Source organism: Frankia sp. AiPa1, from assembly GCF_023243075.1.
GTDB lineage: Bacteria > Actinomycetota > Actinomycetes > Frankiales > Frankiaceae > Frankia.
The window spans coordinates 173,014-224,237 of sequence record NZ_JALKFZ020000003.1 but is presented as its reverse complement, the minus strand read 5'-3'; the positions used below and the strand labels follow the sequence as shown (position 1 = coordinate 224,237).

At 69.8% G+C, this 51,224-nt stretch carries 39 protein-coding genes and 1 pseudogene (1 of these 40 running past the window's edge); 28 read left to right on the top strand and 12 right to left on the bottom strand.

From position 1 onward, the window contains the following. Positions 1-894, top strand: an 894-nt coding sequence (locus MXD95_RS03110) for a hypothetical protein (protein WP_250638974.1), incomplete at its 5' end; no start/stop codon positions are given. A gap of 33 nt (positions 895-927) precedes the next feature. Here the strand turns inward: MXD95_RS03110 and MXD95_RS03105 are convergent. Next, positions 928-1,563: a methylated-DNA--[protein]-cysteine S-methyltransferase gene (locus MXD95_RS03105; protein ID WP_250638973.1), complete on the bottom strand. Its 636-nt coding sequence runs from the start codon at positions 1,561-1,563 to the stop codon at positions 928-930. Positions 1,564-1,826: 263 nt separating this feature from the next. Here MXD95_RS03105 and MXD95_RS03100 point away from each other — a divergent pair, with 263 nt between their 5' ends. From MXD95_RS03100 to MXD95_RS03065, 8 genes and pseudogenes are all read left to right on the top strand, one after another. Continuing rightward, entirely contained in the window at positions 1,827-2,573 is a 747-nt protein-coding gene (locus tag MXD95_RS03100) for a hypothetical protein (RefSeq protein ID WP_250638972.1), read from the top strand. Then, positions 2,573-3,202, top strand: a complete 630-nt coding sequence (locus tag MXD95_RS03095; RefSeq protein ID WP_250638971.1) for an SCO family protein — start codon at positions 2,573-2,575, stop codon at positions 3,200-3,202. The genes MXD95_RS03100 and MXD95_RS03095 overlap by 1 nt, the downstream gene beginning before the upstream one ends. A 2-nt stretch (positions 3,203-3,204) precedes the next feature. Further along, positions 3,205-4,467 carry a Dyp-type peroxidase gene (locus MXD95_RS03090; RefSeq protein ID WP_250638970.1) on the top strand — a complete coding sequence of 421 codons (1,263 nt, stop codon included), beginning with the start codon at positions 3,205-3,207 and terminating at the stop codon, positions 4,465-4,467. Positions 4,468-4,470: 3 nt separating this feature from the next. Further along, positions 4,471-5,127, top strand: coding sequence for a copper chaperone PCu(A)C (locus MXD95_RS03085; RefSeq protein WP_250638969.1), 657 nt, complete (start codon positions 4,471-4,473; stop codon positions 5,125-5,127). A gap of 34 nt (positions 5,128-5,161) precedes the next feature. Further along, positions 5,162-5,560 (top strand): annotated as a pseudogene (locus MXD95_RS29515) (SDR family NAD(P)-dependent oxidoreductase); the annotation flags it as partial. Positions 5,561-5,612: 52 nt separating this feature from the next. Then, entirely contained in the window at positions 5,613-6,092 is a 480-nt protein-coding gene (locus MXD95_RS29510; protein WP_250638968.1) for an SDR family oxidoreductase, read from the top strand. Further along, positions 6,082-7,008, top strand: a complete 927-nt coding sequence (locus MXD95_RS03070; RefSeq protein WP_250638967.1) for a maleylpyruvate isomerase N-terminal domain-containing protein — start codon at positions 6,082-6,084, stop codon at positions 7,006-7,008. The genes MXD95_RS29510 and MXD95_RS03070 overlap by 11 nt, the downstream gene beginning before the upstream one ends. 86 nt (positions 7,009-7,094) lie before the next feature. Then, a complete protein-coding gene (locus MXD95_RS03065) occupies positions 7,095-8,447 on the top strand; it encodes an MFS transporter (RefSeq protein WP_250638966.1) in 1,353 nt (450 codons plus the stop codon). 30 nt (positions 8,448-8,477) lie between these two features. Here the strand turns inward: MXD95_RS03065 and nudC are convergent, their stop codons facing one another. Next, positions 8,478-9,593: an NAD(+) diphosphatase gene (gene nudC, locus MXD95_RS03060; RefSeq protein ID WP_250638965.1), complete on the bottom strand. Its 1,116-nt coding sequence runs from the start codon at positions 9,591-9,593 to the stop codon at positions 8,478-8,480. A gap of 261 nt (positions 9,594-9,854) precedes the next feature. Between nudC and MXD95_RS03055 the strand changes: the two genes are divergently transcribed. Beyond that, the gene (locus MXD95_RS03055; RefSeq protein ID WP_250638964.1) at positions 9,855-11,279 is read left to right on the top strand and encodes a cation:proton antiporter; all 1,425 of its coding nucleotides are present in this window, start codon (positions 9,855-9,857) and stop codon (positions 11,277-11,279) included. An 81-nt stretch (positions 11,280-11,360) separates the two neighbouring features. On the opposite strand, the gene MXD95_RS03050 is transcribed toward MXD95_RS03055, so the two are convergent. Continuing rightward, positions 11,361-12,146: an enoyl-CoA hydratase/isomerase family protein gene (locus MXD95_RS03050; protein ID WP_250638963.1), complete on the bottom strand. Its 786-nt coding sequence runs from the start codon at positions 12,144-12,146 to the stop codon at positions 11,361-11,363. A 381-nt stretch (positions 12,147-12,527) separates the two neighbouring features. Between MXD95_RS03050 and MXD95_RS03045 the strand changes: the two genes are divergently transcribed. The 3 genes from MXD95_RS03045 to MXD95_RS03035 all read left to right on the top strand — a co-directional run bounded on the left by MXD95_RS03045 (position 12,528) and on the right by MXD95_RS03035 (position 14,998). Continuing rightward, positions 12,528-13,259, top strand: coding sequence for an ABC transporter transmembrane domain-containing protein (locus tag MXD95_RS03045; RefSeq protein WP_250638962.1), 732 nt, complete (start codon positions 12,528-12,530; stop codon positions 13,257-13,259). After that, positions 13,226-13,798, top strand: coding sequence for an ATP-binding cassette domain-containing protein (locus MXD95_RS03040; protein WP_250638961.1), 573 nt, complete (start codon positions 13,226-13,228; stop codon positions 13,796-13,798). The genes MXD95_RS03045 and MXD95_RS03040 overlap by 34 nt, the downstream gene beginning before the upstream one ends. Before the next feature lie 66 nt (positions 13,799-13,864). Continuing rightward, positions 13,865-14,998: a GntG family PLP-dependent aldolase gene (locus tag MXD95_RS03035; protein WP_250638960.1), complete on the top strand. Its 1,134-nt coding sequence runs from the start codon at positions 13,865-13,867 to the stop codon at positions 14,996-14,998. 42 nt (positions 14,999-15,040) lie between these two features. On the opposite strand, the gene MXD95_RS03030 is transcribed toward MXD95_RS03035, so the two are convergent. Continuing rightward, complete coding sequence (locus MXD95_RS03030) at positions 15,041-15,844, bottom strand: VOC family protein (protein WP_250638959.1); 804 nt, start codon at positions 15,842-15,844, stop codon at positions 15,041-15,043. A 355-nt stretch (positions 15,845-16,199) separates the two neighbouring features. Here MXD95_RS03030 and MXD95_RS03025 point away from each other — a divergent pair, with 355 nt between their 5' ends. Both MXD95_RS03025 and MXD95_RS03020 read left to right on the top strand, forming a co-directional pair. Further along, a complete protein-coding gene (locus MXD95_RS03025; RefSeq protein WP_250638958.1) occupies positions 16,200-18,245 on the top strand; it encodes an AMP-binding protein in 2,046 nt (681 codons plus the stop codon). A gap of 143 nt (positions 18,246-18,388) precedes the next feature. Beyond that, positions 18,389-20,734 carry a WD40 repeat domain-containing serine/threonine protein kinase gene (locus MXD95_RS03020; protein ID WP_250638957.1) on the top strand — a complete coding sequence of 782 codons (2,346 nt, stop codon included), beginning with the start codon at positions 18,389-18,391 and terminating at the stop codon, positions 20,732-20,734. A 36-nt stretch (positions 20,735-20,770) separates the two neighbouring features. Here MXD95_RS03020 and gad read toward each other — a convergent pair whose 3' ends face one another. Together gad and MXD95_RS03010 are read right to left on the bottom strand one after the other, a co-directional pair. Then, entirely contained in the window at positions 20,771-22,237 is a 1,467-nt protein-coding gene (gad, locus tag MXD95_RS03015) for a glutamate decarboxylase (RefSeq protein WP_250638956.1), read from the bottom strand. Positions 22,238-22,263: 26 nt separating this feature from the next. After that, on the bottom strand, positions 22,264-24,489 hold the full coding sequence (locus MXD95_RS03010) for an nSTAND1 domain-containing NTPase (RefSeq protein ID WP_374121944.1): 2,226 nt from the start codon (positions 24,487-24,489) through the stop codon (positions 22,264-22,266). A 1,033-nt stretch (positions 24,490-25,522) separates the two neighbouring features. On the opposite strand from MXD95_RS03010, the gene fxsT (MXD95_RS03005) reads away from it, so the two are divergent. Then, positions 25,523-28,072 (top strand): FxSxx-COOH system tetratricopeptide repeat protein, encoded by a 2,550-nt coding sequence (gene fxsT / locus MXD95_RS03005; protein WP_250638954.1) that lies wholly within the window; start codon positions 25,523-25,525, stop codon positions 28,070-28,072. On the opposite strand, the gene MXD95_RS03000 is transcribed toward fxsT (MXD95_RS03005), so the two are convergent. From MXD95_RS03000 to fxsA, 3 genes are read right to left on the bottom strand one after another with little or no spacing between them, the layout of a single operon-like run. After that, positions 28,067-29,926, bottom strand: coding sequence for an HEXXH motif domain-containing protein (locus MXD95_RS03000; RefSeq protein ID WP_250638953.1), 1,860 nt, complete (start codon positions 29,924-29,926; stop codon positions 28,067-28,069). The two genes, fxsT (MXD95_RS03005) and MXD95_RS03000, sit on opposite strands and share 6 nt — an antisense overlap. Further along, entirely contained in the window at positions 29,923-31,164 is a 1,242-nt protein-coding gene (locus MXD95_RS02995) for an FxsB family cyclophane-forming radical SAM/SPASM peptide maturase (RefSeq protein ID WP_250638952.1), read from the bottom strand. The genes MXD95_RS03000 and MXD95_RS02995 overlap by 4 nt, the downstream gene beginning before the upstream one ends. Beyond that, positions 31,154-31,372: an FxSxx-COOH cyclophane-containing RiPP peptide gene (gene fxsA, locus MXD95_RS02990; RefSeq protein WP_250638951.1), complete on the bottom strand. Its 219-nt coding sequence runs from the start codon at positions 31,370-31,372 to the stop codon at positions 31,154-31,156. Before fxsA ends, MXD95_RS02995 begins: the two co-directional genes overlap by 11 nt. Positions 31,373-31,721: 349 nt before the next feature. Between fxsA and MXD95_RS02985 the strand changes: the two genes are divergently transcribed. Both MXD95_RS02985 and fxsT (MXD95_RS02980) read left to right on the top strand, forming a co-directional pair. After that, entirely contained in the window at positions 31,722-33,230 is a 1,509-nt protein-coding gene (locus tag MXD95_RS02985) for a TIR-like protein FxsC (RefSeq protein ID WP_250638950.1), read from the top strand. 9 nt (positions 33,231-33,239) lie between these two features. Continuing rightward, positions 33,240-37,172, top strand: coding sequence for an FxSxx-COOH system tetratricopeptide repeat protein (gene fxsT / locus MXD95_RS02980; protein ID WP_250638949.1), 3,933 nt, complete (start codon positions 33,240-33,242; stop codon positions 37,170-37,172). A 28-nt stretch (positions 37,173-37,200) separates the two neighbouring features. On the opposite strand, the gene MXD95_RS02975 is transcribed toward fxsT (MXD95_RS02980), so the two are convergent. Next, positions 37,201-37,410, bottom strand: a complete 210-nt coding sequence (locus MXD95_RS02975) for an FxSxx-COOH-like cyclophane-containing RiPP peptide (protein ID WP_250638948.1) — start codon at positions 37,408-37,410, stop codon at positions 37,201-37,203. A gap of 398 nt (positions 37,411-37,808) precedes the next feature. Here MXD95_RS02975 and MXD95_RS02970 point away from each other — a divergent pair, with 398 nt between their 5' ends. From MXD95_RS02970 to MXD95_RS02925, 10 genes are all read left to right on the top strand, one after another. Next, a complete protein-coding gene (locus MXD95_RS02970) occupies positions 37,809-39,590 on the top strand; it encodes a serine/threonine protein kinase (protein ID WP_250638947.1) in 1,782 nt (593 codons plus the stop codon). Positions 39,591-39,861: 271 nt separating this feature from the next. Next, positions 39,862-40,440 carry a GNAT family N-acetyltransferase gene (locus tag MXD95_RS02965; protein WP_250638946.1) on the top strand — a complete coding sequence of 193 codons (579 nt, stop codon included), beginning with the start codon at positions 39,862-39,864 and terminating at the stop codon, positions 40,438-40,440. Positions 40,441-40,793: 353 nt separating this feature from the next. Beyond that, entirely contained in the window at positions 40,794-41,411 is a 618-nt protein-coding gene (locus MXD95_RS02960) for a GNAT family N-acetyltransferase (RefSeq protein WP_250638945.1), read from the top strand. 265 nt (positions 41,412-41,676) lie between these two features. Further along, positions 41,677-42,408, top strand: coding sequence for an SCO2525 family SAM-dependent methyltransferase (locus tag MXD95_RS02955; protein WP_250638944.1), 732 nt, complete (start codon positions 41,677-41,679; stop codon positions 42,406-42,408). A 68-nt stretch (positions 42,409-42,476) separates the two neighbouring features. Further along, complete coding sequence (locus MXD95_RS02950) at positions 42,477-44,369, top strand: SCO2524 family protein (protein ID WP_250638943.1); 1,893 nt, start codon at positions 42,477-42,479, stop codon at positions 44,367-44,369. After that, a complete protein-coding gene (locus MXD95_RS02945; protein ID WP_250638942.1) occupies positions 44,366-45,268 on the top strand; it encodes an SCO2523 family variant P-loop protein in 903 nt (300 codons plus the stop codon). The genes MXD95_RS02950 and MXD95_RS02945 overlap by 4 nt, the downstream gene beginning before the upstream one ends. 116 nt (positions 45,269-45,384) lie before the next feature. Further along, complete coding sequence (locus tag MXD95_RS02940; protein WP_250638941.1) at positions 45,385-46,329, top strand: DUF6879 family protein; 945 nt, start codon at positions 45,385-45,387, stop codon at positions 46,327-46,329. Positions 46,330-46,355: 26 nt separating this feature from the next. Beyond that, positions 46,356-47,324: an SCO2522 family protein gene (locus tag MXD95_RS02935; RefSeq protein WP_250638940.1), complete on the top strand. Its 969-nt coding sequence runs from the start codon at positions 46,356-46,358 to the stop codon at positions 47,322-47,324. Continuing rightward, positions 47,321-48,430: an SCO2521 family protein gene (locus MXD95_RS02930; protein WP_250638939.1), complete on the top strand. Its 1,110-nt coding sequence runs from the start codon at positions 47,321-47,323 to the stop codon at positions 48,428-48,430. The genes MXD95_RS02935 and MXD95_RS02930 overlap by 4 nt, the downstream gene beginning before the upstream one ends. A 116-nt stretch (positions 48,431-48,546) precedes the next feature. Next, positions 48,547-49,989 carry a mechanosensitive ion channel family protein gene (locus MXD95_RS02925; RefSeq protein ID WP_250638938.1) on the top strand — a complete coding sequence of 481 codons (1,443 nt, stop codon included), beginning with the start codon at positions 48,547-48,549 and terminating at the stop codon, positions 49,987-49,989. A gap of 410 nt (positions 49,990-50,399) precedes the next feature. Here MXD95_RS02925 and MXD95_RS02920 read toward each other — a convergent pair whose 3' ends face one another. Together MXD95_RS02920 and MXD95_RS02915 are read right to left on the bottom strand one after the other, a co-directional pair. Next, positions 50,400-50,705: a GlsB/YeaQ/YmgE family stress response membrane protein gene (locus MXD95_RS02920; RefSeq protein ID WP_250638979.1), complete on the bottom strand. Its 306-nt coding sequence runs from the start codon at positions 50,703-50,705 to the stop codon at positions 50,400-50,402. Positions 50,706-50,823: 118 nt separating this feature from the next. After that, positions 50,824-51,224 carry the 3' portion of a hypothetical protein gene (locus tag MXD95_RS02915; RefSeq protein WP_250638981.1) on the bottom strand. Its footprint extends 352 nt past the window's final position, so 401 of the gene's 753 nt are visible here — the last part of the coding sequence; its start codon lies beyond the right edge, outside the window — the gene reads right to left on this strand; its stop codon occupies positions 50,824-50,826.

The following is a 51,224-nucleotide window of genomic DNA, read 5'->3' as shown; positions in this document are numbered from 1 at the left end:
TGGTGTCGACTGGTCGTCCCGGCGCTGCGTGCGCTGTGGGCCCTGGCGTGGGACTGGCTGGTCGTGGGGATCATCCGACTCGTCGGACGGGCCGTGCGCCGGCTGCTGTGGGACTGGTTCCTGGTTCCGGTTCTGACGGCACTGTGGGAACGGGTGCTCATACCGATCGGGCGCGCCTTCGACTGGGTGTGGTGTCGACTGGTCGTCCCGGCGCTGCGTGCGCTGTGGGCCCTGGCGTGGGACTGGCTGGTCGTGGGGATCATCCGGTGGCTGTGGCGCCACGCCGTCGTACCCGGCGCCAAGGTTCTGGCCTTGCTGTTCGAGCTTCTCGTCGTTCGACCGGTGCGCTGGATGCGGCGACCGCTGCGCTGGGCCGGCGATACGGTGCTGCGCGCCTCGGCCGCCACCCTGCGCGAGGCGGCCCGGGCGCTGCACTGGACGGTACGCGGCCTCGGCGCCGGCCTGCGTCTGCTGGTCGTCCGGCCAGCGGCGTGGTGTTGGCGGGAGGTGGCCATACCGGCCGGACGGGCGTCCATCGCCATGCTGCACGCACTGGTCGTCCGCCCGACGGCATGGTGCTGGCGGACTGTGGCCATGCCGGCCGGAAGGGCGTTGATCGCCGCACTGCGCGTGCTGGTCGTGCGTCCGGTGGCACGGTGCTGGCGGACGGTCATGATTCCGGCCGGTCGGGCCGTCGGGCTGGCCTGGCAGGTGCTCGTCGTCGTTCCCGTCTCGTGGTGCTGGCGGACGGTGGCCCGGCCGATCGGCCGGGCGATCGGCACGGCGATGTTCGTGACGGTGGTGCTCCCGATCCGCTGGACGGACCGAACGGTCTGGCGACCGATCCGGGATGCCCTGTTCCCCGGCGACCACGCCGCCGGTCGGCGTCGCTAGGACGACGGGCAGCTCACACCGCAGGCAGCCGGGTCAGAAAAGTGTGGGTGGCGGGGGTTCAAGCGCACCTTCGATCGTGAGCATGCGGCGTTTCGTCTCGATGCCTCCGGGCGCCGAGAATCCGTGCATCGCCCCGCCGGCCGCCACCACGCGATGGCAGGGGACGACGATCGGCACCGGGTTGCGCCCGAGCGCCTGGCCAACGGCCTGTGCCGCACCGGGCATACCGACGCGGGCGGCGACCTCGCCGTAGGTCAGCGTCGTTCCCGGCGGGATCGCTCGGGTGACCTCGTACACCCGCCGGTGAAAATCGGGCACCCCACTCAGGTCGACCCGCACGTCGGCCAGGTCGTCCGGCACGCCGCCGAGCAGCCCGGCCATCCGCTCCACCGCATCCGCCACCTCGGCCGGCGGTGAATCGGATGTGGCGCCGGGTGCTGGGTGGCGGTCGCCATCCAGGCCATCGCAACCGTGGCGGCCGTCGTCACGACGGTCGCGTAGGTGGCGGTGGAGCAGCGCGAGGGTGGCCGCGTCGGCCCCGGCGGGCAGCGCGACAGCGACCAGGCCAGCCGTGCCCCAGGCAACCCCACACCGGCCGACCGCCGTGTCGAACAACGCGACCCCCGGGTCCATGGGTACGGCGCCCACGGATGTGACTCCAACCTGCATGCCCCCATCGTGCCGCAGGCCTCCGACAGTCGGTGATCGGCGGGCACAGCCACCCGAGCCAACCCGCTCCCTCGCTCCTCTGCGACACCCAAGTCGGACGTTCTACACTGCGTCGAGGAGGTCGAGGAGAAGGCCCAGGGCCGAGACAAGTGGCTCGGCCGACAGAGGAGTCCCGGTAGCGACGGGAGCCGGGTGGCCGTCAGGAGCCGGTGGACGTGATGTCCCGGCGGACATGAAGTGCTGGTGCGGGTGAGGTGCTGGTCGTGAGGGGACGGCGCGCGGTCGGCGCGTCGTGGCTGCCGCGCAGCATCGGGTTCGCACTGGCCTGCACGGGTCTCGCGGCCGCCGCGCACTCACTCGGCCACGGCTGGGCACCGCCCGTGCCGGTGCTCGCCGCGGCGGCCGGCGGCCTGACCTTCCTGACCGCGCCGTTCGCCACCCGGGACCGGCCGCTGCCGGTCGTGCTCGCCGCGATGGTCGCCGTGCAGGCCGGACTGCACGTCCTGTTCGCGGCGACGGCGAACACGAGCGGGCGGATGTACGCCGCGCTCGAGTCGGGCCTGTGCATCGCCGACCGCGCCGCGCTGCCGGATGCGGCGGTCCGTCACATGGTCCGGATGCAGGCACGTCTACTGCCCGCGCCGCACGCGATGCCGCTGGCGCCCTGGCACACCACGCCGACCATGCTCGGCGGTCATCTCGCAGCCGTCGCCGTGATGACGGCGTCCGCTCGCCGGCCCCCCAGACCTCCCCTGACCTCAAAGGATCTTCCACCGTGGATGCAGACCTGCCACCCGGATATCAGCCCCCGCCGACTCAGCCACCCGCCGAACCCCAGCTGCCGGCCCGGTGCCAGCCATCCGGAGACGAGCCCCGCTCGCCCAGGGCGTGGCCGCTCCGGCACCAGCGACGCGCGCACCAGCCAGCCGGGCACCGGTCGACGCGGGTCCATCGGGACAGCCGCCGCAGCGGCCGGCGCGGCGCCGTCACGGCCCCCCTGGCCGCGGTGATGGCACTCGGACTGGCCGCCGCCCTGGCGGGATGCGGCGCGGGCAGCACGGACGCGGGCAGTTCCGGCAGCTCGATCGTCCGGCTCGACAACGTCACCGCGGGCCCAGGCCTGCGCGGCACGTCACTGGCCACGCCGATGGCGAAACCCGACGTCCAGCTGACCGACACCGCCGGTCATCCCTATGACCTGCGCAAGGCGACGGCCGGGAAACTCACCCTCGTCTACTTCGGCTACTCCCACTGCCCGGACGTCTGCCCGACCACCATGGCCGACATCGCCGCTGGCCTCAGCCAGAGCAGCGCGGCCGACCGGCAGAAGGTCGCGGTCGTGTTCATCACCACCGACCCGGAGCGGGACACCCCGACGGTGCTGCACGACTGGCTGACCCAGTTCGACCCGACGTTCGTCGGCCTCACCGGCACCTGGGAGCAGATCTCCGGCTACGCCGACACCTTCGGCATCCCGGTGGAGAAGCCCCGGCAGCAGGCCGACGGCACCTGGGTGGTCGACCACGGTTCACAGGTCACCGCGTTCAACCCGGACGGCCTCGCCCGCACCGTCTACCTGGCCGGCATCACCCCCGCCGATTACGCCCACGACATCCCGATGTTGATCAAGGGCGCCTGATGATGTCGGAGCCCCCCGTTCGCGGGTTGGGGCGGCGGGCGTTTCTGGGACGGGTCGGGCTGGTCGGCGCCGGCGGGATCGCCGGCGGTGTCACCGGGGCCCTGGTCGAGCGGACCGCCGGGCCGCACGGATCGAGCGCGTCGGACCGCGAACGGACGCGGGCCGTCGCCGCCGTACGGACCGGCGGGTCTCGTCAGCCTGGCATCGTCGAGCGCCCCCCCGCCCATCTCGTGTTCACCTCCTATGACCTGACCGACGACGTCGTGCCATCCCCGGCCCAGGCGCTGGCCGGGCTGCGCTCCCTGCTGACCGCGTGGACGCGTTGCGCCGGCACGCTGATGGCCGGCGAACAACCGGCCGGCGGCGGTCAGCGCACGCTCGGCCTCGCACCGTCGGCGCTGACGGTCACGTTCGGGCTGGGCGCGTCGGCGCTGCGCCGGACGGGGCTCGCCGGCCGCATCCCACCGCAGCTCGCGCCGATTCCGGCGTTTCCCCACGATCAGCTCGACGCGGCCCGCGGCGGCGGAGACCTCGCCGTGCAGATCTGCGCCGAGGACCCGATGGTCGCCGCCTCCGCCGCACGCACCCTGGACGTGCTGGCCCGCCGGCAGGCATCCCCCCGTTGGCGGCAGCAGGGTTTCCGCCAGTCGGCCGCGGCGGCCGATGATCCGAACGCAACCCCCCGCAACCTGATGGGCCAGCTCGACGGCACCGACAACCCGGCCACGGGTACCGCACTGTTCGACGTGGCGGTATGGGCCGACGCAAGCTCACCGGCATGGATGGCGGGGGGGAGCTACCTGGTCGCCCGGCGGATCCGGATGGAACTGGACCGCTGGGACCTGCTCACGGTCGACGCGCAGGAGAAGGTCATCGGCCGGCGCAAGCTCAGCGGCGCGCCGCTGAGCGGCGGCGGCGAGCACACCGACCCCGACTTCCTCGCCCATACCGCCGACGGCAGCCCGCTCATCCCGGCGAACTCGCACGTCCGGCTGTCTCATCCGCAGTTCAACAACGGTGTGCGGATGCTGCGCCGCGGCTACTCCTACCAGGACGGGCTGGACGCCGACGGCCAGCCCGACGTCGGTCTGTTCTTCCTGGCCTACCAGGCCGATCCGCGGACCGCCTTCACCGCGGTCCAGCGCAAGCTCGATCGGCTCGACGCGCTGTCCGCCTTCGTCCGCCATACCGGCAGCGCCCTGTTCGCGGTCCCGCCGGCCGCCCCCGCCGGGGGCTACGTCGGCCAGCAGCTATTGGAGAGCTGACCCATGCCCAGCCAGACCCACCACGCGCGTCGTCGTCAGCACCCGCACCCGCGGCTGTTCGCCGTGAGTGCGGTGGCCGCGGCGACCCTGCTCGGCGCTGCTGCCTGCGGATCCAGCGAGTCGGCCGAATCGGGCGGCCCGTCGGCCGGCGCCCGGCCGACGGCCGCGGCCTCGGCGCCGGCCGGTGCCGTCCCGCCCTCCCCCGCCGGGACCGCCAGCGCCGACCTCGGCGAGCTGCGCATCCGTGGCGCCTACATCCCGCAGCAGGCATCCGACACGGATGCCGCCGCATACTTCAGCGTCACCAACACCGGCGACGCCGCCGACACGCTCACCTCGATCACCACACCGGCCGCGCCGACGGTCAGCCTGCACACCACTGTCAGCAAAGGTGGCGCGGAGTCGATGCAGATGATCTCCAGGCTTGCCGTTCCCGCACATGGCACGGCCGCGCTGACCGTCGGGCACGACCACGCCATGCTGGAGAACCCCGTCCACCGCCTCGCCAAGGGCCAACGCGTGCCACTCACCCTCACCTTCGCCCACGCCGGCACGGTCACCCTCGCCGTTCCGGTCCTCGGCTACACCGGCCCGAGCGGCCACGACACGACCGGCCACGACATGACCGGCATGGACATGACAGCGACGCCGGCAGCCTGAGCCCCAGGCAGGGCGGTCCCTCGCGGGCCGGGCGGTGACCGTCGTCCGCCCTGGTCAGCGTTCGGGTCCGCGGGCGGGCCGGCAGCGTCACCATTGGCGCCCGCGCCTGGACCTTCCTATCGTGTCCGCCGTGGGACATCTGACTGGCAAGGTGGTGCTCGTCACAGGCGCGGCGGGGGGCTTCGGCGAGCTGATCGCCACCCAGGCCGCCACGCGGGGGGCGATCGCGGTCGCACTGGACATCGACGCCTCGGGTGCCGCGAAGGTGGCGGCGGCGATCGAGGCCGAGGGGGGCCGGGCGCTGGGCCTCGGCCTGGACGTGCGGGACCGGCAGGCGTTCGCGGCCGCGGCCGCCCAGGTGGTGTCCACGTACGGCCGGCTCGACGTCCTGGTCAACAACGCCGGCGTGATGCCGCTGGCCTTCCTCGCCGACCACGCCCGCGCCGCGGACGTCTGGGACCGCACGATCGACATCAACCTCAAGGGTGTCTGTCCTGCACGGCATCTATGCCGTACACGATCAGATGGCCGAGTACGGCGGCCACATCGTGAACATCTCCTCGGTGTACGGCAACGCCGGGGTGGCCGGGGCGGCGGTCTACGGTGCCACCAAGGCCGCGGTCGCGACGCTCTCGAACGCCCTGCGGGTCGAGAGCCAGGGCAAGATCAAGGTGACCGTGGTGCGCCCCAGTGGTGTTCTCGGCACGAACCTCGGCGCCTCGATCGTGGATGGGGCGGCGGCGATTCCCCTGGCGGCGCACAACGCGCCCCGGTGGCTGGAGCACATCACCCAGATGGGCGAGGGCCGGCTCACGGCCGAGCAGCGCGATCCCGACCACGCGCAGTACTGGTCACTGACGCCAGGCGAGGTCGCCGAGGCAATCGTCAACATCATCGACCAGCCACTCGGCGTGGCAGTCGCCGACGTCACCCTGCGCTCAACCGGTGAGGACTATGTCTACTGAGTCGCTGTCCGCGGAGTCGTCGACGGCCACTGAATCATCGACGGCCGCGGAGTCCAGCTCCGCCGCCGAGGCCGGAACGCCCGGGGTGGCCACCGCGGCGGGAGCCACCGCGCTGGACCGCTCGGTCGCGGAGGCCCTCGATGTGTTCACCGCCCTGGGGGACGAGCAGTGGTCGGCGCCGTCGGCCTGTCCAGGCTGGACACTGCACACCGTGCTGGCGCACCTGACCACCGGAGTCGCGAGCATCGCCGGATTGCTGCCGCCGTCCGAGCCGGCGCCCCCGGGCCTCGAGTTCGAGGCGGCCATCGACGTGCAGGCCCGCGCGCTGGCGGCCCGACCGGCCGGCGAACTGCTCGAGCTGCTGCGCACGGCCAGGCCGGCCGCGGTCGGCCTGTTCGACACGCTGTCCGCGGAGCTGGCCACCCACCCGGTCGAGATGGGCACCGCCGGCACCTACCCGCTCGCCAGCATCGCCGATGCCTTGACCTTCGACTTCACCTGCCATCTGCGCTGGGACGTGCTGGCCCCACGCGGGCCCGTCCAGCGTGCCCTGCCCGCCGTCGACGCCGGACGGCTGTCCGCCTCCGTCCGCTGGCTCGCCGCGGGTATCGCGCAGATGACCACCAGCCGCTTCCGGGACCTGCTCACCGATCCGCTGCACATCGCGATCACCGGGCCCGAGGCCATGACGATCCGGATCCAGTCACACGCGCAGGCGGTCGAGGCGACGCCGGACGGGCCGCACGCCAGCGGTCCGTCGGCGGCCAGCGGTGCCACGCCGCGGGCGACGGTGCGCACCTCGGCGGATGCGTTCATCCTGTGGTCGACCGGCCGCGAGCCACGTCAGGGCCGGGCCGAGCTCCTCGGCGACGCGGCGTACGCGGAACAGGTGCTGGCGGAGTTCCGCGTCTACTGACGCCGCGCAGGCCGCTGCGCCTGGTTCATGCAAGAGGCGTCTCACTATGGGATGCGTCGCGCCTGGGCGTCCTAACGTGGGAAATCGTGACCGCCGTCGACCCGCAACCCCTCCGGCGACCCGGGCCGTATGAGCCGCGTGAGCCGCACGGACAGCCGGCACAGTCCGATGTCCCGTCCGACGCGCTGCTGCTGCCAGGCTCGCCGGTGCTGCGCCGTCTGCAGCTGGCGGTGGCGGCGGCAGGGCTCGCCGCGTTCGCGATGCTCTACTCGACGCAGGCATCGCTGCCGCGGATCGCCGCCGCCTTTGGCGTGGACGCGACGCTGTCCAGCCTCACCGTGTCGGTGACGACCGGAGCCCTGGCGATCTCGGTGCTGCCGATGTCCGCGCTGGCCGAACGGTTCGGTCCGGTCCGAGTGATGATCGTCGGCCTGGTGGTGGGATGTCTCTGCGTCGGGCTGGGCGCCGCCGCGCCGGACTTTCCCCTCTTCCTGATGTCCCGCGGGGCCGCGGGGATCGCGCTCTCGTCCGTCGTCGCGGTGGCGATGGGACACATCGGCGACCGGGTACACCCGCGCGCGGCGGCCCCGGCCATCGGCATGTACGTGTCCGCGACCTCGCTCGGCGGTCTGCTCGGCCGCCTCATCCCAGCCGGACTGGACGCCCATGCCGGCTGGCGGACCGCGGTGGCCGCGGTGGCGGGGGTCGGCGCACTGTGCACCATCGTGTTCGCCGTCATGGTCCCGGGTGGCATCCGGGCCGGCCCCGCCCGCACCGCTGCCGGCCGAGGCACCAACGGTGGTTCCACCCGGGCCGCCGACGAGGGCAGCGGCCCCGGCGCTGGCAGTGGCGCTGGCAGCGGCGCCACGATCCGTCGCCATCTGCGCGACCGCGGGATCCTGCGGCTGTGCGGAGTCGGTATGGCGCTCATGGGCGGTTTCGTGGCCACCTACAACTACCTGACCTACCGACTCACCGAGGAGCCGTTCCACCTCTCCAGCGCCACCATCGGCCTGGTGTTCTGCGCGTATCTCGCCGGCACGCTCACCTCGACCGTCGCCGGGCAGCTCACCGTCCGGCTCGGGCGACGACCGGTCCTGCTCGGGGCGGTCGCGGTCGCGCTGTCCGGACTGGCCCTTACGGTGCCGGACAATCTTGGCTGCGTTCTGATCGGGCTGGTGGTCTACACCGCCGGTTTCTTCGCCGCCCACTCGGTCGCCAGCAGCTGGATCGGCGCGCGGGCAGGGACCGGCCGTGCCGAGGCGTCGGCGCTGTACCTGCTCGGCTACTACCTCGGTTCCAGCGTTGGCGGCACCCTGATCGGCCTGGCCTGGACCGCTGCTGGCTGGCCGGCGACGGTCGCCTGCGTCGCCGCCACCCAGCTCGCCGCCGCGCTGCTCGCCCCACGCGTCGAGCTGACCACGTCCGCGGCGGCCTGATGACCTCCGTATCGGACCCGCGGGACGAGATCAGCCGGCGGCGGCCCAGGAGTCAAGCATGTTGCGGGCGATGGAGATGCGGCCCGGCACCAACAGAGACGGGGCGGCATCCTCGCCTCCGGCAGTTTCGTCGGCGCGCCCAGACGCGGCGGCCGCGTCCTCGGGCGTGGTGCGACTCGGGCCGCGTGAGCGCGAGCTGGCCGGCCACTCGCCGCGGGCCAGCGCCGCGCGCAGCTCGTCGCGGTGCACCCAGCGGGCCTCGCTGATCTCGGCCTCGTCGACCCGCAGTGGCTGGTCCGGATCCGCCAACGCCTCGAATCCGACCATCAGGGAACGCGGGAACGGCCAGGCCTGGCTGCCCAGGTAGCGCACGTCGGTGACGTCGATGCCGACCTCCTCGGCGATCTCCCGCACCACGCAGGCCTCCAGCGACTCGCCGGCCTCCACGAACCCGGCGAGCACCGAGAACCGGCCGGGTGGCCAGGCCTGGTGCCGTCCCAGTAGAACCCGGTCGCCGCCGTCATGCACAAGGACGATCACCGCGGGATCGGTGCGCGGGTACTCCTCATGCCGCGCGGACTCGCAGACGCGGCCCCAGCCGGCGTTGACCGGCGTCGTCGGCGAGCCGTCACGCGTGCAGAACAGGGCACGAGCGTGCCAGTTCACCAGGCCGATCGCGGCGGCCAGCAGGGCACCGTCGAGGGGGCCGAACTCGCCACCCACCGTGTGCGGATGCGGCCACCGCACCGCGGGGCTGGCCGCGGCACGCGCCCGCTCCCCGCGGACCACCCAGTAGGCCGTTCCGGCCGCCTCGCCGAGCAGCATCGCGTCCGTCGGCGGCAAGCCGGCCAGCTCCAGGCCGGGTCGGGTCCACAGCCGCGGCGCGGTCTGGTCGGCTGCCGCGTCCTCGGACGGCCAGACCACCGGTACGTGTCCCTCCTCGTCGACAACGACAACCCGCGCGTTCGCCCAGCCCTCCTTCTGCCGGGCGGCGTCGCGACGCAGGTTCTCGTCCCGCTCGAGCGCGGCGCCGGCGAAGGTGGGCGTCCGCACGAGCTCGAACCGGCCCGGCGCGGCGCGGGCCACCCCACGGCGAGACGGGTCGGGACGGGACAGGTCGGGACGCGACGACTCGAGATGTGACACATCCGCATTCTTCCGCCGCGGCCACGCCCAGGACCGCGGGGGAGGGCCGCGTCCGAGACAACGTTCACACTCACCCGCTTGTGGTCCCCTGTGGGACTCGCATCCAGAGGGAGACCGACGGCCCGAGGCCGCGGATGAACACGTGACAGTGGACCACCGAAAGTAGCCTCAGACCCCACGAAGGGCTGCCATACTGGCGCTGGGCGCACCCACGCTGCTACTTGGCCGCACCGGCGCGCACGCACCGTGGGAGGTCGCGGCGTGGGCAGTGACGCTTCTGGCGGCGTCGAGCTTGGATACCTCGCGGCCGCGACGAGGCCCGTGGCGGCGATCCCGCCGCATGATCTGCTGGTCTTTCTGCTCGGGGTCACGTCACTGCTGACCGGCGCGCTGCTGCTGGGCCGCCTGGCCGAACGGCTCGGCCTGCCGGCGATCGTCGGCGAGCTGACCACCGGCATCCTGTTCGGGCCGTCCGTGTTCGCGAAGGCGGCGCCGGACGCCGCCCACTGGCTGTTCCCCACCGACCCCAACCGGTTCCATCTGGTCGAGGCCGTCGGGCAGCTCGGCGTCATCCTGTTCGTCGGGATGACCGGCACCGAGATGGACGTCGCCGGTGTGCTGCGCCGTGGCCGCACCGCGGTGCAGGTGAGCCTGGGTGGCCTGATCATCCCGCTCGGGCTCGGCGTGGCGACCGGGCTGCTGATGCCGTCCGGCCTGTTGTCCGGGAATGTCGACGCCGGGGTTTTCGCCCTGTTTCTCGGCGTCGCGATGGCGGTGAGCGCCATTCCGGTGATCGCCCGGGTCCTCGTCGACCTTGACCTGCTGCACAACCGGATCGGGCAGATGACGCTCGCCGCGGGCACCGTGGACGACGCCGTCGGCTGGCTCCTGCTGTCGGTCGTGTCGGCGCTCGCGACGACCGGTGTGCGCACCGCAGACGTGCTCACCTCGGTGGCCTATGTGCTCGCGACGGTGGTGGTCGCGGTCGTGGTGGGGCGTCCCGTCGCCGAGGCGGCGCTGTCCTGGAGTGGCCGGCGTCGCACGAGCGCCGACTCGCCGGCCGCGTCGGTCAGCCTGGCCTGCACGGTGATGATCCTCGGCGCTGCCGCCGCGACCCAGGCGCTGAAACTCGAGGCGATCTTCGGGGCGTTCGTTGTCGGCATGGTGATCGGGTCGCGCCGCTCGTTCGACCCGCGGCTCATCGCGCCGCTGCGCATGGTGGCCACCGGGGTGCTCGCCCCGCTGTTCTTCGCGATGGCCGGGCTGCGGGTCGACCTCAGCGCCCTGGGCCGGCCGAAGGTGCTGGCCGCGGCAGCCGTCGTGCTGGCCGTGGCGGTGGTGGGCAAGTTCGTCGGCGCCTACCTCGGCGCACGGCTCGGCCGGCTCGGCCACTGGGAGGCGCTGGCGCTCGGCGCCGGGATGAACGCCCGCGGTGTCGTCGAGATCGTGGTCGCCGGCACGGGACTGCGCCTGGGCGTGATCAGCTCCGCCGGGTACACGGTGGTGGTGCTCGTCGCGGTCGGCACCTCGGTGATGGCGCCGCCGCTGCTGCGCTGGACGGTCGCTCGGGGAGCGCTTGCCCCCGGGCGCGACCCGACGCAGTCACCCCCCACCCCGCGCGACGGCGCCCCGGCCGCGGGCGACGGCTCCTCAGCCGCCGCCCCCCGGCCCGGCCGGGTCGGCTGACCGGACCCGGGCCCGGATCGGTGGCTGGGAGCCGAGTGCCGAGTGCCGGGGGCGGGGGCGGGGTTGAGCGGGTGAGGGCGGTCAGACGAACTTGGGCGCCCGCTTCTCGACGAAGGCAGCCGCGCCCTCCCGGCCGTCACCGGCGGCGCAGTCGGAGATGCCGCGGGCCTCGAGCTCCAGCTGGGTCTCCAGGCCGTTGTCGAAGGTCGCGGCGAGCAGCCGGCGGATCGTGCGGTGCGCGTCCGCCGACCCGGACGCGACCCGCCGGGCAAGCGCCGTCGCCTCCTGCTCGAGCTCCTCGGCCGGCACGACCCGGGTGACCAGTCCCCACTCGCTCGCCTCGGCGGCCGAGAGCCGGCGATTGGTGAACATCAGCTCCTGGGTCCGGCGCAGGCCGATCAGGCGCGGCAGCGCGTACGAGGTGGCGCCGTCCGGGCTGAGCCCGACGCCCGAATAGGCGAGGGTGAACGTCGCCGACTCCGCGGCGAGCACCAGATCGCCCAGGATGGCCAGGCCGATGCCGGCCCCCGCCGCCACCCCGTTCACCGCGACGACCAGCGGCACGTCCATCCGGGCGAACGTGGTCACGGCCCGGTGCAGCAGGTCGGCGAGCTTCTTCATCTCCGCGGCCGCGTGCTCGCCGTAGCTGACCATCTCCTTCACGTCGCCACCGGCGCAGAAGAAGCGGCCGGCACCGGTCAGAAGCACCACCCGCACGCTCGGGTCGCCCGCGGCGGCGTAGGCCGCCTGCGCCAGCTCCGCGGCCAACTCCTGGGTGATCCCGTTGGCCGCCTCGGGACGGTTGAGGGTGATCCGAGCGACGGCGTTGTCATGCTCGACCGTCAGGGTGCGGAACTGCGAGCTCATCGAAGGTCTCCGTTCGGGGGATCTCGTTCGGGCTGGTCCTTTGTTTCGCCACCCACAGATCTACCAGCATTCCCCCGCATGCGCACAGGTAAGCCACAGCAACGCCCAGGCTACCCACAGCGAAACCGCCCGTCGGACGGATAGCGTGTCCACACACCGGAAATTCAGCCGGATCGGGAGAAAGGAACTCCGAGATGCCTCTCAAGAAGATTCCGCCGCCGCCGCCCAAGCCCAAGCCCAAGAATCCGAGGAAGCCGCTACCGAAAAAGCCCGTCCACTGCTAGTGCTTTTCTCCTGAAACGGGCCCGGAGCTCGCTCCCCGAACATTCGCGGGTTCCGGGCCGGGCCAGCAGGAGAACCAGGCAGGCAGGAGGCCGGAACATGCACGCGCGACCTTTGCGGCCTTCCGGTACGCACCGATCAGGAGCGGTCGCCCGGGTGCTGCGCCGGCTGCGGCCGTTCGCCCGTCCACAGCGTCGCCTGTTTCTCGGCGCGACCCTGCTGTTGCTGATCACCACCGGCGCCCAGACCGCGACGGTGTGGCTGTTCGGCCGGGTCACGGATGACGGGTTGATCCGTGGTTCCACTGCCGGGCTCGTCGGCCCGGTGGCAGCCTGGCTCGTCGTCGCCCTCGTCGGCGCCGCGAGCAGTTACGCGGGTCATCTGCTCCAGGCGCGAGCTTCCGGAGGGCTGCTGGGCGGGCTGCGGGAAGCCATGTTGGGACGGCTGCACGTCCTGTCACCGACATTCTTCACGGAGAAGCCCACCGGCGATCTGATGACGCGCTTTGACACCGACCTCGAGGCCGTCGACGACCTGGTGGGCAGCGGAATGGTGGAAGCCGCGACCGCCGTGGCCGGGGTGCTGTGTTTTGGCGGTGCTGTGTTTTGGCGTGGCTGCTTTTGTCCTACGCTGGGATCTGGCGCTGCTCGCCTTCGCCGCAGGGCCATTGTACTGGTTGTTGACACGCAGGCTTTCGCACCGGGTCCAGGCGGCCACCGAGGAGCAACGGCTCGCCGAGGGCCATATCGCCGCCGTCGTCGAGGAGAACATCACCGCCTCGGCACTGATCCAGACGCATGTCATGGCCGCCCACGAGCGTCGCCGGCCTGATGTCCTTCGCCGGTTATCTCGGATACCTCTACGGCCCGGTCCAGGAACTCGGCGAGCTGGTCGTGACGATCGGTGCCGGCGTGGCCTCCGGCACGCGCATCGTCGAGCTGCTCGACCACCCGGTCGAGGTCCGGGACGCGCCGGGCGCTGGCGAGTTGCCCCGGGCGTACGGGCACATCCGTTTCGAGCGCCGACGGCTGTCCGGTGGCCAACAGCGACGCGTCGCGATCACCCGGGCGCTGCTGCGTGACTCCCCTGTCCTCGTCCTGGACGAGCCCACCGCCGGCCTCGACGATCTGAGCGCGGAGCGGCTGGTCCACACCCTGCACCGGCTCGCCGCCGACCGGACTGTTCTGGTCGTCACGCACGACCTGCGGCTGGCCGCGGGCGCCGATACCCTGCTCATCCTCGACGACGGCCGGATCACCGAGCCACGTCGGCGTACCCGTCCGGCCCAGCCGGCCCAGCCGGCCCAGGCCACCGGCGACGGGACGTGGGCCCGGCTACCTGCGGCCGGCACCGGCATCGGCGCCGCATGATCCCCTGTTCCAGCCAACCGAGGTGATCAATAGGCCCTGCCGCCGTGGTCGCTACCATCGCGAATCATGACCACCGAGGCCACGACCACCGAGGCACTGCGCAGCCCCAGGCCGGACGGCCCGGTCGACCTGCGCAGCGACACCGTGACCCGACCGACGGCGGCGATGCGCCAGGCGATGGCGGCCGCTGAGGTCGGCGACGACCACTACGGCGAGGACCCTTCGGTGCGCGCCCTGGAGGAATATGCCGCGGACCTGCTCGGCCACCAGGCCGCCGTGTTCGTCCCGAGCGGGACCATGGGCAACTTCGCCGCTCTGCGGGCCAGTGCGCCGCTGGGCACCGAGATCATCGCCGACACCGAGGCGCACGTCGTCACCTACGAGATGGGCGGGCTCGCCGTGCTCGGCGGCATCCAGACCCGCACGGTATCCGGACTGGCACACACCGCCGACCTCGACGAGGTCGTCAGGGCGATCCGGGCTCACGGTGCCGGCGCGGGCAGCTCCGGTAGTTCTGTCAGCTCCGGGCGCACCCACAGCAACTACAACATGGTGCCTACCTCCGTGCTCGCCGTGGAGAACACCCATGCCCGCTTCGGTGGACGAGTCGTGCCACCGGCGCGGCTGGATCGGCTCGGGGAACTCGCGTCCGCCGCCGGGATCGCGCTGCACTGCGACGGGGCGCGGCTGTGGAACGCCGCGATCGCCAGTGCGGTCGAACCGCGCAGGCTCGCCGCACCCTTCACGACGCTGTCGGTGTGCCTGTCCAAGGGACTCGGCGCACCGGTCGGCTCTCTGGTCATCTGCGACGCGGACCGCGAGGAGGCCGTGCGCGCCTGGCGCCGTCGGCTCGGCGGTGCGATGCGCCAGGCCGGGGTCCTGGCCGCCGCCGGCCTGTACGCGTTGCGCCACCACATGTCGCGCCTGGCCGAGGACCATCGGCGCGCCGCGGAGATCGCCGCACTGCTCGCCGACGCCGCGCCGGGCCGCGTCGACCCCGGGCAGGTCGAGACCAACATGGTGCTCGTCGAGGTCACCGATGCCGCGCGTGCCGTCGCACAGGCAGCCGCGCAGGGGGTGCTCATCGGCGCGTCCGGACCGACGACCCTGCGGCTCGTGACGCACCTCGACCTGGACGACAGTGCCATCCGCCGCGCCGGCTCGGTCCTCGCCACGCTCCTGCGCGCCGAGCCCCGCTGAACCGCATGAGCGGTCGGCGGCGCGGTGACGCTGACGGCCGCGTCAGCCCGCGGCCGGCGGCTGGGGCACCGTGTTCGTGTTGGGCCCGATCAGCTTGAACTGCGCGCCGGTGACGTCCGCGGCGATGCCTAGCCGGCCGTAGGGGGTGTCCTCACCCGGCTGCAGGATCGTGCCACCGAGCTCCGCCGCCCGCGCCAGCGTGGCGTCGGTGTCGTCCGCGGCGAAGTACACCGACCAGTGCGGCGGAATGCCTTCGGGCAGGAAGGCGCTGGCGTCCATGATCCCGGCGCGGGCCGTCTCATCCTTGCCGAAGGTCGCGTAGCGGAACTCGGAGGTGTCACTGGCAACGTGGACATCCCAGTCGAAGACCTCCCGGTAGAAGTCGACCGCGGCGGTGAAGTCGCGGGTGAACAGCTCGAACCAGCCTGCCGCGCCCGGCTCGGCGAGCAGGTCGAACCCCCGATGCGTGCCCGGCTGCCACATTCCGATGGCCGCGCCGGTCGGGTCGGTCACCACGGCCATCACGCCGAGATCGTCGACGGCCATCGGCGCCACGATGACACCGCCGCCATGCGCCGTCGCCGCGGCCACGGTCTTCTCCGCGTCCGGCGTGGCCAGGTAGATCGACCAGCCGTCGGGCGCGTCCATCCCCGGCACCTTGGGCATGAGCCCGCCGACCTTGGCGCCGTCCTTGTCAAGATTCGCGTAGCCGCCGAACTTCTCCTCGCCGGCCCCGGCCTGCCATCCGAACAGGCTGCGGTAGAACGCCTTGGCCCCGTCGGCGTCGGAGGTCATGAGGTCAACCCAGCAGGGGGCGCCGGACGGGAATTCCTCGATCTTGGGCATGGTGACTCCTTTGGCATGCGGTGGGCTCGGGCGACATCGGCCGCCGCGGGTGCTGTCATCACCTTGGACCCCACCACCGACAGAATTTCATCGCTCGCTCGCGACCGCCTGTCGAACCCACACCCGGCGCACACCCCGACCCGCGCTACCGCCGCGGCTCAGGGCCGGCATCTCATTGTGATCATGGGGCTGTGCGGGTGAGGTCTCTGGTCCAGATCGTGGAGGCGAACAGGTGGAGGCGCCTCAGGCCAGCGAGAAGCGCGGTCGCGAAGGACACGCGGCTCAAGACCTGACACGACGGCTCGGCGGCAGCACAGGGCAGCTCTCGCCCGCTTCGACACGAGAGAATGGGCCCATGGGCGCCGAGCGAGACGGAACGGACCAGCACGGAACGGACCCGCACCGAACCAGCCAGGCCAGCCTTGGCCAGGATGGACGCGGCTGGCGCGGAGAGGGCCAGCCGTTCCCGGAGCAATGGATCGAAGACGAGCGGAACGCCCAGCAGCGCGATGCGGGCGAGGACGGCGCGTACCGATGGCAGCGGGAGCGGGCCGCGGACAGCCCGCGGGAGTTCTGGGCGGACGCGGCTGGCGCCGTGACCTGGACCAGGCAGCCCAGGCGCATCCTCGACGACGATCACCCGCCGTTCTACCGCTGGTTCCCGGATGCCGAGCTCAACACCTGCGCAAACGCCCTCGACCGGCACGTCGAGGGCGGCCGGGGCGACGAGGTCGCCCTCGTCTACGACTCACCGGTGACGGGGACAATCCGCCGGTACACGTTCGCCGAGCTGACCGACGAGGTGGCCCGGGCCGCGGGGGCGCTGGCGGCGCTCGGGGTCGGCCGGGGCGACCGAGTGATCATCTATCTGCCGATGATCCCGGCGGCCGTGATCAGCATGCTCGCGTGCGCCCGGCTCGGCGCGGTGCACTCGGTGGTATTCGGCGGATTCGCCGCCGCCGAGCTCGCCGCCCGCATGGATGACGCCCGGGCGACCGTCGTCGTCAGCGCATCCTGCGGCATCGAACCATCGCGGATCGTGCCGTACAAGCCGATGCTCGACGAGGCGATCGGCCTTGCCCGTCATCCACCGACTGCGACCCTGGTCGTCCAGCGGGACCAGCGGCGTTGCACGATGATCCACGGCCGTGACCACGACTGGGACGCGGCGCTCGCCGGGGCCACGCCCCATCCGCCCGTGCCGGTGGCCGCCACGGATCCGCTCTACATCCTGTACACGTCCGGCACGACCGGACGGCCCAAGGGCATCGTGCGGGACAACGGCGGGCACGCCGTGGCGATGACCTGGTCGATGGGCAACGTCTACGGCATCCGAGCCGGAGACGTCATGTGGGCGGCCTCCGACGTCGGCTGGGCCGTCGGACATTCCTACACCGTCTACGCACCGCTGCTCGCCGGGGCGACGACCGTGCTTTACGAGGGCAAACCGGTCGGGACGCCGGACGCCGGCGCGTTCTGGCGAGTGGTGGCCGAACACGGGGTGAACGTGCTGTTCACCGCCCCGACCGCGATCCGCGGCATCCGCCGGGAGGATCCCACGGGCGCGCTGCCCAGCCGGTACGACCTCTCGTCGCTGCGGGCGCTGTTCCTCGCCGGCGAGCGCCTCGACCCGCCGACCTACGAGTGGGCCGCCGCCACCCTCGGCATCCCCGTGATCGACAACTACTGGCAGACGGAGACCGGCTGGCCCATCGCGAGTTCGCCGCTCGGCCTGGAGCCCCTGCCCGTCAAGGCCGGCTCGCCGTCGGTCCCGATGCCCGGCTATGACGTGCAGGTGCTCGATCCGGCCGGCGCGCCCGTCCCCGCCGGGGTGGAGGGGGCTCTCTGTCTGCGTCTGCCGCTGCCGCCCGGCACCCTGCCCACGCTGTGGGGCGACGACGAGCGCTATGTCGCGTCCTACCTGAGCGCGTACGACGGTCACTATCTCACCGGCGACGGCGGTTACCTCGACGAGGACGGCTACCTCTTCGTCCTCGGCCGCACGGATGATGTGATCAACGTGGCCGGTCACCGGCTGTCCACCGGTTCGATGGAGGCGGTGCTCGCCGAGCATCCCGCCGTGGCCGAATGCGCGGTGGTCGGGGTCGCCGACCCGCTCAAGGGCCAGGTCCCGCGTGGGCTCGTCGTCGTCAAGTCCGGGGTGGGGATCGCCGCGGACGCACTCGCCGCCGAGCTCGTCGCGCGGGTCCGCGAACGGATCGGCCCGGTCGCCGCCTTCCGGCGCGTCGACGTGGTGACGGCGCTCCCGAAGACCCGTTCGGGCAAGATCCTGCGTCGCACGATGCGCGAGATCGCCGACGGCCGCACCCCCGCCGTCCCGCCGACGATCGAGGACCCCACCGTCCTCGACGCCCTGCGCCCCGTCCTCACGTCGCCCTGACCATCGCCGGCGGTCTCTGCGCTGTCTCTGTGCTGTCTCTGTGCTGACCGCCCGGATACATCCCCTGGTCGGCCTCGATAATGTCTGGGCCATGCGGGAGAAAACGGACAACACGTACTTCCAGGCGATTCGTGGATTTCGCGATGATCTATGATCTGGATCGCCTGAGCAGCGCGTTGCCGGGCTATTCACTGGGCGACAAGCTCGGTGAAGGCTCATTCGGGGTGGTGATCGCGGGTCGACACCGCGTGATGGACCGGCCCGTTGCGATCAAGGTGGTATCGGCCGGAGACGTGGCGGTCGATTTCGCGGCCGAGGCCCGCATCATGGCCAGCCTCGACCATCCGCACGTCGTCCGGATCTACGAATGCGTGCTGGACCAGGACCTGTGCCTGGTGGTCATGGAACTGATGACGGGTGGCACGCTCACCGGGCGACGGGCGCGGTTGAGCGTGCGACAGGCCTGCGTGGTCGGCGTCGCCGTGGCGAACGCTCTGGATCACGCCCACAGCCGGGGCGTGATCCACCGGGACATCAAGCTGGACAACATCCTGTTCGCGGCCGACGGCACGGTGAAGGTCTCCGACTTCGGCATCGCCAAGCTCTACGAGGGCACCGAAGCCACGGCCAGCGGCACCAGCGGCACCCCGACGTACATGGCACCCGAGCAGATCCTCCGTGGCCGGATCGGGCCGGCAACCGACATTTACGCGTTGGGCATCGTGATGTACATCCTGCTGTCCGGGCATCCCCCATTCGACCCGACACAGCCAATGTTCTCGCTGCTCAAGCAGCATCTGGACACCCCGCCGGCGCCATTGGTCGGTGTTCCGGTGCCACTGTCCGACGTGATCCTGCGGGCGTTGGCGAAGAATCCGGACGAGCGCCAGCCCAACGCCGTCGCCTTCGCCCGCGAACTCACCGAGGCCGCCGCCACCGCATTCGGCGCGGACTGGGCCGCCGCCACCGGCATCCCCCTGTACCCAGGCAACCTGGCCCCATCCGGGCCCAAGCCACCCCCGGCATACGATTCGGCGCTATCGTCCGGCCGGACGGCCGCCAAGCCCCAGCTCGACGGGGCAGCGTCGAGCGCCGTCACCCTCCACCCGTCGGCCAGAACCGATCCCCCGCCCGGTTCCCGGCCCGAACGGACGCTGTACCCGCCGCCGGCGGCCCGAGGCGACGCCGTACCCGACCAGACCCGCCCCGCATATCCACCGCCGCCGGTCCGAGGCGACGCCGCGCCCGACCAGACCCGCCCCGCATATCCACCGCCGCCGGTCCGAGGCGACGCCGCGCCCGACCAGACCCGCCCCGACCGGTCGCGGCTCAACCGTCGGATGCTGCTGCTCGGAGGAGGCCTCGCCGCGATCGTCCCCGCCAGCGTTGTCGTGGCCGACCGGCTCGCCGCCGCCGGCTCCGGCTCCGGCTCCCCGGCCGCCGCGCCGTCAAGCAGGACGGCCGCCAGCACGCTGACCTCGCGTTCCCTGCCCCAGACCCCGCCGGCCCGGCCCGTCCAGGTGGCCACCCTACGGGGGCACACGGGCGACGTGGTCTCGGTGGCCTTCAGCCCCGACGGGCGGACCCTCGCCACCACGTCGAACGACACCACGGTACGGCTGTGGGATGTCACCGCCCCGGCCGCGGCGCACGCGATCGGCGCCCCGCTCATCGGCCACAGGACGTGGCTCGTCACCGCCATCTTCAGCCCGGACGGGCACGTCCTCGCCTCGGCGGGCGGCGACGCCACCATCCGGCTGTGGGATGTGGCCGACCCGACCCGGGCCCGCCCGATCGGGACCCCGCTGTCCGGTCATACGCACATGGTGGGTTCGCTCTCCTTCGACGCGACCGGCCGGGTGCTGGCCAGCTCGAGCCAGGACTTCACGGTGCGACTGTGGGACGTGGCCGACCCGGCCCGCGGCCGTGGGGTCGGGATGTTCCAGCCACGCGGCCTGGTGCTGGCCGCGACCTTTGCCCACCCCGGCCACATTCTGTTCACCGCGAGCGAACAGGACAATCCGTCGGCCGGCCTCATGCAGGTCTGGGACGTGACCGATCCGGGCCGCCCAACCCAGCTCGGCGCGACGGCGACGATCCAGGAAAGCAACGTCTCGAGCCTCGTGGTCAGCCCCAGCGGGCGCCTGCTCGCCGTCGGCGGGCTCAACGCCGAGTCGGCAGCCGTGTTCGACATCACCCATCCGGCGGGGGCGACACAGGTCGGCGAGGTCGAGACGGGCCGGCTCATGGCCGCCGCCTTCGGCGGGGACGACGCGCTGCTGGTCGCCGGCCACGCCGAACCCACGGACCCGCAGACCCCTGGCGTCCAGGTCTGGGACATCCGCCAGCCGGGCTCCGCCCGCCTGCGCACCGGTTTCCCGAGCAGCGGATCGCTCCCCCAGTGCGTGGCCTGCCGCCCGGACGGACGACTCGTGGCCATCGGCCACGACAGCGTCATCGAGCTCTGGACAATCGGGAGCACAGGTTGACGCGGCGTAGCCTGCCCGTCCGGTCCGAGGACCCGATCAGTGATGGAACGAGGCCGCATCCTGCGGCTCGGCGGGAGGCAGGCGACGACCGCCCGCACCGGTGCCGCCGAGGCGGTCGATGGTCCGGCGCAGGTCGTGGACGAGCAGTTCGGCCAGATCACGGCTGAACTCGTGCCGCACCACGATCCGCAGCACCGCGAGATCGGTCAGCTCCGGCGGGAAGTGGTAGGCAGGCACCAGCCAGCCGCGGGTCCGCAACAGCTCGGAGACGTCGAAGACGGTGTAGCCGGTGATCTCCTCGCGCAGCCGGAAGGCGAAGGCCGGGATGCCACTGCCGTCCGAGACCAGCTCGAACGGTCCGAGCTTCGCGATCTGGTCGGCGAGCCACCGGGCGGTGTCCCGGCAGCCCTGAGCCACCCGGCGGTACCCGTCGAAGCCGAGCTGGAGCATGGTGTAGTACTGCGCGACGACCTGGGCACCCGGGCGGGAGAAGTTCAGCGCGAACGTCGGCATCGTCCCGCCGAGATAGTCGACCTCGAAGACGAGCTCGTCCGGCAGGTGCGCCCGGTCGCGCCACAGCACCCAGCCGACCCCCGGATAGACCAGCCCGTACTTGTGCCCCGATGTGTTGATCGACACAACCCGGTCGAGCCGGAAGTCCCAGAGCAGGTCGGGGTCGCAGAACGGGGCGATGAACCCGCCGGACGCGGCGTCCACGTGCACCGGGATGTCCGGGCCGCCGTCGGCCGCCGCCAGCCGGTCCAGCGCGGCGGCGATCTCGGCGACCGGTTCGTAACTGCCGTCGAACGTCGACCCGAGGATCGCCACCACGCCGATCGTGTTCGCGTCGCAGTGCTTCACCGCCTCCTCGGCGCTCAGATGGGTACGGCCTGGCCCCACCGGCACCAGCCGCGGCTCGACGTCCCAGTACCGGGCGAACTTCTCCCAGCAGACCTGGACGTTCGCCCCCATCACGATGTTGGGTTGCCCGGGGTTCGGCTCTGCGGCGTCCAGCCCCCTGCCCCCCGGCCCGCCGGTCTCGGACGCCGCGCCGGCACCGCGGCGCGCCGCCCGCCAGCGGCGCAGCATCGCCAGGCCCGCGAGCATGCACGCCTCTGACGACCCCGTGGTCGAACAGCCCACGGCGTGCTCGGCGTCCGGGGCGTGCCACAGATCGGCGAGGATGTTCACGCAGCGGCCCTCAAGCTCGGCCGTCTGCGGGTACTCGTCCTTGTCGATCATGTTCTTCGGCGCGCACTCGGCCATCAGCCGATCGGCCAGCGGATCCATCCAGGTCGTGACGAAGGTGGCCATGTTGAGGCGTGCGTTCCCGTCGAGCATCAGCTCGTCATGCACCAGCTGGTAGGCCGTCTCCGGCGCCATCGACTCCGCCGGCAACCGGAACCGCGGCACACTCGTGTCACCCCCCGGCCGCACCAGCCGCGCCCGCACCTCGACCGACTCCCCTGCCCGTTCCCCACCCGCCTGCCGATGCAACGCCATCCGTGCACACCCCTTCCCGGTCCTCGTCAGGCCATCGCGCCGGGGTGCCCCAGCAGCCGGTTCACCTCCCGGCGCTGATGTGGGAGCAGCGCGGGCTGACGTGCCTCGACGGCTCGCCGAAGCAGATCATCCGCGCGTGTGTCGTCCCCGATCACCCGAAACACCTCGGCCGCATGCCACAGCACCGGACCGTTGTCCGCCGCGTCATCCAACACCGCGCTGGTCTCCGCGAAAGCCGCCCCGGGCCGGCCGAGCCTGGCCAGCGCCAACGCGCGAGCCGCCCGGGTCTCGGCGGCCCCCGCCATCGCGGCTCGTCCGGCCAGGCCACCTTGTCGGGTGGAAGGGGCCGCTTCGGCACGTCCGGCCGGTTCGGTCAGGGGGACGGTCCGGTCCGCCAGCCGACCCAACCGGTCGAGATCCTCCAACGCCGCCGCGTCGTCGCCGAGTTCGACACGCAGCCGTCCGCGCTCCGCGAGCGCCGCCGCCGACCGGGGCGCGAGCGTAAGCGCGGTCGAGAAAATCGAGGCGGCGGCCCAGCGCTGGCCCGAGTACCACAGCGCACGACCCAGATCGATCTGGATGTCGGCATCCGCCGGGATGCGGACCGCCGCAGCCTGAAGCTCGCCAACCGCAGCCCCGAGCCGGCCGGCGCGCAACAGCAGCCGGGCGGCCTCAGCCAGCGCTCGGCCCGACGCCTCCACATCCGGCAGCGCCTCGTACAGCTGGGCAGCATCCCAATAGCCGGCCCGGGCCTGGTCGAGATGACCCTGCTCGCTGTCGATCTCGGCCAGTAGCAGCAGCGCCCGGGCGCGGACCCGTGGATCGGCGGTCTCCTGCCGCAGCACCTCGCCGAGGTGAAGGCGCGCGGCGGAGTCATCGCCGTCCATCCTGCTGATCAGGGCCGCCTGGAGGAAGTCAGCCGCGCCGATCGCCGCCGCCGTCGCACCGGAGACAGACCAGTCCGGCACCGCCGTCTGCAGTACCGGGATCAGCCGGTCGTCGAACAACTCGAATCGCCGGGCACCCACCCGCCACTCGCTGACCAGCACGTACCGCTCGGCGAGCGCGACCAGCAGCGAGGTGGGCATCCCAGCGGTCGCGGCGAGACCCTCGTCGACACCCGCGCGGCGGCCCCGCTCGGTGATGAAGGTGTGGGCCAGCCAGTGGCGCACCTCGCCGGCATCGAGATCGTGCCGGCGGGCCTCCTGCGCGACGGCCTGAGTCAGGTAGGCCGACAGCAGGGCGTCGGTGGCCCCCCACGCCGGGATGTCCGCCGCCACGGGGGCGGCGCGGCCAGCTCGCTCCTGCCCGAGCGCGGTCGCGACCAGCTCCAAGAACAGTGGTTGCACCACATCGCTGGTCAGCACGGACGGTGCCCCGGCGACATCCGTCACCCGACTCGTGGTCAGATCGTCCAGGCAGGCATCGATGACCTCGGGTGACAGGCTGCTGCCGGCCCGCCGTGCCGGTTCGGCGAGTGCCAGCGCCGCCGTGCCGCGATCCAGGGGCTCGATCCGGACTCTGGCGACCCTGCTGCCGGCGGCGATGGCCGGCTCATAAGGCTGGAACGCAGCCAGACTGCCCTCACGGATGATCAGAAGCAGGCGTAGATTCGGCAGCGCGGCGACGGCGGCCCCAAGAAGTGTCACAAACTCCGCGCGCTGCGCGTCGACTGGCGGCGGATACGGCGCGAGCAGCTCCTCGAACTGGTCCACCGCCGCGAGCATGGGCCGGTCCGACCCGGCGACCGGGCGGCTGTGCCCGGCCCGGCCCTCGGCGCCCGGCCCGTCGCCGGCTAGCCTGGAACCGCCGGAATGCCCGGAACTTCCGGGGTGCCTCGAACTACCCGGGGCCCATGAATCGCCGCGCAGTGCGTCCCGCAGCTTTGGGGGCACGGGCGAGGAGCCGCCTGGGCCGGACCACGCCTGGAGCAACGCCGCAGCGAACGGGTTGGCCCCCACGACAGGGTGGGGCGTGGTCACGGCCGCATCAAGATCATGCCCGGGTAGCGGCCGGATCCGGCCCACCGGCAGCACGTCGGCATCGTAGGAGGAACAATTTGGCAGGACTCCAGCCCGCAACAGCGAACTTTTTCCGACGCCAGTCGGTCCGTACACGATAACCAGCCGATTATCCAGCCATTTCGCCAACAACGAATGCGCTGCGGCCGCACGTCCGAAGAACAGTGCTCCCCCAGCCGGCGTAAAAGGCTGCGTCACGGGAAACGGACCGTGTTCCGGTCGAGATGTCATCGCATGGCCCGCGATTCCCCCGGCTCATCTGGCCGCGCCGAGATCGTCCCGCCCGCGACGTCGCACTCCGCATGTTCGGCCACAGCCGACCAAGGCCGCCCGCCGACCGCATCCCGGCCGCGAGCCGGCACCCCGACCACGCTCGGTGAAACGACATCACTGCCGCCCGCCACGACTGATTCGACACCCAATGTGGTAGAGCCCCTCGCCGCCCGTCCCTGACGTCGGCAAATCCTATCGGAGAACGGGCCGGCCAACGGCGTGACCAGCCGGTCGCCCACCACCCTGGCAATAGTCAGCCGCACCAGCCGAATTTCCGCGCACCCGCACGGGTGGTCACTGGCAGGTCGCGGCCGAACCTGGCGAACCCGGGCACCGTCGACGGCGACAGCTCCTGGTGGAGCGGAGACTGCCCTCGCGCCACGGATCCTGGGCTCGCCAGCGCCGCCGACCCGGAACCATCGGTGCCGATGAGATCATCTCGGGGACTGTCCAACACGACGTCCCACGACCGCCGGGAACACAGGAGTCGGACAGCACGTAGGGTCGCACACCCCCACCCATCCGTGAAATCACACGTTGACCTGCGGGTTTTAGCGAATTCGACACCTGATTCCGACATCAAGATCAAGATTACCTGCGGCTGTATGCCTGATAGACAGGTGCTCGACATCGTCAGCGGGCAGCGCGTTGACCAATAGGCCGGAGGCGAGTGTCGTGTCCGGGGCGACCGAGGGCGACACGCTGCCGTACGGGACGGCTCACGCGCGTTCCCGCAGTACACTTCCGTTCGCTCCGCGCAGTAGATAAGATCCAAGCGCTCGGTAAGCTGGAAATTTTCCTCCCAAGCAGGTCAACCAGCCACGTGGCATCAGTTCTATCCGGGGCCAGCTGACCATGGGCCAGCTGACCATGCGGGGCCAGTGACACATGCAGGGCCAGTGACAGAGCACGAGCGGGGCAGGATCCGAAGGCACGGACCCATCGGACCGCGCCTCGCGCAGACCTACGCGGGGGCTAAAGGGTGGACGCGGTGGTGGGTTCGGTTCCGATGCAGGACACGGGGCGGCGCGTGCCGGTCGTGTGGGGCAACGTGCCGCAACGGAACAAGAACTTCACTGGCCGAACGAAGCAGCTGGCCGACCTGCGCCGGCGGATCACGTCCGACGACCTCGACATCACCGCGGTGCTGCCGCACGCGCTGCAGGGGATGGGCGGCGTGGGCAAGACCCAGCTGGCGGTCGAGTACGCCCACCAGTTCCAGACCGATTACGACCTGGTGTGGTGGGTCGGCGCCGAGCAGCCGGTGATGATCCGGTCCGCCCTGGCCGCACTCGCGCCGCGGCTGGGCCTGACGGAGAGCGGCCCGCTGCGCACCGAGGACGCGGTCGCCCTGGTGCTGGACGCGCTGCGCCGCGGCGAGCCCTACCGGCGCTGGCTGCTGGTCTTCGACAACGCCGAAAGCCCGGAGCTGATCCGCCCCCTCATCCCGCACGGCCCGGGTCACGTGATCGTGACCTCACGCGACCGAGGCTGGCTGGGCCAGGTCGACGCGATCGAGGTCGATGTCTTCGCTCGCGGGGAGAGTACGGAGTTCCTCCAGCGCCGCGTCCCGGGAATCACGCCCGACGACGCCTACCAGCTCGCCGACGCACTCGGCGACCTGCCGCTCGCGCTGGAGCAGGCGGGCGCCCTGCAGTTCGAGACGGGCATGGCGGCCCGGGAGTACCTGCAGCTGTTCCGCGAGGCCTCCGGCCGGCTTCTTGCGGAAAGCCAGCCGACCGACTATCCGACGTCGGTGGCCGCGGTGTGGAGCCTGTCGATGAGCCGGCTGCAGGAGCAGTCGCAGTTCGCCCTGCGACTGCTGCGGCGCTGTGCGTTCTTCGGCCCGGAGCCGATCTCGATGGAGGTGCTCGACCGCGGCCGGTACATCCTGGACTCCGACTTCGGCACGGAGATGCGGGACCGTCTCGCGGTCAGCCGCGCCATCCGGGAGATCGGCCGCTACGCCCTGGCCCGCATCGACACCAGTGCCCGCACGCTGCAGGTGCACCGACTCGTCCAGATCGCCATCCGAAATGAGCTGCCGGAGGAGGACCAGAGGCGGATCCGCAACGAGGTACACCAGCTGCTGATCGCGGCCGACCCCGGCGAACCGGATGATCCGGTGAACTGGCCACAGCTCGGGCAGCTGCTGCCGCACATCGTGCCGTCGGAGGTGTACCGGTCGGAGCAGCCACCGGCGCGCCGGCTGATCGAGACCATCGTCCGCTACCTGACCTACTCCGGAGATCTCACCATCGGCCTGGTCGAGGCGGACCGGGCGTTGGCGTGCTGGATCGCCGACTCCGGGCCGGACGACCCGGACGTACTCGTCCTGCAGGGCGTCAAGGCGGACATCCTCTGGGCGCTCGGCCGCTATCGCGAGGCCTACGAACTGCGCCGGCCCACCCTCGAGGCGATCACCCGGGTGCTCGGTCCGGACCACGAGGAAACGCTGCTCATTCTGAATGGCCACGGCGCCGACCTGCGGGCCCGCGGCGAGTTCGCCCAGGCGTGGCGGCTCGACGAGGACAGCCTGTCCCGGCACAAGGCGGTCTTCGGCGAGGACGGCCGGCCCACGCTGCGCGCCGCCAACAACCTCGCCATCGACTATGGTCTGATCGGTTCCTACCAGCGTGCGTTGGAGATCGACGAGCATAACCTCGCCAATCAACGGGCGGCGGCCGGTGGGGACGACCTCTGGGTGATCCACTCGATAAGCGCGGTCGCCCGCGATCTGCGTCAGGCCGGCCGCTATCTGGAGGCCCGGCGGCAGGCCGAGCAGGTCTACCTGCTCCACCGCGACCTCCTGCAGCGTCGCGAGCTCGCCGCCGATCACCCGCTCGTCCTGCTCGGGGCGAAGGATCTCTCGGTGGCGCGGCGCAAGGCCGGCGACTTCACCGGCGCCCTGGAGCTTGCCCGCGAGGTGTACGAGCGCTACACCAGCGCACGGCAGTTCGGTTCTGAACATCCGGACAGCCTGGCGGCCGCGATCGCCCTGGGTAATGCCCAACGGGTGGCCGCCGACCCGGACGAGGCGACCGAACGGATCGAGAAGACCATTCGTCGGTTCCGGGACGTCCTCGGTCCCGACCACCCCTACACCTACGGCTGCGCGCTGAACCTGGCCTTGGTCTACCGCCAGCTCGACCGGGTCAAGGAAGCCGAGAAGCTGCTGACTGAGGCGCTCACCGGCCTGCGGACCCGGCTCGGCGCACGCCATCACTACACCCTGACCTGCGTGGCGAATCTGGCCACAGTCCGCGCCGTGCTCGGTCATCCGGACGAGGCGCTGGAGATGGGCGAGCAGACGTTGGCCGACTTTCGCGAGCTACTCGGCCCCGACCACCCGCACACCCTGGTCAGCGCGGCCAACGTGGCGCTGGACCTCGCCGCCGTCGACCGGGCTGACGAGGGCTCGGCGCTGGCCGAGGACACGATGCTCCGCTACCGGCGCGTCCTCGGCGAGGAGCATCCGGACGTGCGGGCCGGTCTGAACGGCGAACGTCTGGACTTCGACTTCGAGCCGCCGGCGCTATAACCCGGCGCTGGTGGGCGGCGACGGTGAGGCGCCCACCCATGTCGTCAGGTCAACGGGATCAGGTCGGTACCCGGCCCGCTCCGCGATCTCCCGGTGCAGCGCGAGGATGACCTCCGGAGCCGTGGCCAGCGCCCGGACCTCCGTCGCTCCGTCCTCCCAAGCCCAGAGAGCAAGCCCCGACCAGGCGTCAAGTCGGCTCGGATCATCGACGATCCGCACCCGGTAACCGGCCAGAGCCGACAAAAGATCGCCGAAGGCGTGGGCCTGATCCGAGATCGGGACGTCGCCGCCGAGGACACCCGGAACACCATCACGCGCGGCCTGGAAGGCCTTCGGCTCGCGCAGGCGGAAGTGCGCGAGCTCCAGTTGGGCGCTGCGGGGCAACGCCCGCGGGCCTGTCCGTACACGGGTGGGCACCCGCAGGCCCCGCGGGGCCGGGCGTCCAGCGAGCCACGCCCGCGCGAGCGACGCAACCTGGTCCACCGCGGGTTCCAGATTGCGCAGCCGCCAGGCCAGCCTGGTTTCCGCGCTGATCCGAGCGGCCAGCCATCGTGGCTCCTCCGGCACCGCGGCCAGCCGGTGCGGCCAGGCGGCGGCCTGCATGCCGTCGATAAAACGCAACCCGAGTGGGGTCATCGCACCTGATATCCGCATCGTGATCAGAACCCGCCACACCTCCTCCCGCCACCGGGCGAATTCGAAGTGCGCGAAGTCGTTTTCCCGGTTTTCCCGGCGCTCATCGTCCCAGAACCCGATGAGGCCCAGATAGGCGTAGGCCCCCTGCAGGAGACCGCCGAGCGGACGCGGATCCGCACGCCAGGGCGCGTAGAACAGCCGCCCGTCCGCCGGCTCGCACAGCGTGACCAGGTCAAGCAGGGCCGACAGCTTGTTGTGCTGGAACTCGTGCAGTAGCGCGGCGGCGCACGACAGGCCATCCTTCGGGAGAGTCATCGCGACGGCGCCAAAGGCCTCCCCGGCGGAGGCGGAGAGCTCAGTCGTATCGGCCGTCGCGCGCAGCGGGAAGATCGTGGTGATCGCGGCGGACAGCGCTCGAGCCGCCAGGGGATCTCGCCGCGCCAGGACCCGCCAGCCCTCGTCCAGACGGTGCTGCCACTGCTCGACCAGGTCGGGTTCGACGTCCCCGGAGACTGGGAGGCCCAGATTGTGCCGACCCGGATCGAGAAAGTCGAGACGCAGGTCAATCCGCTCCCCAGCCGCCTCACCGTGCAGGGCCGGGACCGAGTGCCAGCCCATACTCCCCACGGACTCCACGGTCTGACCGTCGGAGCTCGGTAGCGGACTGATCGTGATCGCACCAGCATCATCGGGCCGGGCATCGAACGGGCGCAGGATGAGCTTGCCGCAGGTTGTCCGGGCCCGTATCCATCCGGACAGCTCACCACGCTGGCAACCGAGGGTCGGCAGGAACACCTCACCCTGCGGCGCGAACAACGTCAGCTCGGCGTCGATGCCAGCCTGCAAGGCCGCCACGACGGCCAGGGAACCGAGTCCGGCAAGATCGCCCGCGACTGGTCCAGGCGACGACACGGTGCCACGCAGGCGCCGTAGGCAGTGCATCGCCCACAGCCCAAAACCTGGCGACAACAACAGCTCGGCCACCACGTCCGGACTGGCGCGCTGGGCAGCCGCGAGAATTCCATAACTATGGGCGAGCCCGCAGCGTCCGGCGCCGTCAGGGGCCAGCCGGGCGGCGTCGTCCATCACCGCTCGCAGGAGAAGCAGACGTCTGCTGAGCTGGGCGACACGCAGTCGGTGGACGAGATCGTCCCGCGCACGACCGGCCGCCAACTCGTCGAAGTCGGACCGGTCAAGCCGATGGAACCGGACGCTCACCCGGGCCGGCGCCGGACATTGTCGAGATCGGCACGCAGGCGACGGCCGATGTGCGTGATAAGAGCAAACAGGTCAGGACAGTACACCGAGCGGGCACGAAAACCTGATCCGGGCCGGTAACGGTGGGGGTAGTACCCGCCGCCACAGATCCGGTGGATGGAGCATTTCATACATTCCGCCCCAAGCGCGGCGACGCCGATCTGTCTCGCCACGATGCCCGGATGGCGCAGCGCCACGTCGAAGTCATCTCGATCGACATGCAGGCCGGTCTGGGCCGCGCCGTGATAGGCGGACTTGAGCGCGTCCACCTGCTCGATCGCGCCGTCCGTCTCGACCACGACCACAGCAGACGGGGTAAGACCTACGCTCTCGACCTGGCTGTGCCCACCGAGGAGCAGGACGATGATCTCCGCGAACAGGCGAAGCTCAGTCTCGTGTTCCGGCGCACTGTACCAGCGGTCGAACAGGGCGATGAGCCAGTCCGCATACGGGGTGCGTTGTTCGTCCGACACCCGGCCGGGTGGGCGGCTCTGCCAGTTTCCATGCGGCAGCAGGAAATCCACAGCAGGCGGTTTCCACGCCAGCAGGCTTTCATACACCTCCACTGGATCGTTGTCGAGGTCGATAACGCACAGCAGTCCGGCGAAAACGGTGCGAAATTTCCCGGTAGTCAGCCGGGCCAGTCCCGCGTCAATCGCCTCGAAGCTGGCACGCCCGTTTCGTCGTGGCCGCCGCCCGTTGTGTCGGGCCAGCCCACCATCAACGCTCACCCCGACCTGAATTCCGTGGGCCAGGCACAGCTCGACCATGGTGTCGTCGAGCAGCACCGCGTTGGTCTGCAGACTGAAGACAACCTCGGTCGTGGGCGGCACCACATCCCGGAAAGTGGTGACCAGGTACTCGAGCAGGTCGGCTCCGGCCAGCAACGGCTCTCCTCCGTGCAGGGTTACCTGCAGGTCGGTAAGGCCGTTCCGGCGGGCGTGGCTCGCAACCTGGGCTGCTGTCACGTCGATCGTCCGACGGCTCATCACCGTGGGCTGCTCGCGCCACCCCTGGTCGGCCTGCTGGTAGACGTAGCAGTAAGAGCAGGAAAGGTTACACCGACTGTGCACCTTGAGAACGAACTGCCGAAAGGGTTCGCCACGCCAGGATGAATGACCGGTGAGTTCCTCAAGTGGAACACCACCCGGCCATTCTGGGTGACTTGTCAGCAGCAGTTCGGTGAACTCACGCGCCATTGTCGAGGTCGACGGACATCGCCGGGGCGCCAGGCGGGGCGATGCTCGAGTTGAAGCCGGAGTATCGGGGCAACGACCCGGTCGCCTCCCGGCGCAGGCGTAGTAGCGCGCGGCCGAGCTCCGGGCCACCCACTTCCATGATCATATCGAGGGACAGCCCCGTCATATCGGGCTGGTGAGACTCGATGGCTGCCGATCCGCTGGCCACTACATTACCTCCTCGCCCCACCCTGATCTTCCAATCTAGCCGGCTGCGGCGTCCCGCGCGCGCAGTGCTGGCGAACGCCTGCTCCGGCCGGCATCGATGACCCCACTTCACCCGGGACCACGTCGTAGACTCGGATTCCGCGGTATCGATGCCGGCCGCGGCGGGAGAAGCAGGCTGCGCAGGGTGCGGGGGCACTGGGTGGAAAACAGACGATCAGCGAGACCGGCGGCCCTCCGTCGACTGTCCGCCTCCGGACAGGCCCGGCCGTCGTTATCCGGTCGAATACACGGCGCCGCGGCTCAGGGAGGTCCCGATCTACCCGGGCCGCCGCGCGAGCCGGAGGGCCTCGTTGCGGCGCGATGCGGATACGGCTGACCCTATGGCGGGGGCGCCCCTGTACTTTTTTCTCAGCTACGCACGTCTCGATGGTCAGGACGACAACTACCTGCACCGGTTCGTCAACGATCTGCGGCGGGAGGTGCGCGCCCGATCTGGCCACCCCTCTGTCGAGGGGGTCGGCTTCCTCGACACGACGAACATTCAGCCCGGCGAGGCCTGGTCCGAGGAGCTCTCGGACGCGCTCCATCGATGCCACACCTTCGTCGCGATCTGCTCGCCGAGTTTCTTCGCCAGCGAGTACTGCGGAAAAGAGTGGCAGGCGTTCAGCGATCGATGCCAGGACGGATATCTACCCGACGGGGGTCGCTCCCCCTCCCTCCTCCCGGTGATCTGGACACCTCTACCGGATCTACCACCCGCCCTGGCGAGGCTGCAGTACGATCATGTCGGGTTCGGCGAGCTCTACGCCCGGCGTGGCCTGCGCTATCTGCTCCAGCTGAGAGGCAACCACGACGAGTACCAGGAGTTCCTGGTGTCCCTGGCGGAACGGATCGTGCATCTTGTGCGGAGGTCCCCTCTTCCACCCCGGTCCGAGACGCCAGATTTTCACCGGATCCGAAGCGCGTTCGAACCGGCCGATTTCAAGGATGATCAGACGGACCTCCCCACCACCAGACCCGCGCCGGGTGCTCAGGTACCGAGCCACGAAGTCGGGCAGCTCTCCAGCCAGCCCAACAGCCCCGGACGCAAGAGTGCGATCCGCTCCCAACCAGCCGATATGCCGCAGTCAGCGGTGGACTCCGCAAACACGCCCCGGCCCACGGACGGTGACGGGAAGCCTCGGGAGCCAGGCCCCACGGCGACCGCCGCGCCCCCGCCTCAGAACGCGTCCTGGGCCACTGCGGCACAGCCGAACAGTGGCGGGCCCCAGCGGGTCACGTTCGTCATGGCAGTAGCCTCGGCCGTGGAACTATCATCGTTACGGAATCAGCTTGAATACTACGGTGGCCGGTATGATGAATGGACGCCCTACCACCCACGTTCCCGGCAGCGGGTGTGCATCGCCGCACAGACTGTCGCCGCACGCCAGGATATGTCCTCCAACATCGTCGCGCTACATGACGGTATCGGCGCGCTACTCGAGGCCTCGCGTGACCGCAACGAGATCGTGATCTTCATCGTCGATGCCTGGTCCACGCAGCTCGAGCCCTTCCACAACGCGCTGCGGGAGTATGACAAACGGAACGAGCCGACCACCGGCGTGCTGATTCCATGGAATCTGGATGACCCCGAGACCATCCAGAACTCAATTCTCCTCAAGCACTCATTACAACGCGCACTTCGAAACAACCACGTGCGACAGGATAATCTCCGAGCGGAAATCCATACCCACGAGGAGTTCGACGCGTCACTTTTCCAGATGCTGATCGACACCCAGGCTCGCATCTTCAGGTCGTCTTCGTCCGCCCGCCGGCCTGACTCCCCTCCTCGTCGTCGACCTTTTCTCGATGGTCCGTAGGGGCAGGTCATGTCGGGTACATCAACGGGACGTATCGTCACCTTCTATTCATACAAGGGTGGTACAGGCCGGTCGATGGCACTGGCCAACATCGCATGGCTGCTGGCCAGCAGAGGTCGACGTGTCCTCGTCGTCGACTGGGATCTCGAGGCGCCCGGACTGCAACGTTACTTTCACCCTTTCCTGCATGATCCGCAACTGCGCTCCACTCGCGGTGTAATGGACCTGATCTGGAACTTCACCGCGGCGGCCCTGTCTCCCCCCGCCCCTGGCGAAGAGGACTGGCTCGCCCAGGTCAGTGCGATCACTCCTTACGCAGAGTCCCTGACCTGGGATTTTCCCGACGGAGGCACGATCGATTTCGTGTGCTCCGGGCGACACGACTCTGCCTACTCTCGGCGGCTGAGCGCGTTCGACTGGACCTCGTTCTACGAGGAGCATGGCGGCGCCGACTTCATCGACGCCATCGCCGAGAGCATGCGCGACTCCTACGACTGGGTGCTGATTGACAGCAGAACCGGCCTCAGCGACACGGCTGGGATCTGCACCATGCAGCTACCCGACATCGTGATTAACTGTTTTACCCTCAGCACGCAGAGCATCGAAGGTGCGGCCGCCGTCGCACGCTCGATAACTTCGCCGGGAAATGACCGCGGGATTCGGATTCTCCCGGTTCCGATGCGGGTTGAGGACAGCGAGCGCGCAAAGCTAGAACGGGGCCGTGATGTCGCCCGTGCCACCTTCGACTCCTATCTTGGTGGCATGAATATCGGCGAACGTGAACGCTATTGGGGAGACGTCGAGATCCCATACAAGCCGTACTACTCCTACGAGGAGATCCTCGCCGTCTTCGGGGACCGCCCACACCAGGAGGGCACCCTGCTCGCGGCCTATGAGCGACTGGCCTCGCATCTCACCGACGGCGAGGTCCGCGAACTACCCGCACAGGACGAACGGCAGCGGCGGCGCCATCTCGCACGATTCGAACGCCAGCATATCGACATCCCGGTGGGTATCCGGGTGCGCTACGCCACGCACGACCGCAGTTGGGCGGACTGGATCGCCGACGAACTCTCGACGATGGGTTTTACCGTCGCCCTCAACACGTCCGACGGACAGGACAAAGAGGCCCCGTCGATACTCGCGGACGATGCCGGTTCCCGAACGATCGTCGTTCTGTCGCCCGCGTATGTGAGCTCCGCGAACGGTACGGATGATCTACACGTGGCCGGGAGCGGAAGCGATGTGTCGGTCGACAGTATCCGCCGACCGCTCGCCTTCCGGGTGAAAGAGGTCGCGCTTCCGGCAGAGTTCGACGGCTTCGATGTCACCGAGTTCGTCGGGCTCGACGAGACGGCGGCACGGCGAGCGCTACTCGCCGCGGCCGGCAGGCCGACCCGACCCCTCTCCCCGCTCGCAGCGGCGACCAGACCGTCGAGCGCCGCCCGCTTCCCCGGAGCACCGCCGCAGATCTGGGCCGGCGTTCCCGCCCGGAATCCGGCCTTTATGGGACGCGAGAGCCAGCTGGCCGCGTTACGGGAGCGATTCGTCGGGGCAGGCGCGGCAGCAACCCGCGCTCTTGTCCTCCAGGGTCTCGGCGGGGTGGGCAAGACTCAGATCGCCAGCGAATACGCCTACCGGTTCGGCGCCTCCTACGACCTGGTCTGCTGGATAGGTTGTGATCAGCCGACCTTGGTACGCGGCAGCCTGGCCGCTCTGGCCGATGCACTGCGCCTGCCGGAGCGACCCGGGCGCGAAGCCGTCGCGGAGGTGCTCAGCGCGCTCCGACGGGGGGTGCCGTACCAGCGCTGGCTCATGATCTTCGACAACGCCGACAATCCGGACGACGTCGTTCCCCTGCTGCCGCACGGCCCGGGCCATGTGCTGATCACGTCCAGAAACCAGCGCTGGCAGGGTCGACAGGCTCGGATGGAGATTGGCGTGTTCAACCGCGCCGAGAGCGTCGCGCTGCTGCGCCGCCGAGCCCCCGCACTCACCGAGCAGGTCGCGGCGCGTCTTGCCGAAGCGCTCGGCGACCTGCCCTTGGCCCTGGAGCACGCCGGCGCCTGGCATGCCGAGACCGGGATGTCCGCCGAGCGCTATCTCCAGCTCCTGGAACGCAGCCCGCGCCCGCTGCTGCTGGAAGGAGAGATCCCCACCTACCCCAGGCCGGTCGCGCGGACCTGGCTTCTGTCGGTCGAGCGGCTGCGTGAACAGATGCCGGTCGCGGCGCGTCTTGCCGAACTGTGTGCTTTCCTCGGCCCCGAGCCGATCAGCCTGAAGATTTTCGCCGATAATGATGACCTACGCGATCTGGCGGATCGCGGCGATCAGGCGCTGCGGGATCCGATCAGGTTGGCGGCGGCCGTCCGCCATGTCACCGAACACGCCTTGGTCCGCTTGGTGGAGAAGGACGGGGAGTCCAGCCTGGAAATGCACCGTCTCGTGCAGGCCGTGCTTCGCGACGAGCTCACCCCGCAGCGACGTGACGAGGTTCGCAGGCGGGTCCATGCCCTGCTGGCCGCAGCCGACCCGGCGGACCCGGACGATGCGCGGGCCTGGGCCAGCTACGCACGGTTGCACCCCCATATCCTGGCATCACAGGCGGTGCGCTCTTCCTCATCCATGGTGGCCGAACTGGTGCGCAACCTGGTACGCAGTCTCTACACTCAGCGTCAGTTCGGCGCCTGCCGGGAGCTCGCCAACGAGGCGCTCGTGGTCTGGCGTGAGCATTTCGGCGAGCAGGACCGGCGAACCCTTCAGATCGCCCTGGATCTCGCGGACAGCCTGCGAGCTCTCGGTGAACCCGCAGCCGCCCACCTGCTCGACGAGGCCGCTCGGGGCGGGCTGGTGCGCAGCCTCGGCCGGGATCACGAGCTGTCGTTGCGAGCAGCGAGGGCGCTTGGCGGAGACCTCCGGGGCACGCACAGATACCAACAGGCGCGCGCGCTCGACGAACAGACCTACGAACGCTTCCGGGTCAACAACTCACTTGTATCCGATGACGGAATCAAAGCTGCGAACAACCTGGCCGTCTCTCTCCGTTTCGTCGGCGAATTCCCCCGGGCCCTCGAGCTGAGCCGTGATATTTACGATCGAACATGGCAGTCCGGTGCCAAAGACGTCGATGCTTTGCAGTACGCCGACAGTTACGCCCGCGACCTCCGCGAGTGCGGTCTCTACGACGATTCACTGACCCTGTTGCAGATGGCCCAGACAGAGTGCCGGAAGAAGCTCGGCGAGAACCATGCAGACACGCTTCGAACGCTTCGAAACTATGCCGTCTCGCTGCGGTGGTGCGGGCGGGAGGCCGAATCCCGCGCGCTGTCCGAAAGCACCCTGGAGGCATTTCGCCTACTGTTTGGCCGAGATCACCGCGAGACCCTCGCCACCGCGGTGAGTCTTGTCCACGACCTCTGCCTGGCCCATGAGAGCGCCGCTGCCCGCGACCTGGCGGAGGAGGCCTACCAGCGCGCCCAGGCCCAGTTGGGAGCGGACAGCCTTGACACCCTCGGAGCAGCGAACGCCCTGGTCATCGCCAGACGTCGGCACGGCGACGTGACAGCCGCCGCGGCCCTCGCCGAGCAGACGGTCGAACGGCTGAGGTCATCCCTTCCCGCCAGCCATCCATTCATCTACTACGGCACCACCAATCTCGCCAACTGCTACGACGATCTGAAAATGTCACACGAAAGAGGCGAGCTCGACCGACTCGTCGAGAAGATGTTGCAGATCAGCCTGAGCTACGACCATCCCCGAACCATGATTGCCACAGCCCATCGCACTGCCGCTCTGGCAGATGCAACCGAGGGAAAGATCGCCACCATCAGCACCGACCTGCTCGAGGAGCTGACAAGGAGTCTCGGGCCCAGCCATCCAACGCTTGAAAAACTCGCCGAGGGCCGCAGAGTTGATTTCGAAATAGACTCGCCGCCACCGTGAGCCCACCACCGGTCGCCGTCAAACGCCGTCACCGATCGTTCTTGGCGGGGCATCCCGCAGCCGAGAGCCCGATGCCTGAGTTGAAACCGGACTGCGCACCGATCGGATTTTCCGCGGCCCGTTGCAGTGACGCCAGGGCATCGCGTATCCGCGGATTTGGGTGATCCTGAAGCTGAGCGAGGTCGATCTCGGATAGATCCGGCAGATCCGACTCGAAGGCCTCATATCCGGCGACCATGACTCGCGTCCCTTCCAGCTCCGGCCGGATGGCCGACGTCAGGCGTAGCGTACGGGCCGACGGCCAGGCGGCCGACAGGCCAGGCGTGGAGATGCCTGATCGTCTCCGCCGTGAAGTAGATCGACGCGCCAGCGCCACCTCGCCCCCAGCGTGGTCACTGTAAGCGCTGACCTGTCCTCCCCTTCAACGGCCACTCAACCGTGACCTGGTGGTAATCAGGTACCGACGTGTCGCGGGGGGCCGGTGTATACGGCTTGGGGGGTCGGCAGCCTGACATTCAGGGCGGACCAGGCCGGCGAGGATCTACGGTGAAGGGCCGGGCCAGGCTGCGTATCGGTGCGACGCCGGAGAGGCCGGATAGCCGGATGGCCGGATGGCCGGAGAGGAGCGTGCCGACCGTGCCGGTATCGCCCCTGCGGCCCGCCGACCCGGAGCAGATCGGCGGGTATCCGATCGCGGCACGGCTCGGCTCGGGCGGCATGGGCGTCGTCTACCTGGCCACCGATCCGGCCGGCCGGCCGCTCGCGATCAAACGGATTGCCTCCCGGATGGCCGGCGACCCGGACTTCCGCCGCCGCTTTCGCCACGAGGTCACGGCCGCCCGGGCGGTCGGTGGGGCGTGCGCGGTCCGAGTGATCGCCGCCGACCCGGACGCCGAACGCCCATGGCTGGCCACCGAATACGTCGCCGGCTCCACGCTGGCCGAGGTGGTGGAGGCCGAGGGTGCCCTGGTCGGGGACGTGCTGGACAGTCTCGTGGTGGGCCTGGCGGAGGCGCTGTTCGCGATGCACCGGGTCGGGGTGGTCCACCGTGACCTCAAGCCGTCCAATGTCATCCTGACCACCGACGGTCCCCGAGTGATCGATTTCGGGGTCTCGTGGTACCCGGAGTCGACACCGCTGACCGGTCCGGGCTCGCTGCTGGGCAGTCCGGGATACATGGCGCCCGAGCAGGTCGCCGCCGGGCGGACCGGGCCGTTCACCGACGTGTTCTCCTGGGCGCTCACCCTCGCCTTCGCCGCGACCGCGCGCCCGCCCTACGGGCTGGGCCGGCCTGAGGTGCTGCTGTACCGGGTCATCGGGGAGCGCCCCGATCTGACCGGCGTGCCCGATCGCCTGCTGCCCGTCCTGGAGTCGGCGCTGCGACACGATCCGCAAGCCCGACCAAGTGTGACGGATCTACTACACCAGCTCCTGCCCGGCGCCTCCGATCCCGCCGAGGCGACGCAGCGGCTGCTGGACGAACGCTGGCAGCTACCCGGAGTTCCCCCCACGCTCGTTCCATCCACCCTTGTTCCGCCCGATTTCGTGCCTCCCGCCGCCATCGCCAGACAAGTATCGCCTTCGGGGCCAGCGGGGACATCGACCCCACCGGAGCCTTCGCATCGACCAGGACGCTCGGGACCACGGCCGTCCGGGCCTTCGGGGCTGGCCGCGTCGGCGACACCGTCGGGTCCGCCGGCACCGTCGGGACCAGCGGCGCCCTCGGGACCATCAGCACCGGTCAGTCAGTCCGGGCCGCCGGCTGCGACTGGATGGAACAGCCCCACGGAAGCGGCTCGGCCCGGACGCCCGCGCGCATGGCTGTCGAGCCCGTGGATTCCGGCCGCGATCGCCATCGCAGGCGTGCTCGCCGTCACGATTGTCGCGAGCATCCTCACCCAGGGCGGTTCGGCGGGGCCGACCGCCGCCTCGTCCTCCGGGAGCGGACCAGCGGTCGCCCTCGCCGGCACGACGGCCCCTGCACCGCCGGCCAGCAGCCCGGCACCGTCAGCGTCCGTCGGGCCCACCATGGCGCCACCCACCACCGCGGCGCCGACCCCGGATCCCGCGGCGAGTCCGCCGATCGCCCTGCCCGGCCGCTGGCAGGGCGGATACGTCTGCGGCCAGGGCCCGACCGGGCTATTGCTCAGTATTGTCCTGACCTCGACCAATGATCTCTGGGCGAAATTCGACTTCTACCCCCTCCCGACCAACCCAGGAGTGCCACGCGGCTCCTATCTGATGCGGGTCATCTATGCCGACGGCGTGTTGAACTTCACCGGAGTTCGGTGGATCGACCAGCCCACCGGCTACTCCATGACCAACCTGACCGCCCGCCCCAGGGCCGATCAGCCGGACGACCTGACCGGCCGGGTCTACCTGGCCGGATGTACCACGTTCTCCGTCCACCGTCAGTAGCCCACTCCGGGCCACACCGCCTCACACCATCCGATACTCGACCGCGGCAGCCTCCGAGGCGGCAAACGACCGGATGGAGCGGATGCCCGCGAACCAGATCACGCGGTCGAAATCCGGCAGATGATCTAGACCGCGCATAAGGTCCCAGGTGGGCAACGGGATCGGCGAGATACCCGGCGAGGTGCGGCGATCCGGTGGACGCGCGCGGCGCCGCGGGCTTCGCCGTCACTCGGTCGCCCAGGCGGTGAGATCGACGGGCAGGATCGGACAGGTGCGGACACGGCGGGCGTCCATGGCGGACTGGGGCGCGATCTGGCCTGTCTGGCGTGCCGTCGTCATCGAGGGCGAGACCTGCCCCTGGCCCCCGGACACCGACGAGCAGACCGCCCGCGGCGCCTGGATGCTGCCGCCACCGGCCGACATCCTCGTCATGGAGCATGAGGATGGCAACGGCCGGCTCACCGTGGTCGCCACGGCCCAGCTGGTGCCCAGCCTGCCCGGGCTCGGCGACCACGTCGTGCAGGCCACGCTGCTGGTCCACCCACAATGGATCGATCATGGCGGCCCGCCCGCGCGCAGCCGGGTGCGCGGCGTGGCTCCCAGCGGTCCCAGCGGACACTGGGAGAGCACGAGCCGCCTGGCCGCCGAGCAGATGATCGACTACGCGTCCGACCTCGGCTACCGAGCGATGCAGCTCAACGCCGTCCTCTCGGTGAACCCCAAGCTCGTCGCCCTGTGGCGCTCCCTGGCCTTCCGCCTGGTGGGCACGCTGCCCGCCGCCTACCGCCACCCCTGGCTCGGCGACGTCGACCTCTACGTCATGTACCGCTTCCTACCGACCGGCGCCTAACAGGACCCGACGTCCACCGTCGCCCTGCTGTGGAAAACCGCACACGCCAGGTGCGCCGCCATCGGATCAGTCCGGCACTCACCCAGAACCACCGGCATCCGACAATCACATCATTCTGTAAGCAAAAAGCGACTGATGGCCATCGCGGAGACATGTTTCGTCGCATGATGAAACTGTGATCTCACCCGCGCCACCCGAGAGGCATCTCTTCGGGCCGGCCTGCCCCGCGACTCGAGTCGAGCGCGGTAGTGTACGTCCCCACGGGGGACGGCGTCAGGGCTTTCGCCAGACTTGGAGCTGGTGCGCGCAACCCGTCGCCTGGCCCGGCCGCCCGCCCGCGCCCAGCGAGCTCGATGGCCGGCGGGGAAGCCGAGATCATCTCGGCGGTGCTGGAGGGATTCACAGTGGTGTCGCGGCTCGAGGTGGGCCCGTTCAGGGACGACGACGACCTCGACGCCCTGCGCGAGCTCGACGCGACGATTTTCGGGTCGCTCGCGTACCCGTACTTCGTCCTGCGCCAGGTCGTCGATGCCCACCGGGACGAGATCCTACTGGCGCGCCTCGACGGGAAGCTCTGCGGCTATGCCCTGACCATGACATCACGCATGTCGGACGTGGCCTGGTTCCAGGGACTGGGAGTCCATCCGAAGTACCAGGGGCGGCACATCGGCCGGCGTCTGGCCTGCGCGGCCCTCACCAAGCTGTTCGGCGCGGGCATCCGAACGGTCCAGCTGGTTGTCCGCCCGGCGAACACGGCGGCGGTCGAGCTCTACCAGAGCCTCGACTTTCAGTGGCAGAAGGATCTCCCCGGCTACTTCGGTCGTGGCCAGGACCGGATGCTGATGTCCTGCACGCTGAGCAAGAAATTGACCCGCACGCTGCAGGCGCAGGCCCGCTCGGATGGGGAGGTTCGTCCTGCTGCCGTCGGCCCCTCGCCGGACCGAGCCGACGCCGCGTCCACGCGAGGCTGATCCACCCTCGCCGCGCCGGGGCTTTTCCCCGCCCGGGAGACTGTGCGCCACCCAGTGCCGCCCGCGGACTGCCCTCGAGCTGTCCGCACCTAGGCCAACCGCTCCGAGCGCCCCTCGCCGTCGGCCGGAGCCGGGCCGCACCAGTCGACCCTCGGACGTTCATCCACCCATCGCACAGCCGCCCACGCGCGCCAGCCGTGAGCGAAGGCAGTGGCCGGACGACCATGCCAAGCAACTCATCGCCTGCGGTGGACAGGGAGCGGCAATGAAAAAGAACTCAGACGCCCGGTGGGATGATTTTGATCCCGAGTCCTATTTTAAACACAACTACGACGAACTGCGCTACGATGACCGTTTTATCCTACGCACCGTCCGGGACTACTTCGCGAAGGCGGTGCCACCAGGGCGGCTGCGGGGAGTCGACGTCGGCACCGGCTCAAATCTCTATCCGGCCCTGGCCCTCCTGCCGTGGTGCGACCAGCTCACCCTGGTAGATCACTCTGCGCGGAACATCGCCTGGTTGGAAAAGGAGGTGAAGAAATATGGTCCCGCGTGGGACGTCTACTGGGACGAACTCGTGCGGGCCGCGCCCTGGCGGGAGGTCGACAGTCCTCGCGACCGACTGGCAAAGATCTCTCAGATACGGCAGGGCAATGTGTTCGATCTACCGCGAGCGCAGTGGGAGATCGGCACGATGTTCTTCGTCGCCTGTTCGCTGTCCACCGACCACAACGAGTTCAAACGAGCTGTGCACAGTTTTCTCAATGCTCTTCGCCCCGGCGCGCCTTTCGCGATGGCATATATGGAGAATTCCGAGGGATACGAGGTGAACGGTCACCCCTATCCGGCCGTGCCGATCGGAGTTGACGATGTCCACCTGGCTTTGACGGAACGCGACGCCTACGACATAAAGATCGACCGGATCAACAGCAACCACCTGCGGGCGGGCTACACGGGGATGATGGTCGCCGTGGGCCGAACAGGCGATCCGGACTAGAGATGGCGCCGACCAGGCGGAGCTGATCGGCGGACGGGAGCTGCCCGGCGGGGGCGGAGGAGCATCAGATGGACATCCAGCCACGAAAAGAGATCCTTAACCTGTGGCGGGCCGCCACACAGTATTCGTTTGCCGACGGACAATGGAATTTCGGGGGCCGGGCCGAGCCGAACTCGACCGGCGATGCGGAGCAGCTGGTCTGCCTGCTCTATCCGGCGACCGCCGCCGGCGAGCACCTCCGGCTCGAAACTCCGGACGTGATGGCGAAAGACGTGGTCGCGGCGCTCGAGGCGATGGGCGAACCGTTCGAGACGCCGGAGCGGCTCCTGAACGCCGTCAGTGATTTCATGGCTCGCTACAGCGACGAGGACGGGGTGCCGTTCTTCCACGGTGGGTCCTACCTGCAGGCTGCGGAGGAGGGCGACAAGCTCACCGACGAGCAACTGCGGGTCGACATCGTCGACTCGATGTCCATGTCGGTCACGTTGTGCCTGTCCGCACTGACCTTCATCAAGGAGTACCGGGGGTCCGGCCGGATCCGGGCCTCGTTGCGACAGAAGATCGGGCTGATCGAGCTGGCGGCCAGCAGGCGGTTGACTGCGGCTATGGTGGGTCTGCTGCGCAGTTTCACCGTGAACGCCTTCGCGCCAGGTTCTCCGGCAGGACAGGTTCTACTACGTTTGGTCAGCCAGGACGGGCTCGACGAGGAAGAACTCATCGAACGCCTGCACGAATCCCTGGCGCAGGTGCGGGTCAATCTGAAATCAGCGGAGATCGGCACCGCTGGCCTGGAATCCCTGGAAAACGAGAACCATCTATTTGAATGCGGCTGGTCCTGGGGGATCGTGGCTGGCGCGGCTGCGGTCGAACTCGATGGAACGGTCGACCCCGAAAAGCCGGACAGGACGGAGAAAAGTCAGCCAGATGGTCGGGCGATCGCCCGACCAAACCTGTATTTCACCCTCACCGCCATGGAAGGCATCGCCGACCTTTTCTCTCCGACGACAACAGTCTCGGATGTGCTCTCCAATATTCAACAGACGCTCGTCCAAAGCCTTCGACAGCGGTACGAGCTGGCCCGCCAGTACTGGGCCACACTCGCCGCCTTCGGCCGGACTCGCTCGGCACTGGCGGACATCCCCTGGCAGCCGACCTATCGTTCCCAGGGGGAGCTGCCGGTCAACGACCACTATTACACCTTGCAGGTGGCCGGCTTGATGATCGAAAGTCTGGCGGCACGGAACAGTGGTGACCCCGAGATGGACCGGATTGCCGACGTGCTGGCCGAGCTGGCGATCCGCAGCCGGGTCACCCGCCGCACCGGCCCTGGGGAGGCCGCCCTGGCCATGCATGTTCCCGGCCTGCGCATCCGGCTGACCGAGACAGCCAACGAGGAGTCGCCAGTCGTCTGGCCGGTCGCCGACTTCTCGACCTCGCTGCTCAAGCGTGCGCTGCGCCTGGCCTCCCTCGCCGACGGCGCCAAACTGCGCAAACGGCTGCTCGACCTCGTTGACGAGATCTGGGAACACGTCGCGGGACGGGTCATCGTCGATGGCCCCGGTGTCGGACTGTGGGATGACCCCAGCCGCACCTTCAGGAGTCTGAAATCAGGAGATCTCGAACCATCCTGGTACTACACCGAGCGGGTGATGGAGTGCCTGACGATGGCTGTGTCGGTCATCGACCGACCGCCAGTCGTCTCGGGCCGGAGCATCGACGACGCCTATGCGCTGTATGGCGAGGCCGATCATCTCTACCACCAGCAGCTCCTGAACGGAGCGCTCAACGGAGGCTCCGCGGTGCGGCGCGAGCTCGAGGCGGTAGGTATCCGGATTCGGCAGGCCCGTGCCATGGTGGAGTCTCGGCCGGGAACGGCCCAGGCACTGCTGTTCAACGTGCTGAAACGGCTCGCGGAGCTCGAGCTCTCGCGCGATAGCCAGCACGGGACGGTCCGGTCGTGATCGTGTTGGCGACGTCGGACAAGGGCGGGACGGGGCGATCCGTCACGACCTCGAATCTGGCCTACCGACGTGCTCTGCAGGGCGACGACGTCTGCTACCTCGATTTCGACTTTGGCTCACCCACCGCCGGCGCCGTGTTCGGCATCGAAGCCGCAGGTCGCGGGGTCAAGACGGGTGCCGGGGCGCATTCCTACCTGCTCGGAGACGTCGCCGAGCCGGCGCGGATCGACATCTGGCGGGAGTCCAGTTGGTTGAAGAAAGAGCGGCCGCCGGGAGCTGGCCGGCTGGTCCTGGTGGCCGGGGACGAGGGCGGCGGCGAGTTCCAGGTCCAGCCGCAGATGATCGAGCGCTGTCAAGTGCTGTTGGCCCGGCTGACCGAGGAGTTCGATGTCATCCTCGTTGATCTCAGCGCCGGCCGATCCTACGCCGCCGACATCGTGCAGGGCGCCACTGCAACAATAGGAGCGGGTACACCCGTGCGCTGGCTGGTTTTTCACCGGTGGACCCGGCAACACATTCTCGCCGCGCATGGACTCGTCTTCGGTGAACGCGGCATCGTGCAGAACGGCGAGCGGCTCGGCTACACCCGAGAACAGATGGAGGATTCCATCCGGTTCGTGCGGACCGCGGTGCAGGAGCCCGACTCGCCGCAGCTCGGCCTGCTGCGCCCAACGCAGGCCTCCTGGCTGCACCAGTGCCATGAGGAGCTGCTGAAGCTGGCGGCGCAGCGCGGCCTCGGACGCAGCATGGTCGCCGGCGTCATCCCGTGGGACCCGGTGCTGCAGTGGCGCGAACAGATCATTCGCGACCTGGACATCGACAGTACCCAGATCGCGAATCCCGAGACCGGACAGGCGTTCGATGACGTAGCCCTCCATCTGACCCGGACGAGCCACTGAGGGAGTCCCTGAACGAGCGTTGTCGCCGGAATCCCAGAAAAATAGGGGATCCAAAAGTCAACGAGAGATAGGATGACCTAAAGGGATGTCTCCGTGACACGGGGGGAGAGAGCCCGATGCGGTCTCTGTTGCAGCGAATCGCATTCGCTCTGGCGAGCGGTGCGGCCGGTTACGTGCTGACGAAATGGGTTCACGGCTCCACGGTGACCAATCTGACACTGGCGGTGTTCATCGGTGGGGCGGTCCTGATCGTGGAGTTTCTACACGAGGTAGAGAGTGGTGTGCGCGATACGGCACGGACGATCGTGGAGGTCAACAGAAGTACCCAGCTGCGCGAGCAGATCGAGAACTCGCCGCTGGATAGCAGCGAGAACTGGCCCGTCCGTGATCTGATCGACAATGCTGTGATCTGCGCCCCGCCCACCCCCATACTGCGCCAGCTGGTCGGTGCGGAGATCCGCAACCTCATCCAGCTGATGCAGGGACTGACGGCAGTGGATGGCAGGAATTCCGCCGTGGCGTCCTGCGACGGCGAGGATCGGAACTGGCTTCTTGCGCTGACCGAGGCCTCCCAGTCCAGCATCCTCGCGACCAGTACCACCTGGACCGACGGCGGCGAGGGGAAGTTCGAGGACGGGTTCTGGAAAAGCGAGCTGGGCCGGGCCTACCTCCAGGGACAACGTGCGGCGGTCCGGCGCGGCGTGCTGGTGCAGCGGGTGTTCATCCTCACCGACCCGGCGATCCTCGCGAACGAGGATTTCATCCGGACCTGTGAGAAGCAGCACGCCGCCGGCATCGAGGTGCGGACAAAGGTGGTATTGAGCACGCCGTCGTTCCACCAGGTCGAGGACTGGGCGGCGACGTTCAAGGACTTCATCCTGTTCGACCACGACGTCAGTTATGAGATCGATATGGATGGAATCCAGGCGATGACAATTGCTCGGACCAATCTGCGCTTCAATCCGGCGATCCTGCAGGAACGCCGGGATCTGTTCGAGGTGATCTGGAACGGCAGCACCCCGCTCGAGCCTGGCGACCCGAACAGCGCGGCAGCCAGCTGAGCCTCAGCACAACACGGACTGGGGCGATGGACGCTATCTACACGGAGTCGTCGGCTGCTGAGCACACGAGCGGGGTCCCGTTCGCGCAGGTCTCGGTCGAGCTCGGTCATCTGTATCTGGAGGACCTCGGTCCGACGGATCTCGACGGCTTCTTCGCCCGCATCGCGCCCTGGGCGGATCGTCCCCGGCTTGCATCAGTTGCCGGTCTGCCAACAGACCGACGACAGCGGGTGAGCACCTGCCTGCTGCTGGACGACTATTCCGGATACACCGACCCGACCGCGCGGCCGTCACCAGCGGCCGTCCTGCCCGAGCTGTTGGCGGCCGCCATGCGAGCAGGTGTTCCCATCGACTACCTGGCCCGCGAGTCCGGCCTGGTCCAGGCACCGAGCGGCTCGCTCGCCGAGCTGGTCGAGGGCCTGCTGGTGGCCGACCCACCGTTCGGCGCCGACGGGTCCCGGCCACCGGTCACCGAGACCGGTTGGCTGACCAATGGCCAACGCTCACCGGCGGTCGGCACCCGCCAGGCCATGGGCGGGCAGATCGTCTGGACTCCGCCCGTCGAGAACGCGGGGTACCAGCACTCCGTCTTCCTCGACGTGGAGCTGTGGAACGGCCCGGAGGGCAAGCGCCAGTGGTCGTGCGCCTATCTGGCCGCGGTCTGGCAGCTTGCCCGGCTGGGCGTGCTGCGCCGCCGCGGCCGCGGCGTTCTGGCCGCCGAGAGCGTCGACCTGGACAATCTGCCGGACGACTGGGCCGCGCTGCCCGCCGTCCTGATGGTCTCACGCACCCCGCCGCCGTTCTGCGCCTACCGCACCCTGTCGGTGATGGATGCCCGTTTCCTGCCCGTGGAGAACGCGGTGCGGACGATCCTGAGCCAGGTGGCGGCCGACCCCACCGCGGTACGGCAGGCGGTTCGCCGCGCGGCCAGGGAGGGAATCACTCTCCCCATGGAGATCATCGACCGCATCTCCTACGTACTGCTCGGTCCATGACCGCCCCCAGGCACTCCACCCGGCGGACCGCGCCGACGGCCGGCCCCTGGCCGGTGCTGCTGGGTGAGGTCCGTACGGCGTTGCTGCGGCACTCCCGCGCGGTGGGTGTGGAGACGGTCGAGGAGCTGCTGGAGCTGGCGCCCGCGGCCACGGTGCGGCTGACCTCACGGCCGCTGGCCCGAGGCGTCTCCACAGACGTCGTCGAGGGGGTGCATTGCCGGCTGCCCTCCGGCTCCGGTCGGCGGGTGGAGGGCGTCGGGACCATCGTGAGCCGGGCCGTGGTCACGGGCGGCCGGATCGCGCAGGCCTCCAGCCGAGCGCTCGTGCTCCCGGCCACCGCGCCCCGACGGCAGAACTGGTCGGCCTATCTTGCCCGGCAGGGAATCATCGAGGCTTTGGGACCGGGTGGCGGCGACGATCTGGCGGCCGGCTTCCTCGCCCCGCACCGGCCCGACGTCCTCGACCTGGGTGCCGTCGCGAACCGGCTGCTCGACCGGGTGCAGACGTCTCTCCTGCTCGACGGTGCGAGCCCACTACGCACCACCCGCACCAGACTCCGCTTCGTCGTCGCTGCCGCCGGCTCCGGCGGTGGGCCGTCCACGCCAGCGCCGCCGCGGTTCTCCGTCGACGTCGACGGCGTCCGTACCTTGCTCCTGCGTGCCGACCTGCACGGAACCGGACGTGAACTGGACGGTGCCGAGACCGATCTCGCCACACAGGTCCAGAAAGGTCTCGATCTGGCGGAGTTCGATGGCGGTGGCGCGGCGGAGCTGATGACCCTCTGTGAGGACGTCGCCGTCCATGACTGGCTGTTGACAGTGCTGCAGCGCCTCGTCGACAACCTGGACGAGGCGCCGGCGCGCAACGGCCGGATCGAGCGGATCGGGCCCGCGATCGAACAGCTCCTGCACCTGTGGATGCCGGGGGCGCACGCGGAGCCGGAGCTTTCGTGGGTGTGGTCGGCGTTGGAGGGGCGGCCCGGGTTCTCCCGGCAGTGGGCCAGCATCGTCGCCCGGATTCGCAACGAGCTGGACCTGTCGATTCTGCGGGCGCTGACCGCGGACGGCGGGCAGGCACGCCGAGCCGGGCCGGCCGAGGAACTATGACACGCCTCACTTCTTTGGCGCGCTCGATCACGGGCAGGGAGACCGGGAACTGTCCCTGACGGACGAGGAGCCCGCCTGTGCGTGTCAGCGCCGCGCCCGATATGTCGTTTTCTAACATGCAGTCCACGATCGCGGTCCTGACCGTGGTGGCCGGGGCGGTGATCATTGCCCTGGGCGCCTCGGTGCTGCTGCACTGGTGTGCGCGGCGGATCGGCCGGCGCTCGGAGATCGTCGCCGACCTGGCCCACCGAGCCCGGCGGCCGATCCGGTTCACCCTGGTGCTCATCGCCATCCAGATCAGCCTTGGCGCCACCCATGAGCAGGACTGGACGGCCTCGGCGTCCCGGCTCTGCGGCATCCTGCTGATCGCCGCGATCGGCTGGTGCGTCACCGTGCTCGCGTTCGTGTTCGAGGAACTGGCGCTCGCCCGCTACCGGGTCGACGTCGTCGACAACCGGCATGCTCGCCGGGTGCGCACCCAGGTCAGCCTGCTGCGCCGGATCACCGTCGCCGTCATCGCGGTCATCGCCGCCGCGTCCATGCTCATGACGATCCCCAGCGTGCGGGTCGCCGGGGCCAGCATCTTCGCCAGCGCCGGCGTCGTCGGGATCGTCGCGGGCCTCGCCGCCCAGACGTCGCTCGCCAACGTTTTCGCCGGACTGCAGATCGCCTTCACCGACGCGATGCGGGTGGACGACGTGGTCGTCGTCGAGGAGGAATGGGGCCGGATCGAGGAGATCACGCTGACCTACGTCGTCGTGCACATCTGGGATGACCGCCGCATGATCCTCCCATCCACGTACTTCACCACCACCCCGTTCCAGAACTGGACCCGCAAGGAGTCCGCCGTGCTCGGCGCGGTCGAGCTGGACCTGGACTGGGAGGTCCCGATCGACGAGATGCGCGCCGAGATGCACCGCGTCCTGGAAGCCACCGACCTGTGGGACCGGCGGGTGTCCGTGCTGCAGGTGACCGACGCCGTCGGCGACAACATCCGCATCCGTGTCCTGGTCAGCGGCAAGGACGGCCCGACCACCTTCGACCTGCGCTGCCACGTGCGGGAGGCACTCGTCCTGTGGCTGCAGCGCCACCATCCCGGCGCCCTGCCGCGTACCCGGGTCGAGTTCGATGCTGCCGCTCGCCTGTTCGCCAAGGCCGGATTCGGCTCCGACGAGTACGCGCATGACGGGGTCGGATCGGGCACGTTCACCCCTGCCCCTGACCAACGCCTTGGTGATAACGGTACACATCGCGGCGCCAGCAGCCGCCCCGCTCACGACCATCACGACCGTCACGATCACAACGCGGGCCACGACGACGCGCACGGCGGCCGTCCCGCCGGGATCGGCACTCTCGACCGCTCCCCTGACGCCGCTCCGTCACCCGATGATGCCCGGCTGTTCTCGGGCGACAGCCCCGACGCCGCCCAGCGGGCCCGGGACTTCAGCGAAACCACCACCGAGTGTGGCCCTGCCTCCGCCAGTGACGCCGCCTCCGGCGAGGATGATCACGCCTCCGGCAAGGACGCGGAAACAGACAACGGTGACGAGACTCGCTGATGCGCGACGTGGCCGTCTCCCGGGCCCGCCGCGTTGTGTGCCGGGCTGGTTCCAGCGCGTCCGCCACGCGCCGGCGGGTCATTGCGCGACTTTCATATCCACGCCAGAACTTTCATATTCCAGCCAGAGTTCGATGAAAAGGATGAAGGATCTGAAGCCACCGTCGGGCCTCGACGTGAGACTGGATCATGACGGCGCCGTTCTGCACTCGACGCGGCCGGTCACCGACGCACATTATCTCGTCACGGCAGGTCGGCTTTGACCGCATACCGGACATGACAACGGCGGCCGCGGGGGTAGCCGGTAGGAACCAGATCTGGTTCCTACCGACGACCACTCGCGACCGCCGTGGAGAGCTCGGCAGTCCCGGGGATCACCTGTCGGTGTCGCCGTGACCGACGCCGGGTCGGTTACCGGCGGGCGTAGCGCCGGCTGCGGCCACGCGAGCGGCTGTGGCCGGTGCCCACGTTCCGCCAGATCAGCAGCACGATGATGGCGCCGATGATCGAACCGATGATACCGGCCGGCTGCAGAGCGCCCTCACCCACGTCCTTGTTGAACAGAACATAGCCGAGAAAGCCACCGACAAAAGAACCGATGACGCCGACGATGATGGTTCCGAGAATGCCGATCGGATCGGGCCCGGGAAGCACCACCCGCGCAACAGCGCCGGCGACCAGTCCGAGCAGAATCATGACGACAATGAATGTGACCATTTCATTCTCCCTGCCGAGGCGACTGGTCCATTCATTCCCGGCGACCCGGGCGACAAACACTCTATTTCAGATTTCCGCGGTAGGGCCGGTGATGGCGCCGGATGAGGGGCCTGTCCGGTCAGTCCGCCTTGCGCCTACGCCGCCGTGCTCGTCTGATCAGGGACAGCACGACGACTCCCGCCACCACGCCACCGGTGGCCCGCGGGTTGCCGCGCGCCCGCTGTCCGGCGGAACGGGCGGCCTTCCCACTAGTGGCCACAGCCTTCTCCGCCGCGGCGCTGGCCTGCGGATGCTGCGCCAGACGCTCAAGTGCCGTGCCGAGGGCTCGGTCGCGAGCGTCGATCGTGCGGGCGCTGGCGGCAGCCAGCCGCGTATTGTCCGCAGCCTTGTCGCGTACAGTGCCGGCAACCTTACCCGCTGCCTCGCGGGTGCGCCCCGCGGCCGCGCCCAGATGCGGTGCGAGCGCCTGCGCCGCACCGGTCACCCGCTGACGCACCTCCGCGGTGCCGGAGGCCACGC

Coding starts and splice junctions, on each gene's coding strand:
- MXD95_RS02960 (WP_250638945.1), top strand. CDS start 40,794: ATGGCCGGCGGGGAAGCCGAGATCATCTCGGCGGTGCTGGAGGGATTC.
- gad (WP_250638956.1), bottom strand. CDS start 22,237: ATGGCGTTGCATCGGCAGGCGGGTGGGGAACGGGCAGGGGAGTCGGTC.
- MXD95_RS03025 (WP_250638958.1), top strand. CDS start 16,200: ATGGGCGCCGAGCGAGACGGAACGGACCAGCACGGAACGGACCCGCAC.
- MXD95_RS02930 (WP_250638939.1), top strand. CDS start 47,321: ATGACCGCCCCCAGGCACTCCACCCGGCGGACCGCGCCGACGGCCGGC.
- MXD95_RS03020 (WP_250638957.1), top strand. CDS start 18,389: ATGATCTATGATCTGGATCGCCTGAGCAGCGCGTTGCCGGGCTATTCA.
- MXD95_RS03040 (WP_250638961.1), top strand. CDS start 13,226: ATGTCATGGCCGCCCACGAGCGTCGCCGGCCTGATGTCCTTCGCCGGT.
- MXD95_RS03070 (WP_250638967.1), top strand. CDS start 6,082: ATGTCTACTGAGTCGCTGTCCGCGGAGTCGTCGACGGCCACTGAATCA.
- MXD95_RS03090 (WP_250638970.1), top strand. CDS start 3,205: ATGTCGGAGCCCCCCGTTCGCGGGTTGGGGCGGCGGGCGTTTCTGGGA.
- MXD95_RS03095 (WP_250638971.1), top strand. CDS start 2,573: ATGGCACTCGGACTGGCCGCCGCCCTGGCGGGATGCGGCGCGGGCAGC.
- MXD95_RS02935 (WP_250638940.1), top strand. CDS start 46,356: ATGGACGCTATCTACACGGAGTCGTCGGCTGCTGAGCACACGAGCGGG.
- MXD95_RS02925 (WP_250638938.1), top strand. CDS start 48,547: ATGCAGTCCACGATCGCGGTCCTGACCGTGGTGGCCGGGGCGGTGATC.
- MXD95_RS02995 (WP_250638952.1), bottom strand. CDS start 31,164: ATGGCGCGTGAGTTCACCGAACTGCTGCTGACAAGTCACCCAGAATGG.
- MXD95_RS03105 (WP_250638973.1), bottom strand. CDS start 1,563: ATGCAGGTTGGAGTCACATCCGTGGGCGCCGTACCCATGGACCCGGGG.
- MXD95_RS03035 (WP_250638960.1), top strand. CDS start 13,865: ATGACCACCGAGGCCACGACCACCGAGGCACTGCGCAGCCCCAGGCCG.
- MXD95_RS03045 (WP_250638962.1), top strand. CDS start 12,528: ATGCACGCGCGACCTTTGCGGCCTTCCGGTACGCACCGATCAGGAGCG.
- MXD95_RS02950 (WP_250638943.1), top strand. CDS start 42,477: ATGGACATCCAGCCACGAAAAGAGATCCTTAACCTGTGGCGGGCCGCC.
- MXD95_RS02975 (WP_250638948.1), bottom strand. CDS start 37,410: ATGGTCGCCGGATATGAGGCCTTCGAGTCGGATCTGCCGGATCTATCC.
- MXD95_RS03050 (WP_250638963.1), bottom strand. CDS start 12,146: ATGAGCTCGCAGTTCCGCACCCTGACGGTCGAGCATGACAACGCCGTC.
- MXD95_RS03085 (WP_250638969.1), top strand. CDS start 4,471: ATGCCCAGCCAGACCCACCACGCGCGTCGTCGTCAGCACCCGCACCCG.
- MXD95_RS02920 (WP_250638979.1), bottom strand. CDS start 50,705: ATGGTCACATTCATTGTCGTCATGATTCTGCTCGGACTGGTCGCCGGC.
- fxsT (WP_250638949.1), top strand. CDS start 33,240: ATGTCGGGTACATCAACGGGACGTATCGTCACCTTCTATTCATACAAG.
- MXD95_RS03010 (WP_374121944.1), bottom strand. CDS start 24,489: ATGACATCTCGACCGGAACACGGTCCGTTTCCCGTGACGCAGCCTTTT.
- MXD95_RS03030 (WP_250638959.1), bottom strand. CDS start 15,844: ATGCCCAAGATCGAGGAATTCCCGTCCGGCGCCCCCTGCTGGGTTGAC.
- MXD95_RS02940 (WP_250638941.1), top strand. CDS start 45,385: ATGCGGTCTCTGTTGCAGCGAATCGCATTCGCTCTGGCGAGCGGTGCG.
- MXD95_RS02955 (WP_250638944.1), top strand. CDS start 41,677: ATGAAAAAGAACTCAGACGCCCGGTGGGATGATTTTGATCCCGAGTCC.